Genomic DNA, 57,671 nt, shown 5'->3' on the forward strand with positions numbered 1-57,671 from the left:
AGGTCTTTGTTGGAGTTGAGATTTCTAATCGTAATGAAGTGTTTAATGTAGAAAATAATTGTAGTGTTGCATTAACACTATCTACCACTGTAGAGAAACGAACTCCCTGGTCATGCACTTTTGGGAGTTTAATTTTTTGTTCTGAAGTAAATGGTGCTTTGATTTGAGCATAATATGTAGTATTTGATAAAGCAGGTAGGTCAAAACCGCCCATACCATCATGATAGCTGGTAAAATTCGCTAAAACGTTTCCTGAAGCATCTGTAATATTACCTGAAATATCTACTGGTTTGCCAAACTCATTTACAGCTTTAAAGGCTACTTGATTTGTTGTTCCTGCTATGAGTTTTCCACTTTCGGGAAAAAACTGAAGATCTATAGTATCTAATACTACAGGTACACTACGAGAAATTGATTCTGTAGTACCATTATGAGGAAGTAATATAGTCAATACAACATCTATAGTAGACAAATCTTTAGGTAGTGTAAAAATTGGATTCGCTTTTCCGTTGGTATCAGTGATAGTTGTATCGGTAAATATTTTTTCTCCCTTTACAGCAACTTCATAGGTGATTTCTTGATTTGCTATAGGATTATTTTTAAGGTCTTTTGCTTCAAAATTGGCAGTAACCTCTGAGGATTTTCCATAACCTTCTCTTTCAAATTTAAGTGTTAGTAATGCCTCTGGTTTGATGATTTTCTGAATGGTTATTTTTTTCGTAAAAAAAGAGGATTCACCATAATTATACATCCAGTTGGTGTACATTTTGAGCGTGTAGATCCCTCCTACCCAATCATATTGAGTATCAAAGTTACCATATGCATATCCATGATTGACTGCTATTTTTAATCGTTTTACTATGGTTCCTTTGGGAGAGATAAGTTCTGCATACATAGCATCACTTAGAGTAGTTATAGTATGACTTTCATCAACAACATATGATTTGAACCATATCGTTTCTCCCGGAAAATAAAATGGTCTATCAGTTTGAGTATAAATATCCTCGACCAACCTATGGTTTTTATCATAATTAATAAAAGAGATAGTAATCATGCACATTACTATTACCAATAGTATTCTTTTTATTTTATGTATATATAATTGCATATGGTTATAGTTTTAGTTTTAATGTTACTCCTATTTCGCTGATAATAGGGGTGTTGAAAAATTGAAGCCCTCTTGCAGATGTGTGATCAAATAGATTTCTAAAGGGTGATGCTCCATCATATTTATTATAGGTAAATAGATTTTTACCATATATTCCTACATCAAATTCTCTGATAAAATCGTGATCCCCTTTTCTTTTGATTTGATATGAAATATCAACTGATTTTAAGTTAATAAAGCTTCCATCTACGATTGCTTCTTCTGCGACACCTTCAAACCCGTATCTTGTAAATCTGTTTTCTGATATTGCATTTTCTGGGTTGGCAAAATCTATAATAGTCGTGTTAGGAGTACCCTGCGTAGTTACTCCATCAAAAACAAACCCTGTAATCGCCCGTTCATTGGCAGATTGTTCAGAAGTTCCGAGATAGTTAAGTACATTTTGAGTACCATTCCAAACATCGCCTCCTTTTTGATAATCGATCAAAAAATTAAGTCGTAACTTTCTGTAATAAAAAGAATTAGAAAATCCAATGGTAAAATCCGGTGTTGGATCTCCTATGATTTTGGATGTTGTAGCAACTAAAGGAAAACCTTGATCGTCAATAATCATATTATTCTCGCTATCTCTTGCATAGGCAGAGCCTACAATTACTCCTGCCGATTGACCAGGAATCAAATTTTTAGAAATTGTAGAAAAACCAGCAATAGGAATACGATCTTCATCACTATAAATTCGTTTTACCTCATTACGATACCAAGTAAAAACTAGACTCGGAGAATAAGTAAAGCCTCCATAATGATATGAAGATAGATGCAAAGAAGCTTCTAATCCATAATTATTAATATCAGCACTATTTTGAAGTTGAAATTGGCCTTCGCTCTCTACAGGAAAGACAACTTTTTCATCAGTGTGATGATAATACAAAATACTCAAATCGATATTCTTATTATGAAATAGTTCGAAACCAATTTGAGTACTTATAGAATAACTCTTTTTTTCTTCCAATTGTAAATCATCGCTCACAAATAAATCATCATTAGACACAAAACCTTGTATCTGTTGTGGCGTTATGTCCAGACTATTATGACTCTGATTGGCATAATACAAGGGAGTTTCATTGATTTCAAGAGCTGCACCTGCTGATATTTTAAGTCTATTGAGCCAATACATATCTAGAGCTTCTCTAAGATTAATATCAACTTGTAGATTAGGTAAAAACCATTTATCATTTTGTATTGATGATACATAAGAAGAGTTTGTAAAACTGATTTTGGTATTCCAGTCTATAATATTGTAAGCAAACATGTTAGAAAGACGTAGTGTATTTCTATTGATTGTCTTATTATTATTACTAATTGTCTCTGGAGCATCAAATGTAAGAGGAGTAAATCCTGTTTGTTCTTGTAAACTATATTTCAAATCTTTGTTTGTATAGTCTACTTTACTATTAAAATCTATTTCGGATTTCTTATATGTTTTAGTAAATGAAAATAATGCAGTAGCATTAAAAGTATTTGTATCAAATTCTTTATCACTAGCAAATCCATTAGTAAATCCAGCAGTATTGGGAATGACACCAAAACGTTCTGCTCTCGTAGTATAGGTATTACTAATATTGGTATTGAGCGTTACTACATCCGAAAATCGAAAAGTGTTTTGAACACCGGCAATAAGAGCATCTTGTGTTATTTGATTTCGGTTAAAATCTAATAACCAAAATGGATTATTAAAATTCTGTGAACTAAAACTACGCTGCAATCCATTTTCTAAAGCTACTCCTTGCCTATTCTCAAAGCTAACAGGTGTTGCCCAATTAGTAAGTAAAACCGTATTAAAAAAACCATTAAGATTTGGTTGATTGTCTTCTTGAGTAGTATACTTTAACGAAGCATCCCAAGTACTATTTTTTTCTGTATTAGAGAGGTTGTTATATCGTAATGCTACTTCATGAAATCGGTTATTTTCTTTATCAAAAATATCTCTAATTCTTTCGTCTTTATATTCTAAACCTAAATAATCTTTATCAGTAGCGACATTAAAAAATACTGTATTGATCGTTTTGAACGAAGTATCAAATATCTCATTATCATATGCAATAGAATTCGCTCCCGAACCAGAGCCGATAGGTATAAGTACACCATTTTGATCATATGGGGTATCAATAGCATTAAACTGTAAATTGCTTAATCTTGGACCGTAGGAAAAAAATACATTTGAATCTGGTCCAAAATAGGTGTTTTGACCTTCAAAAGGTTGTCCTTGAGCAAAATTTTGTTGAAGTTTTGGTAAATTACTTTGTTTCACAAATTGAACCCCTGTAGTAGTGTTCCACCCTACTTCGTAAAATATATCTGGTTCAAAATAGGTAAGTTGGACTTTATTTTTTTCTTTTTGTATTTCAATACTTTTAATCCTTTCATACTGTAAATATGAGGTGTTATTTCGGTATTTATATCTGCTATTTGAGATATCAGGGATATTAAAATTATTTGCCTTTTTATTTTTTAAGGTTATAGCTTCAATGTATTTGTCACTAATGATATGGCTTACTGCTTCTTGTTTGATTTTGATTTCTTTATTATCGTCATTAAACATGTCTGAAGTAATTACTACTTCTTTGGTATCCATTCCTATAAAACTAAATACAAGCACATCTCCTACATTACAATCAATACTATAATTACCATCAAAATCTGTTTGTGTTCCCGTATTTGTTCCCTTTATCACTACGTTTACTCCGGGAAGAGGCTCACCTTCTTCATCTTCTAATACCCCTTTTAGAGTACGTTCCTGAGAGAATATAGAAGTAGAAAAAAGCAATAAGAGTAATGTAACTATATAAAAATGAAAGAAATAGTTTTTCATAATTGTTTGGTTTAGTGCTTTTCAAAAATATTACCATTATTTAATTCTCAAAACTTAAAGTGAGTGAAGTTGTCTTTTGGGTGAGTAAAGTTGTTTTTGAATGATACCATAGAAATTCTCCTTATGTTCATATAACACAATATTATCTCATTAAATCTTAGTCAGATCTTTTCTTAAAATTTAATTAAATACTTCAATGCTACGCTTCATTTTTAGTTACTTTAAGCTTTTAGAAATAATCATCAATCAAAATCAAAACATTATGAAAAAAACCATTTTATCCATTGCGATAGCTTCATTTTTGATTTCGTGTACACAGAAAACAAAAGAATCAACACCTTTATCGCCCAAAGAACCTGGCCCAGTTAAATTAGTAGAGACCAATCTTATACAACCTGTTTATTTTGAAGGAGACTCAACATGGACAATAGAAGAACGTATGAAACACTATGGTGTTCCCGGTGTGAGTATTGCTGTTATAAAAGATTATAAAATTGACTGGATAAAAAGCTATGGTGTTATGGATAAAGATACTAAAGCTCCTGTTACTGATCAAACTCTTTTTCAAGCTGGATCAATTAGTAAACCTGTAGCAGCTTACGGAGCATTAGCACTTGTACAACAACAAAAAATAGATCCAGATACAGATATCAATACCTATCTAAAATCATGGAAACTACCTGATAATACATTTACTGAAAGTAAAAAAGTTACCTTAAAACACTTGGTTAGCCATACAGGAGGGTTGACAGTACACGGTTTTTTAGGATATAGTCCTGATCTTACTGTACCAACTTTGATACAGGTTCTAAATGGAACTCCTCCTGCTAATTCTGATGCAATTGTTGTTGATAAAATGCCAGGAGAAAGCTTTCGCTATTCTGGAGGAGGGTATACTGTAATGCAACAAATGATGATTGATATAGAAGATAAACCTTTTCCTGAGTTAATGAACAATCATGTTCTCCAACCATTGGCTATGAATAATAGTACATTTAATCAACCTTTATTAGATGAACAATTGCAAGCAGCTGCAACAGGCTATTTACCTGATGGTTCTATGACCAAAGGAAAGAGGCATACATATCCTGAGATGGCAGCCGCGGGGCTATGGACAACTGCAGAGGATTTGGCAAAATTTGCCACTAATTTGCAACAAACACTTAAGGGAACTAGTGAAAAAGTATTGTCTAAAGCGATGACAACGCAAATGCTTACTCCTTATATAGAAGATTTTGTAGGTCTTGGTATATTTCTAAATACATACAAAGATGAGATCTATTTTGGCCATGGTGGTTGGGATGAAGGGTTTTCTAGTGAACTCATAGCGCACAAAGACAAAGGATATGGTGTTGTAGTACTTACCAATTCTAATCACCCTAAATTTATCTCAGAACTTATTCGATCTGTTGCCTTGAGTTATCATTGGGATAGTTATGTTCCTTCATATAAAAAAATGGGATTAGATTCGACAAAACTTGCAGAAGTTATAGGTCGTTATCGTATCAATGGTAATAGAGTTGCTCAAATATCCAAAAAAGATAATCGACTTTATAAAAAATTAACTGGAGATGCATCTATAGAATTATTTCGAATATCAGATAGCACTTATATCAGTAGAGATCGAGAAAACCCAATTCAGTTTAAGGTAAATCCAGAAAATAATCAAATGAATCTATTATTATTGGATAGAAATGGAGAAAAGATTGTTGGTGCTTTTCCTAAAATTGGCGACGAAAAAAAATTACCAATCGAACTTGTAGAAGATGGAGATTTTGAAGCTGGACTCAATGCATATTCGACATTATTAAAAAATAATCCTAGAGACCTTACAGTTGCCGAGAATAGTCTAAATCGACTTGCTTATGAACTTGCTTTTAACTTAAACAAAATTCAAATGGCGCATGATGTTCTTAAAATCAATACAATTTTATATCCTAATAGCTTTAATGTATATGATAGTTATGGTGAAGTATGTATGCTAATGGAGAAATTTGATCTAGCTCTAGAAAACTATAAAAAATCATTGGAGCTTAATCCAGAAAATACTAATGCCATTAGTAAAATAAAAGAAATAGAGCAAAAAATAAAAGAACAAGTTTAAAAAACATTCACTAAATAAAGTTACTATGAAACATACTCAATTTTATTCATCATCAGTCATAATCATTATCATATGTTTATTTGCTTTTACTTCTTGCAAACAAGAAACCAAAAGTAATGATCAGAATAGTCAACCTGACGAAGAAAAAAAAGAAGAGACAGAAGAAAAAAGTGATTATACAGCATTAAAAAATGCACTTACTTTTTATGCTTCTTTTGATAATGATGTAGAAGCTAATTTTGCACTTGGCGACAAACAAATGTATACGGTTCCCTCTCGTAAGGCAAAAGACTCTGCAAAAGTAGGGTTACATAAACCAGATATTAGTATTGCTAAAGGAAAAGGGAAATATGGAGATGGCTTATTATTTACAGAAAGAAGCAAAGGAAATATTTATTACCCTAGTAAGGGAAATATCGCTTATAGTAAAGAAAATTGGAGCGGCGCTGTATCATTTTGGTTACAACTAGACCCTGGCACAGATCTCGAACCCGGATATTGTGATCCAATACAAATTACAGATGTTAGTTATAATGATGCTGCTATTTGGGTAGATTTTACCAAAGAAAACCCTAGAGATTTTAGATTAGGAGTTATTGGTGATCGAGAGGTATGGAATCCAAATCCAGAAGGCCCAGACAATGAAAACCCTATTTTTCTAGAAAAATTAAAACCTGTTGTAAAAACCCCTCCTTTTGGAAAAGAAGTATGGACACACATATTGATTAATTTCTCTGGCCTTAATACTCAAAATGGAGAAGCCTCGTTGTACATGAATGGAGAGTTAAAAGGAACTCGTACTAATATCACAACACCTTTTACATGGGACTTAGAAGCTTCTAATATTTATATAGGTCTTGGATATATAGGGTTAATGGATGAATTATCAATCTTTAGTAGAAAACTTACTGACGAAGAAATCAGTACCATTTATACACTACAAAATGGTGTGCAATCTATTTTATAATTGAAGTATATAGATGATTAAAAATGATATTTGTAATATCTTTGTATAGAAAAGAAAACATCTTAAAATAGTATATTATGCTAGGTTTAAAACTTCCTACTGACCCTAGATGGGTTAACATTGTAGAAAAAAATATAGAAGAAATCTTAACTGATCATGCGTTTTGTGAACAAAAGGCAGCCTCTACAGCAATTTCTCTTATTGTTAGCTTTCCTGAATATACAGAATTAGTAAAGGAAATGACGAAATTGGTAAAAGAAGAAATCAGCCATTTTAAAATGGTTCATGATAAAATTATAGAGAGAGGTTGGGTTCTTGGTCGAGACCGTAAAGATGAATATGTAAATAAGCTTCTTACATTTTTTCCCAAAGGAGGAAGTAGAACCACCCATTTAGTACATCGATTATTGTATGCTGCTCTTATTGAAGCTCGCAGCTGCGAACGTTTTAAGCTATTGTCTGAAGAACTTGAAGAAAAAGAGTTGGCTGATTTTTACAGAAGTCTCATGGTGAGTGAAGCAAATCATTATACTATGTTTTTGAATTTTGCAAGAAAATATGGGGAACGTGAAGAAGTAGATAAAAAGTGGCAAGATTTACTCGTTTTTGAAGCAGAAATCATGAAAGATCTAGGTAAAAAGGAAACAATACACGGATAATAGTCATATTATAAACCAAAAAAACCTGTTGCTACAACAGGTTTTTTTAGATTTATATCGTTAAGAGATTATAATTTATATCCAAAAGAGAGTTGAATATTTCTACTGTTTCCTTTAAAATCGCCTTCAACATCTTCATCATCAAACAAATTACTGAAACCAAAACCGTATCGGAGATCAGCAAAAAAGTTTTCTGTAATATTTACTCCTACTCCTGCCATACCAGAAAAATTAAAGGTATTAAAATCTACCTCTAGATCTGTATTGTCTTCCCATTCCCAAATTTTTAAACCAATTTGAGGTCCAATGTGAACGTTAAATACAGGAGTAAAATTATATTTTAAGAAAACAGGCGCTTGTAAAAAGTTAACTCTAAGTGTTTCATCTTCATTTCCTAATGAAGAAAACTGAAACTCTGGTTGAATACTCCATTTTTCTGATATTGGATATTCTGCAAGAAATCCTACAACCACTCCAAATCTACTATCTTCTAAATTCTCGGGGATATCATCTGAGCTAATAGAACTCAAATTCGCTCCTATACGAACTCCATAAGTATTCTCCTGGGCAAAAGAATTAAAAATTGTAAAAAGAATCAAAATAATGGCGTAGGGTAAGTTTTTTTCCATAGTGTTAAGTTAAATTGGTTATTTAACAAGTTTAACAATAAAAATTGAGTTATTAAAATTATTACTTAAATGATTTATTTTTCGACGGTTAAGAATTTTTATATAATGATCTGATAATCCCATCTGATAATCCTATTTTTGGAACATGTATTTCTTGCGCACCACTCCACTTCATTGCAGACAAATAGATACGAGACGCAGGAATAATAACATCTGCTCTGTCTTCATTAAGATTTAATTTCCATATTCTTTCTTCATATGTCATAGAGTTTAGTAATTCATAGTAAGAGCTTAGGTATAAGAACGATAATGGTTCTCCATTTTTCTTACCACTGGTCTTAAAAATATTATTGATATTTCCTCCTGATCCTATCAAAGAAATTCTATTGTAATCTTTTGTATTGTTCCTAATCCATTCTTCAACATCTTTCCAGATTATATCAGAAACCAGATTATTGAGTAATCGAACAGTCCCAAGTTTAAACGATTTTGAGGTGATTGTTTTTCCCTTATTAAAAACCGTAAATTCTGTGCTTCCACCCCCAACATCAACATAAAGATAAGTAGCTTCTTTTTTAATCAACTCATTCAAGTCAGTCATTGCAATTATAGCAGCTTCATCTTTACCGTCTATAATATCGATCTGTATTCCTGTTTTTTCTTTGATTAAATCTACGATCTGTTCTCCATTTTCGGCTTCTCTCATAGCAGAAGTAGCACAAGCCTTGTAACTTAATACTTTGTGTGTTTTCATTAACAACTCATACGCCTGCATAGTATCGATCATTCTAGCTATGTTTTCTTCTGAAATGATTTTAGTCTTAAAAACATCAGCTCCTAATCGGATAGGCACACGAACCAAGCTTGTTTTTTTGAACCTGGTTTCTTGCCCTTCTTCTTCATGTATTGTGCTAATTAATAAACGTATAGCATTAGAACCAATATCTATGGCTCCGAATTTTTTAATGGTCAACAAAATATTTAATTTCCTAGTTTTTGTAAATAATATTCATAGGTCGCTACTTGTGACCTAATTTTCTCTTTATCATTTCGAATGTAAGCATTATCTTGATTTTTAGAAAGACTTCTTGCTTTTACATTATCACTCCAGCAGATATCAAAAGTTTCTATAAGTTCCTGTTTGATATCTTCTTCATAAATAGGACAAGAAATTTCTACTCTTCTGTCAAGATTACGAGTCATCCAATCGGCAGAAGAGATATATACCTTTACATCTCCTCCATTTTCAAAAATATATAACCTCGGGTGTTCTAAAAATTTATCTATGATACTTATTGCTCTAATATTTTCACTCATACCTTGTATTCCCGGAATAAGAGAACATATCCCTCTTATGATCAAATCGATTTTAACCCCGGCTCTACTGGCTTCATAAAGTTTATCAATCATATCATAATCACTCAAACTATTCAGCTTTAATTTGATGCCAGAAGGCTTACCTTCTTTCTCATTTTGAATTTCGTTATCTATCAGCTTAATCAATTTTGATCTTGTATAATGTGGAGAAACTAATAGATGTTTATAACGGTTTACTTTGTAGTTTGTTTCAAAAAACTTAAATACCTTATTGGCATCCTTTAATATGGCTTCATTTGTGGTAAATAAAGTATAATCTGTATATATCTTGGCAGTAGATTCATTAAAATTACCCGTACTTATGAATCCATATCTTTTTAATTTGCCTTTTTCTTCTCTCTCAATCACACAAGTTTTGCAATGCACTTTTAGTCCCGGTACTCCAAAAATTAGGTTCACCCCTTCGCGTTGCATTTGTTCTGCATAGCGTATGTTTGCAGCTTCATCAAATCGTGCTTGTAATTCTATCTGGACTAATACATTTTTTCCATTTTTTGCTGCATTGATCAATGAGCTTGCTATATGCGATATATTGGCTAACCTATAAATTGTGATTTTAATACTCTTTACCTTAGGATCAATTGCAGCTTCTCTTAAAAATTTTACAGTATAAGAAAAAGTATGATAAGGTGTATATTGTATAAAATCTTTTTCTGCGATCTTGTTTAGAAGACTACCTTGTAGTGATAAGCCAGGTATCGTAAGTGGTTTTATTGATTGATATACCAAATCCTCGGTCCCTAAATCCGGAAAATTCATATAATCTCTACGGTTATGATAACGCCCACCGGGGATAATACTATCTGTATTATCAACATCCATTTTTTCCATTAAAAAAGTTAATGTGTCTTTCTCAATAGTCTTGTCATATACAAATCGAACCGGTTCTCCATCTCTTCGAGATTTAACACTACTGGATATTTTTTGAATGAAGCTTTTGCTCAAATCATTATCAAAATCTAATTGTGAATCTCTGGTTATTTTGATCATATGAGCAGAAGCACTTGTATATTCAAAAATACTGAAATTGATGTGCATACAGTATCGAATAAGATCATCAAGAATAATGATATATTTTTTTCCATCTTTTTCAGGAAGTACTACAAACCTTTCTGTATTCTTGGGGATTTCGATTAAGGCATATATTTTTTCTTTGGTAGTTTGTTGTAATATTTTAGAAATCCTTCCTTCTTTAGGGATTTTATCTTTTAATACAAGTTTTACTGCCAGATACGCTACGCTATCTTTTAGGTGAGGAAATTGATCGAGGTCATTTAAAATATAAGTCACTAATGCAGGACTCACTTTGGTTACAAAATAGTTACGGATAAAAGCATCTTGATCTTCGGTTACCTGTTTTTCATCGATAATAAAAATATTATGCTCTTTTAGCTTTTCTGTTATTACATTGATCGTTTTGAGACTTTCTGCCTGTTGACGAATAACAATTTTGGTGATTTTTTCTAGCAATTCACTAGCAGTCATACCTTTTAATACGTTCTTACCGTCTTTTCCTGCCAGATCTATTCGTTTTATTGTAGCATATCGTACTTTGAAAAACTCGTCTAAATTGTTTGAAAATATCCCTATAAACCTTAATCGTTCCAAAAGTGGAACACTACTATCCGCAGCTTCTTGTAATACTCTTGCATTAAATTGTAACCAACTGAGTTCTCTATTTATATATTGGTTTTCTATATGTTCTGTCATTATTTTAGCAGTTTAGGATATAATTTTAATACAGTTTTACCTTCTTTAATATTTTTCCATGATGTTACAGGAAACTCAATCCCTATAACTCCTGCCGTAGGAAGATTATCTATATATGTATCACCGTACAAATTGGCAATAGAAGTAAAAGCATGATTATGTCCAAAAATCAGAAGAGTATTAATATCATCACTGCAATTTTTTATCACTTTTGTCACGTCATTACCGCTAAAATCATAAAGTAGAGGCTCTATTTTAAATATCTCTGCCGGGATATCTAAATAGCTAAGTATTATTTTTGCTGTACTATGTGCTCTTTCGGCCGGACTACATAAAATTTTATCTATTGGTTTTAATAGTGCAGTAAGTTTTTCTCCTATTAGAGCAGCGTCATTTAAGCCTCTTTTATTTAGAGGTCTTTTTTCATCAGATACGTCAAATTCCCAGGATGATTTTGCATGTCTAATAATATATAATGTTTTCATGATTTAATACTATTCTGGTAAAAACACAGTTATTTTATACAAGTTTAAGAATTAGCTTTTACAAATCTTAGTTTACGGGCAAAAAAAGATTGTTTGTTTTTAAACAGGCTAAAATCCCTGTCAAGATTGTAGATGAATTGATGAAAATGCTAAAATTAACCTTCAAATCACGATATGTTCTTAAAAGTATGATAATGAACATGGTAAGTTTGTGGACTTGGTCGGAAAAAAGAGTGTTTATATCGAAAATGATTGTTTTTTGTATAAGAATTAGATGTTAAAATTTAAATTTACTCATGATTTTCCCCAAATAAAAATGTTTTCCCCCTAGAAAATAGATATGGATAATATCAAAAAATGTTTAGAGTTCGGGATTAAAAAGACAGATAACGTGGAAAAAGAATTTACTTACAAAAAGAACCTACTTCACCTAAAAACCATTAGTTTATTTTTGATTTTCTTTTGGGCTGCTGATTATTCTTATGGTCAAGTAGAAGTACCTCTTGAAAAAAGAAAAGAACTAACACTGAAAGGAGACTTTAAGTTTGTTTCTAATACCATTTTAGGAAAAGTTAGTAATGATGATGGTTCGGGTGTATTTGATCCTAACAAAAGTTATAATGATGGAGGATTGAACAACCAATTCAAAATGGGTTTCATTGATATAGATAATGATCCATCTACCTTTAATTCTAGTAGTGCTGATCTAATTATTGATTCTAATTGTAATTCTATCAAACATGTTGGATTGTATTGGACAGCTGCTTACGCTGATGAAGATCGTAAACACGATATAACTTCTATAAAAATTAAATATCCCGGTCAAAAGTCCTATTCTAATATCACAGGAGCTCAGGTAATTCATGATTATTATAATGATGAGAAATCTTTATTTCATCAATACTCATGTTATAAGGATATTACACAAGAAGTATTAAATCTGGATAATCCACTTGGTACTTATACTGTTGCGAACATCCCTGCAACTACAACAGAAGTAAATGATGATGCTACTTTAGGAAATGGCCTTGCCGGAGGATGGACAATGGTAGTTATTTACCAAGATGACAAAAAACCTCGTAAACGATTCTATGTTTATGATGGTTTTGTAAATATTGATTCTAAAGCCAAACCTGTTGCTTTTTCTTTTGATAACTTTCAGACTATACCCAACGGAGCTGTACATGGCAAAATAGGTGTTATTGCTTATGAGGGTGACAAAGGTATTAGAGGAGATCGTTTTCAAGTAATGTCAAATGAAACGAATCGATATAAAAGTCTTGCTGATGGAACAAACCCCATGAATAATTTCTTTAATGCTAACATTACAGAAAATGGAAAAAATGTTAGAACCCGAGTTCCTGCAAGTCAAAACACATTGGGGTATGATGCAGATTTATTTGATATCAAAAATATAAGAAACAGTATTATCGGCAACAACCAAACTGAAGCAAAATTCAGACTTCTTACCGATAATGATGGATACTCTGTAATGGCTGTAGCATTTAGCGTAGAGATATATGAACCTGCTATTCATATTCTTAAGCGATCAAAACATACGGCTAATAATAATTATATCCGTCCGGAAGATATTATATCTCCAAAACAAGAGATTACTTACAAACTTACTGTTTATAATGATGGTAATGATGATGCAAAGAATACGGTTATCAAGGATATATTACCTAAAAATGTAACGTTTGTAAAAGAATCATTGGTATTACCAACGAAAAAAATTAAGACAAAATTCGACAAAGAATCAAGAACCTTAAGTTTCTATGTACCTAACAAAATGGTGAAAACAGACAGTGAACCTTTTGAAATTACATATAATGTAATGGTTGATACAGGTTGCGAGTCTATTACATCTATTGATGATATACTGATTGTAGATCAGCCTGTCACTGCTGAATTTAATGGCACATTGAATGAAACTGTAAAATATTCTGAAGGATATAATCACATTAATTCTTGTAATGTTCCTGATTACTATCAATTCAAGCTTGCTATTGATATTAGTGAATTAAATTGTCCTAATGCTAGTAGATTTGCTTTTCTTCCAAAGCAATTATCAAATAGACGTTTGGCTACTTTAAATCCAAATGAAAGAGATCAATCAAACAAAGAGAATAACACTCACAGTGGAGGAGTTACTCCAGAAGATATTGTTCCTAATAAGCCCTCTCCTACTTCGATAACCAAATCAGAGGTTAAACTTAGTAGAACGATTAATGACTTAATTAATCTTAATGAGATTTATTTTGATTTTGATAAGTGGGATATTACTAATAAAGCAGAATTAGAATTGAATAGGGTTGTAAAAATTATGAATGAAGACTATCCTGATATGATCATCAAAATTGAAACGCATTCAGATAGTAGAGGTGGTGATAATTATAACCTTGATTTATCGCAAAAAAGAGCAGAATCAATTTACAACTATTTGATAAGTAAAAACATTTCTAAAAATAGAATTTTATCGTATGAAGGTTTTGGAGAAAGCAGACCTGTAAATGATTGTAAAGATGGTATCGATTGTTCTGAAGAACAATATAAAAAGAATAGAAGATCTAGCTTTGTAATTATGTAAGATACTGTTTTCTAATTAAAAGATATAGTGATAACCTTATAAAGTAATTTATAAGGTTATTTTTTGATTAAGGAGCAAGTCTGTCTATTTTCCAGGTAGTATCTTTTTGGGTATATCTAATTCTATCATGAAGTCTGTTTGCCCTACCTTGCCAGAACTCAAACTCAACAGGAATTACATTATATCCTCCCCATGAATCCGGTTTAGGAATGTCCTGGTTTTTGTATTTTTCTTCTAAAAATGATAATTTTTCTTCTAAAGTATCTCTAGAATCAATTATTTCGCTTTGAGAAGAAGCAAATGCTCCTAGTTGACTGCCTCTTGGCCTTGATCTAAAATATAGCAAACTCTTTTCTTCTTCTATTTTTATTGCAGTACCCTTTATAATTACTTGTCTTTCTAGATTAGGCCAGAAAAAAGAAAGACAGATCTTATTATCGGCAGATATTGCTTTACCTTTTTCAGAGTTATAATTTGAATAAAATATAAAACCATTTTCATCAAAATGCTTTAACAAGACAATTCTGGCTTTAGGAAAACCATCTATTCCTTTGGTTGTTATTGTCATTGCATTAGTCTCTTCTACTCCACCATATTTTTCTACTTCTTCAAACCATTCAGAAAAAAGTTGAAAAGGCGAATCAGAGATGTCATCCTCATGTAACACTCCTTTTTCATATGATTTTCTATATCCGGTAAGATCTCTATTCATAATGCTTTATCTAAGATTTTTGGATATAAAGTTAAGCTATTTTATTGGTCTATTACTACAATTTTCTCTGTACTTTATACACAAAAAAAATTACCTTTAATTAAAAAGGTAATTCTCAGTTTTATAAACTTATTAACCTAAAATATTTACATAAATTTAATAAAACTTATATCCTACTCCTAACTGAAATGTTCCCATATTTGTATCCAAATCATCTTTACCAAGATTTGCGATTCCAGCATTATATCTGGCATTAAATACCAATCCAATATCTTCTACTTCATATCCCATACCAAATGATAACCCAAAATCAAAAGATTTTGTATTATCTTCAACGGTATCTTCTGCAGAAACCCTAATACCAAATTGTGGTCCTGCTTCCAAACTTAAGCCTTCGACAGGATAATATTTTCCTATTCCTAATATTCTTATAAAATTAGCTTCTGTATCTTCTGAACCTTCGGTAGAGTATAATACCTCCGGTTGAATATGAAATTGCTCATTTGATAGCGTTATATCAGCAAAACCTCCTATAAAAAGACCTGTTCTACCATCGAGGTCAACATCTTTTCCAAATTTTGAAAAGTTAACCCCTGCTTTTACCCCAAAAACTGCTTCTTGCCCATAGCATATTGTCCCCATGCTAACTGCAAATAAAAAAATTATTGCATTAAATTTCATTTGTAATGATTTTGTGTGAATTAAAAAATTATTAATGTTATTATAACAACTCAATAAAAGTATCGAAAATGGTATCGTATTGAAATACTCAATACTTTGTATTTTTTTCTACTGGTTTTCAGGTATATTACCAGGAATAAGTGTTTTATGATATATGAAGATATATATCTTTATTTAGCGTATTAGAAAGAGAACATACTTACTTTATATCTCTAGTTGAATTGTTATTGTTGTTCCTTCTTTTGTACTGGATTGTATATCAAAAATGCCTTGCAAGTATTTAACTCTTGTTTTGAGATTAGCAAGTCCCATCCCTTTGTTATTTTCAGAAGCATTATAATCAAAACCAATACCGTTGTCTTCAACTATAATATCTATTTTTTCTTGCTCGTGTATGTATTGTACCAAAACTTCTGATGCTTTTGCATGTTTTACTGCATTATTGATAAGCTCTTGGATAATACGATATACAGTTACTTGCTCATTGAGTGTGATCTTCTTTTCTTCTTCGTAAAATTGTAATGTTACATTACAGCCATTACTATTCATATTACTACAATAGTCTTGTAAAGCTGTTTTCAACCCATATTTAGTTAATGTTTCCGGCATTAAATTTCTTGCAATCTCTCTTAATTCTGATAGCGAATCTTTAATATCATTTTGTATAATGATTAAATCTTGCCTGGGATGATAGCTTAATGTATCAGTATCATTATAAAGTTTAGATATTTTAAGGCTTATTGCCGACCATCTTCCTCCCAGACCATCATGTAAATCTATTGCAAGTCGTTTTCGTTCCTTTTCTTGCCCTTCTATTATTGCAGAAAAAATTTTTGCTTGCTGTTCATGTTTTAAGACTCCTATTTCTTCTATATGCTTTCTTTCCTTTAGGCGCCCTTCTCTTAGTTTGTTTCTATAAATCATAAAACCTAAAGAGAGTAAAAACAAAAGTGTGATCACAATAATCATCAATAAATATCCTTGGGATTTCTTTTTTTCTAAAGTCAAATCTGCAATATTCATTTCATTGGTCAATCTTAGAATTTCTTTTTCTTTTTTCTCACTCTCATATTGCGACTCTATTTGTTGTATTTTGGAAGCTATCTGCTCTGCCCCTAGACTATCTTCTAATTTTACATAATTATATAGATGATTGTATGCAGCGTCGTGATTTCCTGCACCTGCTTCAAATTTTGCCAATCTATAATATGCTTTTGCACGATCAATATCATTTTGAGATTGCAATGCCAATTCAAGGAAATCATTAATGTATTTTTTACTCATTTTATAATTTCCCAATTTATCGTATGTGTCAGCATATTTTAAGAATAAACCAGAGTACCCTCCTCTCATTTTATTCATCTTTAATAATGTATAGGATAAATCATACATTTGGATTGCTTCATTGTATTTTCCTACACTACTTAGATAAAGCCCTCGAGAAGAGTAATACTGATGCCAACTAATCGAATTCGGAATCTTATCAAGGTATCTTTTAGCTAAATCAAGTGTTTTTTTCATAGAAGCAAGAGAATCCATCTCATACAAACAAGTAGCAAAATTCAGTCGATCAAATATGAAATCTTCCGGCCGATTAAGTTTTTGATACTGTTCACCACTTTTTGTAAAACACTCATACGCTTTATCAAATTGAGCAAAATTAAGATGTTTGATTCCTAAATTGGTATTTGCGATAGCTAAAAACAAGGTGTCTTTGATACGTCTTGCAATTGGTACTGTTTTGTTAATGTATTCTATTTCTTTAGTAACATTTCCTTGATATCCATATGCAACTCCAAGATTAAAGTTAACCTTTGCCCATAGTTGCAAGTTTTTTCTTGAAGAGTCTCTAGCTATTAATGATTCAGAATATTCTTGCGCTATCAAGTAATTTTTCTTCGCGTTCTCAAGATCAAAATAATCTAAATAACCTCCTGCGAGAACGTGATATGAATATGTAATTCCATATGGGTAGTTATTTTTTTTACTTAAAGAAAGAGCTTTAAACCCATTTTCAAAAACCTTAATAGAATCAATTCCTCCATAAGCTCTGGTTAATTTGCACATCAGTTGAATTCTGGAAGTATCTGTTTTTGCTACTTTCAATTTTGCTTCTAAACTATCAATTTGTTGTTCTAATCCATTTTGAGAAAAACCAACACAAATTGTTGTCAAATACACGAATAGACAGGTTATAATCCTCATGATCAATACATATTTTCATTATGCTTTAACAAGATATTAATTAAGATAAAAACATCATACAATCAAATCATTAATATACCTGAAAACCAGTAGAAAAAAATACATTTTTACTGGTATTTTATAAAATTGTTCTAGTAATTAACTTTAAAACAGCCGGATCATTAAATACGCTCATATATCATGAAAAAATTTTCAATCTCCTTTTTGATTTTTAGTTTTTTATCAATTTTGGTTTCTTGCTCATCAGATGAAGGTACCGATAATCCCTTAGAAACAGGAAATGGTGGTACTATTGTTTCAGGAAACCCTGAACTAAATACATTTGTTGTTAGCTCTGATTATGAGAAATTACTAACATTAGATGCTAGTACAGGTGAACTGACTACTGTATATGAATTTGGTAAATTTAACTATGTACATAATTTACCGCATTATGAAAATGATCATTTATATTTTACAACAGAAGATAATTCTATTAATGCCATTCAGCTAAGCAGCAAACAATTGCTCTGGAATACTCCTTTTGGAGAATATGATATTGAAATTTTTGAGAAGTCGATTACTGCCTGTGAGGATGGAATCTGCTATGCTGCCGGACATAATGGTGTATTTATAGCGGTAGATCAAGCCACAGGCCTAGAAATTTGGAGATATTCGCTAAATGAAGATGGAAGTTTTGATGGGCGAACTTCAGCAGATTCTAAACCTATAATTAAAGGAGATAAAATTTATATTGTGGCCGAAGGTTCAAGCATAAGAGAGATTCCTGCTTCTATACATGTCGTTGATAAAAATTCAGGAATAGGATTAACTAAAGTAAACCTTCTTTATCCTGATACAAGTAGTATTACTTTTGCCGGCAATATCCTTTTGATAGCTAATAAAAATCTCTATGCCGTCAATCCTGATACCTTTGAGAACATATGGTCTTTTGAAGCTGAAGGAATGGGACACCCTGTTGTTTCAGGAAACAGTATAATTGTCCATACCTTACCAAAAGATACGAATATAGAATCTGTATTACACAGTATAGATTTGACTACAGGCAATATCATATGGTCAATTGATACCGGATTTGATACTTTATATTCACCTGTTATTGAAGGTGATGTAGTTTTTGGAATTTATGAAGAAGGTGGAAATGTAGCATTTTCGAGAAATGGGAGACCTTTTGCTGTTGATTTAGCTACGGGTAATCAATTGTGGTTTAGAGATGATGTATCAATAAGATCTTCTCCTACTTATGCAAATGGGATGCTTTATTTCTTTGGACATGATATTAACGGACCAAGTGAATCTACTGATGAAAACTCAGGGTTGATCTGTATGGATGCCAATAATGGCAAGGTTGTTTGGGTTAGCAGTACCTTAGCACCTTTCAAATCTATAACACCTGTCGTCGTTGCAGAAAATGGAGTATTTGGACCGTCTTACTATACAGATCAGTAGTACGGTAAAGTTATTCTTAATAAGCTTTTTATTTAGAATTCAAATACCTTACCATCATCGGCAATTTCTACTTGATCAAAAACCGTTTTGGCTTCTTCTTTGAATAATTCAATATTTTCATAACGAGTAGAATAATGACCTAAAACCAGGGTTCCTACATTTGCTTTTTTAGCTATTGTAGCAGCTTCTATAGCAGAGCTATGACCTGTTTTGGCACATAGATGTTTATGGCTTTCTAAAAAAGTTGATTCGTGATATAAAACTGTTGCATTTTTAATTATTGGTACTTTGGCTTCATCATACTTGGTATCACTACAAAATGCATAACTTTTTGTTGGCTTTGGCGCTGTTGTAAGCTCTTCATTACTAATAATAGTACCATTATCCAAAGTAATATCTTTTCCCTTTTTGATAGAACGATAATAAGCTTTATCAATATTATATTGCTCTACTTTATTTATTAATAGATTTCTATCGCCTTGTTTTTCTTCAAAAAGAAAACCATTGCAATATACTCTATGTTGTAATGGTATTGTTGTAACAGTTACTTTTTCGTCCTCAAATATCACTTCGGAGTCTTTACTTGTCAATTCATGAAAATGTAAAGGATAATCTGTCCAAGAATTAGAAAGCTTAAGTTGTAGTGTTATTGCTTCTTTTATGCCTTTGGGACCATAAATATGTAATGGAGTTTCTCTAGTTAATAGTCTAAAAGTAGATACTAGTCCAATAAGTCCAAAAAAGTGATCTCCGTGTAAATGAGATATAAAAATATGCTTAATCCTGGAAAATTTGACTTTATTTCGCCTTAATTGCACTTGAGTACCTTCTCCACAATCAATTAAAAAGATATGATTATTTATTTCTAAAACCTGAGATGTAGGGTTTGTAAATGTCCTGGGAGTTGCAGAATAGCAACCTAAAATTGTTATTTTCAAAATTGTTTTCCTCTTTTAAAAAATAAGATGTGATTATAATTAAATTAGTAATTGGTTTATAGATCAAAAGAATCAAAAGAATCAAAAGAGGTCAATAGTGATATGTAACCATCTACATCCAAATCTCTTCTGTATCCTGTTGCTCCTAGAACCACACCTTTTTTATTAAGTATTAAGATCGCAGGAAAGACCATTCTTTTGTTATATTTAGCAGCAAGTCTTTCGTTTTTTTCCTTTTGTACTTTTGATATTCTATTTTTTTTACGTTTTGGAAAATCTGCTTTGAGCCAAACATATTTTTGATCAGCAAACGCATCAAATTTTTCACTAGAAAGAATATTTCTCTCAAGTTTAATACAAGGAGGACACCAATCAGATCCGGTAAAAAAAAGAACAATTTTTTGATCCTTTTTGTTTGCTAAAGCGATCGCTTCATCAAAATCATATTTCCAATCTTGAGCAAAACTTTTACTACTTATCAGAATAGTAAAACAAACTAATAATAATGGGGCTATTTTATTCATATCATATCAGACGTAAAACACCTTTTCTGATTACAAAAATTATAAAAAAAAGTTAATTTTCTTAAGAATCCAGAAGGTCTCTTTCGATCTCTTCCATCTCTATCATATCATATGCCTCTTGTAATGTGGGTACAATTGTAACTTCATCAGGCACTTCTTCAAATGATATTTTATCTGTTACGATCACAAAAGAATGTTTGTCTGATTTATGTTGTTTAGAAATTCTCAAAAACTCATTAACATCGTCTTTTGTAATTTTGGCAAGTGAAAATAAATTGATGATGATATTATCTCCTTTGATATCGTCATATTTATCTTCTATTTTTTTTACAAATTCTGTTATGGTCGTTTTTTCTTGTGTAATGATAGTCGTAGACCCTTCTTTATTAAAAATCATGTGCTTAACGTTTAATTTTTGAAGCTAAAAGATAGATTACCGCCATTCTCACTGCTACCCCATTCTGAACCTGATCTAGTATAATGGCTTGACTAGAATCAGCGACATCACTCGTGATCTCGACTCCACGATTGATTGGTCCTGGGTGCATAATTACAATTTCTTTATCGAGGCTCTCCAATATTTTCTTTGTTACTCCAAATTGTTGAGTATATTCTCTGGTAGAGGGAAAATAGCTAATTTCCATTCTTTCATTTTGTACTCGTAACATGTTTGCTACATCACACCATTCTAAAGCTTTTTTTAGGTTTGTCTCTACCGTAACCCCTAAATCTTGTATATATTTTGGAATCAAAGTTTTAGGACCACAAACTTTTACCTCTGCTCCTTGCATTTTTAATGCAAAAATATTGGATAAAGCTACTCTAGAATGTAAAATGTCTCCTACTATAACTATTTTTTTATCTTGTACTTCTCCTAGACGTTCTCGTATTGAATACGAATCTAATAATGCTTGAGTTGGGTGTTCATGCGCCCCATCTCCAGCATTTACAATACTTGCTTCAACATGTTTTGAAAGAAAAACTCCTGCCCCCGGATTAGGATGCCTCATCACAACCATATCGACTTTCATAGAAAGTATATTATTAACGGTATCGATAAGTGTCTCTCCTTTTTTTACCGAAGAAGAAGCTGCAGAAAAATTAATTACATCTGCTGATAATCTTTTTTCTGCTAATTCAAAAGACAATCTAGTTCGGGTACTATTCTCAAAGAATAGATTTGCAATTGTTATGTCTCTTAGCGATGGAACTTTCTTAATTGGACGATTAATAACTTCTTTAAAATGATCTGCTGTCTCAAAAATCAAGTTAATATCATCCAAATTTAGGTATTTAATTCCTAATAAGTGATTTACACTTAGTTCGCTCATATTGTAATTCTAATTTTAGGTTTAAAATCTTTTACTATTTTCATTTACTTATAAGATACACCGCATCTTCACCTTCATTTTCTACCCAATGCACTTTTACCTTTTCTTGATTTATTGCATCTACTTGCCTACCTCTATAGTTAGGTTGAATGGGTAAATGTCTACTAAATCTCCTATCAATCAATGTTAGTAATTCGATTTCTAGTGGTCTTCCAAAAGATTGTATCGCTGTAAGTGCAGATCTGATACTACGACCTGTATACAAAACATCATCTATAAAGACAACACGTTTATTTTCTACGACAAAATCTATATGCGTTTGGTTTGCTTGTAAAGGTTTTTCTCCTCTTCTAAAATCATCTCTATAAAAAGTAATATCAAGGTATCCAAGTTTAATATGATTTACATCATAATCTTTGACCAGGATTTCTTTGATTCTATCTGCTAGAAAAGTTCCTCTAGGCTGAACTCCTACTAGAACCGTATCTTCAAAATGTGTATGATTTTCTATTAATTGGCAAGCCAAACGGTGCAGTATTATATCTATTTCTTTTGCACTAAGTAGTAGTTTTTGACTCATAATGTCCCAATTGATACTTGGTTTACAAAAGTAATGAAATTTTAAAATTAATTGGCTTTTAAAGCCAATTTTAAAAAGGATGATTGATCTCTAAAATTGATAAAAAATATTTTTTGATCGCTTGATTTTTGTGTGATCACTACTGATTCTAGGCAATTTTTAGTTCAAGTTCAACATTTTTATATATTTCTATTCCAGAGCCTTTTGATGATTTATATACTATTCCCTTTATTCTTATATTTGATCTGTTTTTAACAAAATTTTATATCATTAATTTTTACGAAAATTGAACGAAACAATATTAGATTTTGCAATAATTGCAAGTGGATTTATAGGATATTTTATTAGTTTTTCATTAGTTACTACTTCTTTTTATAAAAATCGTGCAAATAACTACCTCTCTATTTCTTTGTTTTTAATAACGAGTTTAACTTTATTAGGATGGTTTGGTATAGAAGATACTGTTTTAGAATTCTTAAATAATCCTGTATTAGAATATCTATTTGCGGTTACTCTATTTACATATTTTTTAATTCAAATAGAACATCGGTACCTTAAAAAGAGTTGGTATAAATGGCTTTACCTTCCTTTTATTATTGTTCTGATTATAGAAACTATTGTTTTGTTTTATCATTCAGATTTTGACGATATTGTATTTTTTATTACCGATAATACATCCTTTTTTTATAATACATTTTTAATCTTTTGGGGAAGGAAATTAATAAAACGCTCTCCTACTGTTTCTAAAGATAAGAAACGTTGGTTATTGCGATTGAATTTCTTTTTTATATGTGCCCTTATGATTTGGCTGCTGTCTAGTATTGAGTTCTATATATTCGATTCAGAATATGCTACAGGCTTTCTATTTATACTACTTTCTTTTTTATCTTGGTGGATATTGTATTATGGTGTTTTTAAGCTACAATTGATCGTTCAAAAAGAAGAAATACATGAATATTTGACTTCAAAAAGTACAAAAAGTACTCAAACCAGAAGAAAAATAAATGAAACTACCTCTTCAAAAATTATTACACAGTTGTATGAATTAATGGATAAGGAAGAATTATATAAAAACCCTCTTTTAAGCAGGTTAGATTTAGCCACCCGATTAGAAACTAATGAAGGGTATCTATCACAGATTATAAATCAGGAATTAAATAAAAGTATTATTCAGTTTGTAAATGAATATCGAATTGAAGCAGCAAAAAATCTTTTGCATAATCCGGTGTTTAATAAATACTCTCTAGAAGCCATCGGTATGGAGGTTGGCTTTAAATCTAAGAGCACGTTCTATAGTACTTTTAAGAAGAGTTTGGGGATGTCTCCCGGCGCTTTTAGGAAACTTCAAAAACGTCCTGATTCGTAAAACACCAACGTTTTAGTACTTCTACCTTCTCAAAATTTCATTTTTATTTTTTTGATACACATACTTTTACTCGGGATAATCAAAAAAACATAAAATGAATAAAGTATTTTTTACTTCTCTTTTAGTAATGAGTTCTTATTTTGGGTTTTCTCAAAATGAAGAAAACATATCTGTCGAAAAATCAGTTTTTGGGATTCAAACTGGACTATTGGGGATATGGGCTCATAATGAATTAAAATTATCAAATCAAGTTGCTTTACGAAGTGAAATTGGTTTTGGAGGTCTTAACACCTCAAATATTAAACCTGTTGTAGCATTAGAACCTCGTTGGTATTACAATCTAAAAAAACGTGCTGATAAGAATAAAAGGATAGATGGTAATAGTGGTAATTACATATCATTAAGAGCACGCTATCATTTTCATAGTACAAAAGAAGCCGAAAGAGATGATCTATATCATGTATTAACTGTTGCTACTTGGGGAATCAGAAGAAACATTGGCAAACATTTTAATTATGAAGCCGGAGTTGGTACAGGGCTTAGTTTTGAAAAAGACAATAATAAAGATATTGATTTGATTCCTTATGTAGCCTTCAGTATTGGATATCGTTTTTAACCTTTTTCTGATTTTTAATAACATAAAATGCTGTTTTTCAATCAAAGTTTCTTTTGAAAAAAGGAAGTCTTACCATCTTTCTATTACACTAATTAATTCTCAAAAAAATAAAACAATGACAAATTCATATATAAACGTAAAAACACTTTGTAAATCATATTACCTATTATTTATTGTATCAATTTTTACTGCCTGTCAATCTGATGACGACACTACTACGCTACCAGAAGATTCAATCAGTGGATTTTGGTCAATAGAAGAAAAAGGTTGGGTTTTTGAATTTACTGATGGTAAAGATATTTTTTACAATACAAATGCTGCCGGATGCTCAATTCAAGATGATGATTTTGTGCTTCAAAACTTTTTTGGATTTGATTTTGATGTTATTAGTGAAAATGAACTTATAGCTTCTTCAGCATTATCAGATTCTGAAATCGTATTTACCAGAATCCCTGATCAAAATCCAGACTGCCTCCCTGATCAAGTTTCTGAGACAGATGATCCAAAGGTTAACTTTGACCATTTTTGGAATATTTTTAATGATTACTATGCTTTCTTTGAAAAGAGAAATATAGACTGGTCTCAATATGAAAGCTTGCGAGATAGGGTAACAGCAGATAATTTTTATGATATTATAGAAGAACTAGCGTATTTGCTCGATGATGGACATGTAAGTATTGTCGATGAAGAAAATGGTATTGAAATCGTTTCAGGAAACCCAAGGTTATTTGAAAGATTGAATGCTAATCTAAGTGGTGATTTTCTTATAGAGAGTGAAGACGATTATTCGGATCTAGTTGATCAAAAAGCAACAACCATAGTAACAGAATATTTGGGTGAAAATTTTGAAATCGATGATAATAGTAGAATTATATGGGGATTGATCAATAATGATGTAGGATACATTCTCATTGGATCAATGGAAGGTTATGGCACAAACTTAGATGATGAAATATCAAGCTTAAATACTATTCTAGATACCATTATGAATGACCTTAATGCCTCAGGGGTTTCAAAACTAGTTATTGATATTCGTTTTAATGATGGAGGATTTGACACAGTAGCATTAGACATGGTATCGCGTTTTATAGATCAGGAACAAATTTCATATTTCAAAAAAGCCAGATTGGGTGATGATTTTACAGAAAATAGAGCTTTTTCTGTAGCTCCAAAAGGAGATTTTCAATTTACTGATGATATTATTTTATTGACAAGCCCTTATACTATAAGTGCAGCCGAACTTTTTGCTTTATGTATTAAAGATTTACCTTATGTAACAGTTGTTGGAGAACATACTAGTGGCGCTTTTTCTACAATTCTTACGCATGTATTGCCAAATGGAGCAGAAATAGGATTGTCTAATGAAATATATAGTGATGCGCAAGGTGATGTTTTTGAAGTTATTGGTATTGGCCCCGAAAGTCAAGAGAATCAAATTCCATTTTTATCAACACAAGATTTTCAAGAAGAGAAAGATAGTGGTATAGAGAGAGCTTTGGAGATACTGAATAATTAATCCAAGTTTCTTGTTCTAAATTATGAGCCTGATCTTAAAAACCATCACAGGCAAGATGAGTTTTGGTGTAATTCCATTAATAAACGACTTAAAAAGATGGTCAATACCCCTGGAGATAGGTATTTACACTCTTAATAAAAGTACTTTTAGGCCATAAAGAAGTAGTTGCAGCCCTTGTTTTGATCCTTCGAACTACCTGTACAAGTAGTTCGAAGGGTCATATAAGTACTTCTAAGCGGCACAAAGGTAGTTCGAACCACCTTTTTTTGGGTCAATACCCCAAAAATTATCAAAAATATCCGTCAATATAAGCCCTCGAAGCCGTAAATGATCAGAAAAAAGGATGATTCGATGGCATCGAAGTGATAAAATATGGGTAAAAAGAACTAAAGTACGGCCTCGAACTACCTTTGCGCGGTCTAGACCCCTTGTTAGGAAGGGGGTACCCCCTACTCGATGAGTATCAAATCTGAAGATACGAGTGACAGGTAAAAGTTTAAAAAATTATAAATAAGAACAAATTCCATTTTATGAGACTTAGGTAACAAAATCATAATTATATCGTCACCATAGTAAACGAGCTAATTATGGAATCAAAAAAATTACAAAGAATAGGTGGAATTTGTGCAATCTTTGAAGGGGTAATATATATTGTAGCTTTTATAATGTATGGAGGCATACTGGTGTATCCGAATACAGATGCAAATGCAATTGAAAAATTGAATTTTTTATCCGGTAACTACCTTATATTGTCTTTATTAAATTTGATGAGTTACATATTATTTGGGATTTTATTGACTATATTAGTTTTAGCAGTTCATCAACGCCTAAAAAAATATATGCCAAACTTTTCAAAATTAACCTTTGTCTTTGGAGTGATATGGGTTGGGTTTGTCATAGCGAGTGGAATGATTACTAATATCGGGCTCAATTCTGTAATAGAGATAGGTAAAGAATCACCAGAAAATGCAATGCAGATTTGGTCAAGTATTAATATTGTTGCTGAAGGGCTTGGCGGAGGAAATGAAATCGTTGGTGGAATTTGGGTACTATTTTTAAGTAGTATAGCCTGGAAAAAACAACTATTTTCAAAATCACTCACTTTTCTTGGCTTACTTGTTGGAATTGCTGGGGTATTAACGGTTTATCCATTAGATATTTTTACAGAAATTTTTGGAATTAGTCAAATCATATGGTTTCTATGGATAGGGATATTTATGATTCGTACCTCTAGAATAGAAAGCTAATACATCACAAAATCATATTATACATATGAAGTTTAACCTAAATAACAGAAAATTCAAATTATTAGAAAACTCTGGTAATGGTGAGGTGTCAAATCAAACAATATTTCATTACTTTCAAAAAGACGGAATGATATGGGCAAATTATTCTGGAGGGGTTATAATCAAAGGGTTTTTATTAGGAAAGGTATTAGAAGAGTCCTTAGAATTTAACTACCAACACATGAATGAAAACATGGAGTTATTGACTGGTGAGTGCAAGTCGATTGTGCAGGTTAACGAGAATAATAAAATCAAATTATTAGAACAATGGACATGGACATGTGGAGATTTTAGTAGCGGCTCTTCAGTATTAATCGAAATATAGCAAATCATGGTATTGATAATTTATTCACATCCGAGTACAAATTCTTATACAAATGAAATTTTAAGACAAGTAACGTCAAATTTAGAAAAAGAGGAAATAGACTTTGAGGTTTCTGATTTATACGCGATAGACTTTAAAACTGATATGAGTGAAGAAGAATATCAGCGAGAAGGTTTTGCCAATTTTGATTTACCTATACCGGATGATGTAAAAAATGAGCATCAAAAAATTGCTAAAGCTGATTGTATTATTTTTTTATATCCTGTTTGGTGGAGTGATTGTCCTGCAAAGTTAAAAGGTTGGTTTGATAGAGTTTATTCTGTTGGGTATGCATATGGCAATGATACATTAGAAGATAAAAATCAGCTAATGAAAACGATTCCTCTTGGTATTGTAATTTGTACAGCAGGGCACCCAAATGAGTTTTTAGATGAAATAGGAATAGCCAAGAGCATGCAAAACGTGATGCTCGATGACAGGCTTGGAAAAAGATTTAGTAAAAAAGAAATGATAATTTTAGGAGGAACATTAAACAAGGATAAAGTAAGAACAGCTCATAAAGAAATAATTGATTCACTAGGAAAAACAATAAAAAACAGCATATCTTAAAATAATTTTAATTATTGATCAAAGACATAAAATAGTAATCGTCATAAAAATCTTAAACGAATGAAACAAAGTTTAACGTACCACCTTACATTATTGGTTATCAAATTAAAGGGTTTAAAAAAGAACTTTAGTAAAGATCCTATAGATTTCAAAAAAATAAGAAAAGAAGATGTTCACCAACCAAAAGGTAAATTTTTCAAACAAAATGGTGTCAGAAGTTTTAAAATTTCTGGTTCAGTAATTACAGAAATTGGGCGAGCAGATAATTCTGATAAACTATTAATCTTCATTCATGGTGGAGCATTTATTTCTGGGCCGGGTAAGCATCATTGGGATACAATACAAGAAATAGCAAAACAAACAAATTATACGATTTGGATGTGCAATTATCCAAAAGCTCCTGAACATAAAATATCAGAAATCTCAGAAAATATAGACGCTATTTACACTACCGCACAAGAACAATATCAAGCGAGTCAAATTACACTAATAGGAGATTCTGTTGGCGGTACACTAGTAACAGCCTTAATACAAAGATTAGTTGAAGGCAAGAAAGAATTACCAAATAAAATCATTCTCATTTGCCCGGTTATGGATGCAACGATGTCTAACCCTGATATAGAAAAAGTAGATGCAATTGATCCGATGTTATCCAAAAAGGGCATTTTGAGTGCTAAAAAAATGTGTGCTGAAAACAATGATTTAAAAAATGTAATGATTTCGCCAATATATGGAAGCTTTGAGCAGTTTCCTGAAACGGTTTTGTTTTTGGCAGAAAATGATATTATGTATCCTGATCAAAAATTGGTAGTTCAGAAATTAAAAAAGACTAATACAAATGTGATGGTGATTGAAGGTAAAAGCATGCCACATATTTGGCCTTTTCTTCCGATTATGAAAGAAGCACAAGTATCTCTAAAAGAAATAATTAAAATACTTAATGATGCTTAAAAAAAGTCCACTCCTCAAAATCACAAGAAATTAACTTGCTTTTTAAAGAGTGAACTAATAGCTATAATCTAATAATAATCCTTACAAAAGTTTATCAGCCTTCACATTTTTATCACGTTTTTTTCGCTTTACACTTTTGTTTTTAGCACTCCCAAAGCGATAGGTTAATCCTGTGAAAATAGATCGACTGTCTCTTAAAAATTCTCCTTCTTGGATAATTGTTCTGTACGATTCAAATGCGAAACGTTGTGTTCTAAAAATATCATTAAAATTAAGACTAAACGTTCCTTTACCTTTGGCAAAACTATAACGTGCTCCTACATTCATAAAGAAGTTTTCTTTAAGCTCATACTGTAAGATTTTTTGTTTACCACTAAAAAATGTAAAGAGTTGAAAAGTGAGATTTTTATTCGCTTTAAAACTATGATTAAGCCTCGCATTTAATAAAGTATTACTTACTTCTACGCTTTCACCTTCTATAAAACCTTTTTGAGTTCGGGAATAGATGTCAAAACTAGTATTGAGATTCCACCAATTTGTAAAACGATAACTAGATGAGAACTCTAATCCATATGCATCATTGCTATCAAAATTAGCGTAGTCTAAAATTAATAGATTGGGGTTATTTTCATCAAAAAAACCTCTTCTGTTGATTTCATCATTGATTCTTCTATAAAAAGCGCCCAAAGTTATAGTACCACTTTTTAGTTTTCTATTATAATTAACCTCTATAGAATTTGTAAACTGCGGAACAAGACTAGGGTTACCTGTAAGAATTATCTGAGGGGTATTTAATTGTCGAATAGGATTAATCTGGTTTAAAGAAGGGCGATCAATACGTCTGCTAAAGCTTAATTGATAGGTGTTTTTTTGGTCTTCGTTTGGTGTATATTTCAAAAAACCGGAAGGATAGATATTAAATAACTTATCTGTAAAAATAAATGCCGACTCCCCTACTTCATCAAATTGAGAATCTACACTGTAATCTTCTAACCGTACACCAATATTATACTGCCATTTATCAAATTTCTGACTAAAAGTGGTATAGAACGAATAAATATCTCTATCATAAAAGAATGTTGCACTATTAAAATTAGGGTTCTCAGTAATATACGAATTATCCGTACGACGTAAACGGGTTTCTATACCTAACTCTAATATTGTGTTTTCTGAAAGTGGATTTATATAATCTAAATTTATAGTCGTATTTGTTCTTTGATCATCGATATGTTCATTATAATCATCAACAGGGTTGTTTCCTGTAAAACTGAAATTGTATTTTTTGTCACTATCCAAAGTATTATAATCTACCTCAAGTTCTATAGTATGTCCATCTTTTGCAAAAACATGTTTGAAATCTGCGTTATAGGTCGAATTGATATTATCTCGATCAGTAATATCTCTTTGTCTAAAATCTGCGGATGGGTTATTAAAAAAAGAAACAATTCTATTTCCATCAATTAGGGTTGTAAAGAGATTTTGGTTGGTATAGACAGAAAGTGTATTCTTATCGTTGATAAAATAGTCTACACCTAATTTAAAAAGATGTGATTTATCTTCATTAAGGTTATCAGTTAATTGATTATTGTTTTCTACTACTCGTGTAACCGTTCCTTCTGTGATGCTTTTACCAAACCTATTATTATAATTGCCATAAAGATTAGCTTTTCCTTTTCTGTAATTTATACCTATAGAATTATTGTATCGAGCACGTTCACCATATGTAAACCCCGAATTAATAGTAGTATTAAAACCTAAATTAGTATTCTTTTTAAGACTAATATTAATAATACCACTCATTCCTTCGGGATTATATTTGGCAGAAGGGTTTGTGATTAATTCGATGGTTTTGATAGAAGTTGAAGGAATTTGTTGTAAGAGCTCTCGAGAGCTTAGATTAGTAGGTTTACCATCGATAAGAATTCTAACATTTTCATTACCGCGAAACGAGATATCTCCGTCTTGATTAACACTCACCGAAGGAATATTACCCATGATATCACTTGCAGAAGCGCCAACGGTAGTCAAATCTTTTCCTACATTGATAACCTTTCTATCAATTTTTTGTTCGATTGTAGAGCGTTCTGCTACAATCTCTACAGAGGCCAAAGCTACTGCATCTTCTTCTATGTAAAGGTTTCCTAAGTTCACCTTTTTATTTGATTTGGTAACTTCTATGGTTTTAGTAACCGTTTTATATCCAATAAATTGAATTTCGAATGCATAGGCATCATAAGGTATTTCTTTTACCAAAAAAGTTCCTTGCTCATTTGTAATACCACCAGTGGCAATAGCATTATTAGATTTTAATACCACATTTGCATATGGTATGGGTTGTTGTGTTGCCTTGTCTAACACCGTACCTGTGATAACGCCTTTTTGTGTATAGGAAAAAATAGAAAAAAGAAAACTACAAAGAATAAGTATATATGTTTTCATATTATTTTCTCTTCGTTAGTTGAATTTCTGCAACAAGATCAACGTCATTGCCCAAAGCAAATTTTGCAGGAGCATAATTAGTTCCAACATTAAAATCTTCACGTTTTATTATACCAGTAACAGTAATAAATTTATTATCAGTTTTAAATCTTGGATGCACATAACTTCCATTATCTACAGCTTTTAAAACAATTGGTTTTGTAATTCCGGTCATAGTAAAATTCCCTTTTATGGTGTATTCATTATTTGCTGTTTTGATAATTTCTGTGCTTATGAATTTTATTTCAGGATGTTTGTTTGCATCAAAGAAATCTTTAGTTTTTAAGTGTTTGTCTCTATCTGTTTGGTTAGTGTTGATAGAGGCTGTTTGTATTGTAATGTTTATAGACGCTATATCATCTTTTTGTTGAGTAATGTTCCCTTTATATTTTTTAAAAACCCCCTTGATTTCTCCTACTTTAAAATAAGAGACACCAAAATTGATATTAGAATGATTTGGATCTATTTCCCATGTAGATCCTTGTGCACTTATAGAAATTGATACTAGAGAAAGAGTTAAACACACAAATAGCGTTTTGCTTATAGATAACATTGAATTTTTAATACGTTCCATTTTTGAATATTTTTTTTGTTTCACAGGCTAAATTAGAAGTAAGCTTTATCCATTTTAAAAGGTTGGTTAGAAAGGCTATAAACGATGCTAAAGACTTAATAGATAGTGTTAAAAGCTTTTGTCTTCGGGTAATGTGTGTTTGGCATCGTTTACCTTTAATTGGTGGGTAGTTTTAAAAAAGCTATATTTAGATACATACCTTTGTAATAATAATTAAAAACGTAAACTGAAAATGAGCAAAATATTTGCACTACTTATAACATTCCTGACGCTCCATTGTACAATACAATCACAAACTGACCCTGTAAAAGATGATTTGGGTAGATTTAATAGACCAACGACAAGTCAAAGAGCAGAAGTCTCTCAAAAAATAGGTCTTGATTTTATAAAAATCAATTACGGGAGACCAAATGTGAAAAAGAGAAAAATTTTTGGCGGACTCTTAAAATATGGGAAAATATGGCGACTAGGAGCTGATTATCAAACTGTAATTGACTTTCAAAATGAGTACATTATAGAGGGTGATACGATTTCAAAAGGGAAATATGCACTTTATGCTATTCCTAATGAAGATAATTGGACTATATTTTTTAATAAGGATACCGAAGGTTGGGGACAATACACTTATAAACCAGAAAATAATGTTTATGAGTTGAATATCCCTGTTGAAAAATCACCTGAGTTTACAGAAACATTTACCATCGGTTTTTTAAACACTTCACTAAACAATGGGGAGTTATATGTACAATGGGAAAATTCTAGAATAAAAATCCCTATTACAGTAAGTAATAAACACAGAAAAGAAATCGAAAACAATTATACTATTGCTTTAGGTCTAAATGAAAAGAGAGTTGGGTACAAATATTATTTAGCAAGTGAATACTTATTTTTAGAGGATAAAAATTATGAGAAAGCACTAACGTATATTCAAAAAGCGATTGATAGCGGCAATACTGCTTTTTATACTCATTTTCTTAAAGGTGAAATATTGTTGGCTATGGGAGATAAAAAAGCTGCTGTGGCGTCTGCAATTAAAGCTAAAGAAAATCTCTGGAAGAACTTTTCGAATCCAGAATGGGAAAACAAAATAGATAACGCAATAAAGAACTGGGGGAAATAAAAGGATTACCAACAGTATAAAAAGCTTAGGTTATGATTCAAAAAATTCAAAATTTTCTAGAGGTTTCAAAATTCAAATATCTGGTTTTTGGATTATTGATTTTTGCTTTTTCGGCTCCTACTGCTAATTGGTATTATACAACAACTCATGAGCTCATTATTACATATAGTATACGCATAGCATTACAAATGGCTATGGCATATATAATTTTAGAGTTTTTAATTCCATTGCTTTTATATAAGGGTAAAACAACAGCTTTTTGGATTTCGATGATCATAACATTATTAGCATTTTATGTGATTTGTACATTGATTCATATGAATTATTTAGAAACTACTTTTCCTTCAACTTATACAAATTATATTAAGCGTTTCAAAGATAATTCTTTCAGTAGCCGGTTAATGAATGTAGGAGAGTTTGTATTTAAAAGTCTATATTTTCTCTACCCTACATTATTGTTGTTAATTTTAAAATTATATGTAGAAAAGCAACGCCTACTCAAGCTGAATGAACAGAAAAAAACAGCAGAGCTTGTTGCATTAAAAAATCAATTAAACCCTCATTTTTTATTCAATACACTTAATAACCTTTATGCACTGACCTTAAAAAAATCAGATGATGCTCCCAAGGTTATTCGAAAATTATCAGAAATTCTAGATTATATCCTTTATCGTTGCAATGATGAATATGTATCACTTGATAAAGAAATAGCACTTATAGAAAACTATTTGTCATTAGAAAAGATACGATATGCCGATAGAGTAAAAATTTCTTTTAGCAAACAAGTAACCGGTCGAGAAAAAGTTGCACCTCTTCTACTATTAACGTTTGTTGAAAATGCTTTTAAACATGGTGTAGCAAATGAGGTGAATCAAGCTAATATCAATATTACGATATCCAAGGATAAAGAACAACTTGTTTTTAAAGTAGAGAATAGTAAACCTGTTCATATTAAAACTGCTGTCGAAAAAGAATCTATAGGTCTTCAAAACATCAAAAAACAATTAGAATTATTGTATCCAAAGGCTTACGACTTAATTATTGAGAATAGATCAAATTATTTTTCTGCTAATCTAAAATTAGATATGTATGAGTTATAAATGCCTGATTATAGATGATGAGCCCTTAGCGCGCGAACTTATTGAAACCTATCTAGAAAAGATTCCTAATTTTGAATTGGTAGCTTCTTGCGCCAGTGCTATTGAGGCAAGTTCTATTTTGTCTGCTGAGAAGGTAGACTTACTATTTTTGGATATAGAAATGCCGGCTTTAAAAGGGATAGATTTTTTTAAAACATTGATCTACAGACCAGAAGTGATTTTTACAACTGCTTATAGAGATTACGCCTTAGATGGTTTTGAATTGAATGCCGTTGATTATCTATTAAAGCCTATATTTTTTGAACGATTTTTTTCTGCCATTCAAAAATTTCTAAAACAACAAAGTATTACAGAAAATACGAATCCTACATCTGCTGATTACGCAAAAAGTGGACACATATTTGTAAATAAAGCCAAAAAGCAAATAAAAGTAGTTTTTGATGATATTCTTTATGCTGAAAGCCTAAAAGATTATATAAAGATTCACTTACAAGACGAGACACTAACTATAAAAGAAAGTATCTCTAGTTTTGAAAAACGTGTTGATGATCGTTTTATCCGTTTACACCGATCGTATATCGTGAATAGTGAAAAGATTACTGCTTATACCAAAAATGATGTTGAGATTGGTAAAATAGAAATTCCTATCGGAAATGGTTATAAACATAATATGCATTATTTTAAATAATTAGAATTAAATCTTAAGCTCTTTATTACAAAACAATAGTATATTTTACTTGTTGATATAGTTAATTAAAGCAAAAAACAAGTTAGGAATACTCTGATTCTATTTATATTCATAATATCTTATAAAATATTATAGAACATGCAGAATTCCTTTTTAATTGTTTTTTTACTAACTACAATAATGTCTGGTAGCGCACAAATTAATGGAGCAGATAAAGTTTCGATAAAGCATTTTAAAAATCTATATAAGATTAATGATTCTGTGTATCGATATCAGAACAGCCTAGCAAAAAAGAATTTTATAGATTAGAAGATTTTGGGATCAAAACCATTCTCAATTTTAGACGATTAAAAGATGATGCCAAAAAAGCAAAAGGTACACAATTGCAACTAGAACATTTACCGCTAAAAGCTGCAGAAATTAATGAAAAAGATATTATCACAGGACTACAAATTATTAATACAGCACAAAAACCCATATTAATTCATTGCTGGCACGGTTCAGACCGTACTGGAGTAATGACTGCTGCTTATCGTATTGTTTTTGAAAACTGGTCTAAAGAAGATGCGATCAAAGAATTTAGGCGTCCCGAATTTGGGTATCACGAAAAATGGTATCCAAATCTAGTAGATTTATTAAATGATCTTGATGTTACGAAAATACGAGATGAATTAGGGCTGTAAGTCTATGTTTGTAAAAAGAAAGAAGGAGTTGTTTTATACTATTCAGGTATTTGCTTTTCTATAAGATGAGGGAGTTGTTCCTTCAAATTTTTTAAAAGCACTATTGAATGATGATAGACTACTAAAACCTATATCAAATGCTATAGAAGAAATCGTATATTTTTTTGTCTTTTCATCAATCAACATCTTTTTTGCATCTTGAATCCGATAATAGTTTATAAAATCATTAAAATTTTGATTGGCATATTGATTAATAGCTTCAGATGTTTTCTGTACGCTTTTCCCGACAAGTTTACTCACACTGGATAACGATATATCACTTTCCAGATATAGTTTTTCGTCGATGATCAGTTGTGATATATCATTAAATAACACAATATCATCCTTGATTTTGAATACTGATCCTGTAATATCTGTTACTTTTAATTTAAATGCTTTAAAACTTAAATAATAAATAACTACAGAATAAATAATTGGCCCAATGATATAGGGAACACTATTCTCAATGATATTTAAGAAATAAGAAATCCAAATCATTATAAAGCCAATTATAACTGTATATAACCAACTCAAAATATTTTTTTGAGATTTTGTTTTTAATGTTTCTGTATGCTTTTTGTAGGTTTTTTTTAAAACTTTCCCTGAGATGAAAATATAAAAAGCAAAATGCAGGTAAATAAATATAATAGTACTACCAAAAATAATAACAGACTGCCTATTGTTGGCATCAAACCAATTTTTGGTAATAAAAAAACTCGTAATAAATAGTAATAAAAATGGGATTAACTCTACATAATGTATTTTCAACAATCTAAAATCCGGTTGAGTCATTGAGGAGATATACCACTTTAATAATGGTCCAATTAATAGTAATAGTGCTAGACCCGAAAAAATAAATACCGGTTCTAGATCATTACCAAAATTTAGCATCACAGATTTACCCACCCTAAAAGCCATAAGAATAAGTATTATTCCCAGTAGATAGTTAGCAAACGTTTTTTTCTTTTTGAGAAAACATAAATAGATAGCAAAAAGAAACCCATGTAATAATCCTGCGCTGCTTAAAATAATAAGTAGAATATCTGAAAAGCTCAATCTAATAGTTTTCTCAAATGTAATTATATTTTATTTTTCCTGGCCTCATGTTTCTTTGCAAAAGAAGTTAAACTCAGCATATTAAAGAAGCTGCTAATTTCACCTTGCATAGCAGCTACTATACTATGCTTGGCAATCAATACTCTTTTAATAGGTTTATGTTGCTGTACAGACATGGTTTTTATCATTTCTTTGGCTTTTTGCTTACCATGGTTTTGATATATTGAAAGCACTTTTATTGCATTTTCTTCATCAGTGATTGTTCTTTTTTTAGGTTGGTATCCTAATTGATAAATCATCTTTTCTGCCAAGGTCCATGTTGACCATGGGTTTTGTCCTGTAATGATATTATGATCATGGCTTACTTTTTCCAAATACATTGTTCCTTCATTAAAGCGCGCCCCTTGTTTTATTATTTTGTCTTGTAATAGAAAAGGGAATATTGATTCTGCTTCCGGGATTAGAAGCAACTCTTCATTATTCGTAAATCCACTAATAGTTTTGTCTTTTATCATAGAAAAACCATTATCTAAGGTTACATTAACTAGAGCTGCAGGACCATGACAAACCGCTCCTATAACTTTATTTGTTTGATAATAATTCTTTACAATAGATTGAATTGTTTTATTGTCGGGAAAATCAAACATGGCTCCTTTTCCCCCCGCAAAGAAAACTCCATCATAATCTTCTGCCACAATATCTTCAATAGGAATTGTATTACTGGTTTTGTACTGGGCGATCGAGTCGTTTAAGAATGCATAATCAAAAGCACCCATATCTTCATCATCAATAATTACAGGTGGCTTCCCTCCTAATGGACTTGATATATCAACTTCAAAACCATTTGCTGTAAACACATAATAAGCACGAGATAATTCAGTTAATTCATACCCTGTTTTCTTTTCACTTTTACCCATAATATCAGTGCTTGTTACAATAGCTAGTATTTTTCCTCTATTAGGGACAATATTTTCTGATAAATACGGTAAATCTTTTACTAATGTAGCCTCTAATTGTGTGTCTTTTTTAGGAATTAAACTCATAAACCAAAATCCAAAAGAAAGGATAATAATGAGCAAACTTGTTATAAAGACCAAAGTCCATTTTAGAATTCTATATTTTTTGAACATATCATTTCATTTATAATTATTCGACCAAATAACATAAAGAATATGGCTAAAGCTGTCGAAATGATAATTTCGTCAGAGTAAAAATGATTATGGACAAAAAAATAGTGTAAAAAACTCTGTAATTAATTTTTTACACTATTTTGTGACAATCATAATGATGAACATCGTTAAACTTGAATGTTGTTATAGCGTAACTACGACCTTTCCAACTGTTCTACCACTTTCTAAGTGTTGATGTGCTTTGTCTATATCATCAAAAGAAAATGTTTTTGAAATATGAGGTTGAAGTACTCCATTTTCTAATAGTTTTTTTAATGTATTCATATCATTTCCATTTGATTGTACCATTAGAAAAGAAATATCTACATTACGTTTTTTGGCCAGATCAATAACTTCTTCAGAAAATCCTGATGAAGGTATTGATATTATCGTTCCTCCATTCCTTACAACGTTAACTGACTTTAATAATGTTTCGCCATTAAACATATCAAAAACAAAATCGATATTGGAGACAACATCTTGAAAAGCTTGTGTTTTATAATCAATATGTTCATCAGCACCTAGAGACATGATAAAGTCTTTATTTTTTGCTGAACTTGTGGTAATTACATAAGCCCCCAGTGATTTTGCTATTTGTACTGCAAAATGGCCTACACCACCTGAACCTGCATGTATAAGTACACGATCATCTTTTTTGATTCTGGATTCTAAAACTTGTAATGCTGTAAGTGCTGCTAATGTTGTTGCAGCAGCAGCTTCAAAAGAAATATTCTCGGGTATTTTTGCTAAATGATCTGCAGGAGCAGCCACGAATTCTGAGTATCCATTTCCAGCTCCCGGAAAGTTTATCATTCCAAAAACACGATCTCCCTTTTCAAAATTATTTACTTTATCTCCTACATGTGTTATAATACCAGAAATATCCCAACCTAAAATAGTAGGTTGCTGTTCTCCATAAATATTTTTTAGAGCATTTTCATTAGTTCTAACTTTATAATCTACAGGATTAATGCTAATGGCTTTTACTTCGATTAATACTTCATTTTCTTTAATAACAGGCGACTCTATATTTTTTGTGATAAGATTTTCTACTCCACCTGTTTTTTCTAAAACTATTGCTTTCATAATTGATCTTCTTTTATCTTAAATTAAAACTATCAAAAGTATAGTAGCAAAAGTAAATAGAGTTTTAGTATCAAACAATAACGGTCAAAAATGATAGTTACATCTGTAAAATACAAATAATTGATTAACAGTAATTTGAATAATAAAATTAAACTATAAAAAGTATAGTTATGTAAAAAACAATAGTTTTTTATAGCTTTGTATTTGAAAATTGAAGTTACTTATGCCAAAAGAACATACAAAAAGATTAATAAAATATAATGACAAAGTTTTTTCGTGTGCTACAAGTATTGCTATGGAACTTATCGGCGGAAAATGGAAAAGCGTCATTTTAGTATATCTCATAGATGGAAAAAAGAGGTATAGTGAATTGAAAAAATTAATTTCTACTATCACAGAACGTACGTTGAGTTTGCAACTAAAACAATTAGAAAAAGATGGGCTAATCACCAGAAAAGTTTATACTAAAAAGCCTCCCTTGAAAGTTGAGTATGCGCTAACTGATTTTGGAAAGAGTTTAATTCCTATTTTGCAATCTATTGCGAGTTGGGGAATGATCGTTGCTGAAGAAAAAGGTGAAGTAATTAATGGATAAGTATAGCTTTGAATTGTTTTTTGAAAAAATTAAATTACTAAGCTTTCTGCAAAAACGACTGAGTGTCCTGCACGCCTCTTTTTAATAATTATGACTAATTAATAACAATCTTCTTCTTTTGCATCAGAATTTTGCCAACCAGATATCCAATTATCTGCAACTAAATGAAATAATTGATCTTTTGTGTTACTTTTTAATAATTCTAAACCATTAGCAACATCTTTTAAAAGCCAACCTTTACTATTTAAGGTCAACCAAGCTTTTTTTAAATTACTTTCTTTAAGATATTGTTGAAAAATCTCTTTTTTATTAGTATTTGGATTTAACCATTTAGGTATGTCATTAATATCGTTTAATGATTTTTTATTTATGATTTCGAATGAACAAGAATTTTTTAGAATACTTTCATTAATAGAGGTTAAAGTAGATGGATAGTCATTTGAATATCCTTTATCAATATATTTAGAAGGCATTTCCTTGTTGAAAAAAACAAGTTTATCAAAATCCTTTGGGTTATCTCCATATTCTAAACTAAAATGATCTACTTCTTTTAAATTTTCAAAATCTAATTGCATTGAAAACTTTACAATATCATCAGATACTTCATCTTTAATAATAATCATGTTTAAGATTAAAAGAGTGATGAGTTGATCTGTATTTTTTGCGATTTCATAAAAGTATCCGTTCTCTAAATTATATTCTATAAAAGTGATATCTCGATCATTAAAAAAATGAAGTAGAAAACCTTTGTAAGAAGCACCATAACCTAGAAATAAAGGTATTAAACAAGGTGGATGTGGATACCAATAATCATGTATATTATTATAATCATCATGGTAAGGAATATTACCACTTAGATCACTCAATGTTTTTATTCTTTTATCAAAAGAAGATATTTCGATTATCTTTTTTAGAATCTTTTGGTTCATTTTTTTAAACAGATTCTTTTGTCAGTTCGGTTTATTATAAAAAATTAGATATATTCTTGTACCTCTTCTAGGTTATAATTAATACGTTTATCTAATTTTGATAGATTATTAAATTCATCAATATATTTATTCAAAGACTCTTTATCATATTTTGCTAGAACAGGGAGTAATTGACTCGCTTGATAGTAACGTTTATTAGAAATTGAAGCCTTTACAGCAGATTTTATTTCATCTATAGATGTTTTAGTCAAATTCATTTTTAATAAGACATGTTTTAATCTACTTTCAAAAAAATTATTACCGTACATCTTCAACATTTGATGTATATAGGGAAGAATCTTTTCTTCATTTTCTGTATTGTAAGTTGAAATATACAAAGCATCTGATATGACATCATATACATTATCTTCTCCATAAATACGATGTGGTTCAAATTCAGTTACCATGTCTAATTTATTGTCAATAAACTCATCTAATTTTTGGAAGCCTTTATCGATACCCCATGAAATAAGTATAAGCATTGCTTTATATGATATATATTGGTCTTCATTACTAGTCAGATCTATTAATTTATTAATTCTTTCCTTTGAGAAATTCTCCATAAGTTGTACCTCACGAAGATCTTCTCCTTGATTACCATCTTCATCAATATACTTATATAATGTATTATAGATTTCTGTTTTCATGAATACTAATGTTACTTTATCAGTCTAAATTAAACATTGAAATTCTTTGTTATAAAAACCATGATCAAATTCTATTTCATAGAGATCGATCCATTTATATTTGTTTGAAAGCTCTTTATGCTGTGCAAATGTGCTTAAAACCTCAAAGGCTTCTTCTTCACTATATAAAGAGTTATCAGGAATACTCATTTCATTTCCACCTACATAATGTGTCAATGTTTTTGCTTTCTGATTTATTTTGTCAGATGTCATTGGAATCAGATAGTCAGGATGTTGCATTATAAAAACACCTTGTTCTAACTTAAAAAAAATTAACTGCTCATTAGTATCAGGAAAGTTAATTGCACTATCTCCACTACCCTTTTTCCATTCGTTAAATGGGGTATGTTTAATCATTTTTCTTAGAGTTTCTAGCTTTGATTCTTCATCTTTTTTTCCTAGATAATCAGTCAAATAGTATTTCACCGTTGCTAAACTAAATCATTTTTAGGTTTATTATGAACAAGAATATCTTTTAACCAATTAGGTGTAAAATTTTCTTCTCTTGGAAATTGTACGAAATCCTCGTAAAAGTCTGATTTATCTCTCCATAGATTAAAAAAATCAAAAAACTGATCATAGGAAAATTTTACTGTTTTCTTTTGATCATTATCTATTGTTAAACTCATACGAAACCAAGACCCTTCTTTTGGTTCGATATTATACATACTCTTTCGTATATCTAAACATAATTCTTTTGCTTTGATCTCTCTATTTATAAAAAATAGCCTTTTACTATCTATTTTTTCATTATTGTAGTATCCTAAAAATGAAACCCCATTATTTAAAACGTAAACTTCAATATGCAAATTATTATTCTCATCATCATTCGCTAATTCTGAATAATACTTTGATATCAAGTTATTAATTCGTTGAGCTATTTCTTCTTTACTTTTCCATAATTTTTCCTGTGTTCGTTGAGTTATAGTATTATCCTTTTCCTTTTCTTTTTCTTTTGGAATATCATAAGAAAAGGAGATTTTGTCTTTATCTAAAGCTTCTAAAAAATGCAACCAAAACTCTTTGTTTTTTTCTCGATTAATTTTGCTCAAATCTTCTGCTCCTAAGTTATAACTTAAAGAACCTATATAAAGTGAACTCCATTGATCTGGATCAGTTTGATCTTTAGAGTTATAATCTTCATTAATGATTTCTATTGCTGCACGAATTAAAGCCAACCCAGCATAGCCTGCACTAAACTTACCTTCAGCAATTCTATTCTGAATATATGTTTGTTTTACATTTATATAATCTTTCAAATCATCTTTTGCTAGATGGTTATTAAGATATTCATTCAACTTATAAAAAATATCTTGAAATGTATTGTCCTTTGGCCACTCTTGATTCCAAGTATCTTCTAATATCATTAGAGAGTTTAGAACGACTATTGCTTTTTTATTAGGATTTGAAAAGCAATGCAAAATTTCATCTATTGTCGTAGTACTAAGCGCAGCATTCGTATCATTATTTATTTCTATTAAAGCGTCCTTTTTTAGTACTATTAGTTCTTTTTTCATGTATATAATAATTATTTTGGTATAAATTCACTAGAACCGTCTGGATAGAAAACATGCGTTCCATTAGGATCTGAAACAATAACTTCTTGACCAGTAGCTACGGCTTGTTTCGAAGCGAAGCTTTGGCAATCTGAACACATGGGTCTAGAAACACCTGTTGGTTCATTTGGTCTTTCAGTAAGTAATTGTTTTTCCGCATGAGAACTATTATACTTGCCTTCAAACCCTCCATTATGCACTTGATCCATAGCTCCTGCCCTTCTTGGCTCATGACCAATTTGATCTGAATATTCTTTGACCGTTTCAGGAGAAACGTCTGTATACCCTTCTGGTCGATCTTTCCATCCGCTTAAAGTTTTTATATCATCGTGAGCTACAGTTTTTGAACTATAATCATCTCCTAAATTTTCGAATTCACTATCAGCCTTTTGTTGAGCTTCCTCAGCTTGTTTAATCCTTTCTTCAAGTGTAATACTGCTGCCTTCCTCATACGCCTGTCCATCTTCATCTGGTTTTGTTGGGGATTCGCTTTCTGCGTTTCTTGCAGTTGTTGATTCTTCATCTGCTCGTGTAGTTTCTGCATCTGCATCGGTAGCCCTAGTGTTTTCGGCATCTGTATTTCTAAAACTATCTTCAAAATCACGTTTTCCTTTGGCTACAGGGCTAAACATTAGAACAGTACCTACATAATCCTGCCAAGTTCCTTGACCAGTAAAGATATTTTGTACCCCCTGTACTGCTCCGGTTTCCATAGCAATCACTCCTTCTCCAAAATCCCCTATTCCGGCAGTACCTGTTTCACCGTATGTTGCTGCTGTATTTTGTACACCCATGACTCCACGTAACCCAAGACCAAACATAGCTCTACCTGCCATACCTTTCATAAAGACCCCCCAGCCACTCTCTACAATATTCATTGCAAAATTACGAGGCATACTACGTACAAAATTAAGACTTGCTTGCCCTAATCCACGTAGGCCACCAGAACTTAAAGCAGCTGCTCCTCCACTTAATGCCATTGCTCCTAATCCTATAGCAGCTCCTGCCATCATGCCTTCAAAAAGATGACCTATATACTTAGCTGTAGCATGAGCAAATGCTTGTGTCCAATGTTTAATATGTGGAGCAAAAGTAATTTTACCTCCTGCAGTACAAGTCATTTCATGATCTCCTGTAATAGTTGGAGTACCTATAATTTTCATATTTGTTTTTTGACCTATCCATGTTCTGCCGCCTGCCATCAATTGACCACAGATTAACCCACCAACTAATCCTCCAAAGGCTGCTCCTGCTAATCCAGCAACCGCTCCAATAGCAATAAGCGCTGCTCCTCCTGTGGCAGCTATTAATGCTGCTGTTACAGCAGCGGCTGCAGCTATTAAGGCATATAGTAACATGATCTTACTACATCCAAAATCCATAATACTACTGGTTCCTGTATCTCTGACTGTAATATAATTCTCACCACTTTTTCTCTTCACAGCAGTTTGTGTACCTTGTAACGGTACAGGAATACATCCACTTGAACATATCCAGTAATCTTTTTCGGTAATAATTTTATTTCCCATAATTACATATCATCAATTAAAAAAGAAAGATTCCCCTTTTTTTGAGGTGTATACTTGTCAGTCTCTTGTCTTTGATCATTATCAGTAGTATGTTCCTGTTGTGTTCTATTTTCAGAGGTTAATGTGTATTTCATAATACTATATAACTTGGTAGTATCGGCAATCTCTTGGTGTTCTAGAGTCATCTTTTTAATTTTCCCAGTACTATTCTCTACTTGATAATTTGCAGTTTTACTTAGCTCGGTCTCTATTTTACTAACGTCCATGACCTGAGAAAAAGTTCCGTAAGCTTTTTTATGCCAACCTTTTGAAAGTGTTCCATATGGTGCACCTACTACATCAATTTCTGTTAATGAAGGACCTGAGGATGTGTCTTGTTTTTGAGATACTGTATATTTCCATTGTAGACTTGCAGTATTCAAAAAATTATTATGTATTTGGTCTTTTACTGTGTATGGAATTTTCTTACCATATACATATTGAAAATAAACTAAAAAGAATTCACTTGATTCTATGGCTATTTTTACCTTTTCTTTATCTTGAAAGATACTATCATTAAGAATGATTACATCTTTTGCTTCTGGAGAATGCTCAATTACAGCTTCCATTTCTTTTTTAGTATGAGCCCATTTATCAAGAATAAGATCCATATTTAAGACTTCTAAAACCTTACCGCTATGATCTAAAATTAAATGCAATTCACTATACATTCTTGAAAATGCCTGACTCATTGCCGCTATATCTTTTACCATAGGATTATTAGATTCTAATATTACATTGTCTAATAATAACAACTCCACTTCTATAAAGTCTTTATTGACTTTATTGACTTTAAACTCCCATCGCATTTTTGCTTTAGATTTCATCACTACATTAACAGCAACCATATCTGTTTCTATTAGTAATGTATATCTTTCTGTAAATGGCTTGGAGATTTGTATCGTATTGTTTTTTTTGCTAAACATTTTACTTACGTGTTTTAGTTAATAAATACATCTCCGCCATCCATCTTTGTTGTTCCCGCAATGTGATTATGAGGTGCAAAAATCGCAGTTGTGTTATTAGCACCAATACTTATATCATCTCCTTCTGTAGTAATTGCTTTTCCTTTTAGTTTTATGGTTCCGTCTTTGAGCATGGTAATACTACTTTCTCCAATGGTAATAGTCAGTTTTTCTTTTCCGCTAAGATCGATATTACCATCAGCATCCATTTTGAGTACGCTAGAGTTTTCTCCTACGGTTGTGGTATGACTTGCATCTGTATTTACACTTGTATTTCCTCCACCATCCATCATCATAGAAGCAGTTCCCTTATCGGTAAGCAGCATACTCCCTACATTATCATCGAGAATCATTTTATTACCACTACGGGATTGTATGGCTTTGATATCATTAGCACTGCTCTGAAAAGCTCCCGGTTGTGCTGTACCGGTATATAAACTACCCATTATGTAGGGGCGTTCTGCATTTCCGCCTTCAAAACCTACGAGAACTTCTTCTCCTTTTTCCGGAATAAAGTGAAATCCTTTTTCTCCGCCGGCATGCGGAGATACGACACGCAACCACGGAGTTAATTCTCCGTGAGGTTTTTGCCAGGGGAATTGTACCCGTATTCTACTCAAACCATCGGGATCAACATTCTCCATTACTGTAGCAACTTGGGTTTCACTTTTTGGATAGAGCTGAATATCCATTTTGGGATACGCAGTAAAGTTAGCGTCTACTGCTTCAAAACTGTTTTTGTATACTCCGCTTTCTGTATTGGTGTGTGTAACTTTTATAATTCGGTATTTGCCATATCCTTTTATACTAATAATCTCGCCAAGATTTACTCCGGGATTATCAGACGAGCCTTTTGCAATTACTTGCTGCATGGCAACTGATTTTGTATATTCTTCTACCTGGGTGTCTAATCGTTGTTTTAGTGAGGTATCACTATAGAGGTTATGATAGACTTGTGTTTGTTTGGCATATAGTTCTTTGGATTTTTGATCGGCAAAACCATGATATCCATCTGCCGGAATTGCTACTTCTGTACTGCTTTTTTGATGTAATTCGTCGGTAAGGTAATCATTTGTAAAATAGTCGAATGAATTGGGTAAAGAACTTAATTCTAGAGAAAAGTCTCGTAAATCTACACCGTATGTTAATGTCGTTTCTTCTTCTCCAGGGCTACCAAAAATTAGTGCTTTGCCATCGTAATAGAACCACTCATTATGATATGCTGCTAACCTGCTAGCGTAGCTAAAAGCACTTTGATTATGTTGTACCGAATAATGAATTGTATCTGAAGATACGGGTGAAAAAGCTGTTTCTAATTTTCCCTTATCATATCCTTGAAAAGTTTGATTGAGAATTTCTGCGAGCCCAAAATCATTAAAAGAAGCATAATGACTACCATCGTCTGCTAAAACAGAAGGGCTTTTGCCGTATATAGTCACGAGATCTCCAGAAGAGCGATCAAAACCTTTGGTAGCTTTTACTTTGGTGACCACTCCTTTGAACTCTAATTCTTTATAACCGCCAAATCCTTTGTTAGCGCCAATTTGGATTGTGATGATACCCCCAAGATAGTCTTTGCTCTCACCGATTAATTCTTCTGATAATTTTTCTACAACATCAGTTCGGCAAACAATTTCTAGATCATGATGTGCATCAATCTCTTGTACTAATTTTAAACTTTTATAAGATTCAATGGCTTTTCCAGAAATGGATATTTGTGTGATGGTTTGTAGTGCCATGTTTTAGAGTTTTTAGAGTTATAAATGTAGCGATTGATTTGATTTCCTTTACTTTACATCTACTAAAAATAACATTTTCAAAGAACTTTTTAATGAAAAAAAAGAAAATATTCGTATAATTTTGTTTATTATTTCCCTTACATACATGTTTTTTGATGTTTATTGAAGAGACAATTTAAATACAATGAAAAAGAGGATTGATCTATAAACCAATCCTCTTTTACTTGATAGTAGATGTTCAAATATTCTAAGGCACACTCAGAGAGTAATTGACTTTATTTTTCTTTTTGTTACTCTTTAAAATATGGATACATTTTTAAGTAGTATAGTGATTCACTATTTGATATTCTCAGATTAATTCTACCTTCATGGTACTCGGCATATTTTTTTTCGGCTAGAGTTTTATCTTCATTGTACCAGTTCAGTCTAAAAACATTTTTTGCGCCTGTTCTTATTAGTGAGCCTTTTAGATCTCCTTTTTTCCAGGTGTTACCGATACTTCCATCCAAATAAATAATATCAAAGCCATTATCTTTATTTTTGATAATACCTAATATGTAAGCTGGATGTCTGCCATCAATATAAGGAACTTCATATATCCCTTCTATGGTATCTGTTGATGTATCAAAGTATTTTTTTAGTTTTTGTTGATCCCAATTGGTTTTGGGGTGATTTTTTATTCTTTCCTTAAGTTCTCTATTGTGTTTTATGTTGTTATAATCTGATTGCACACTAGAACTTACCCATTTTTCTTGTTTTTCTACTACTTTTATTGAAGTATTACTCGCATCAATTTCATAAAAAGCCACATCATTTTTTTTCATATCTACTTTTATGGATTCGATATCTCCATATTTAGAAGAATTTACTTTTAGTGTACTTGTACCTTCTGCCACATCAATCCTAATCCAGGTATATGTCATATTGTATTTTGTATCTTTTTGCTTTTTACTACTCAGTAAGATTGTTATTTCGTTTTTGCCCACATTACGAGATCCTGATGTGTAGAAATATACATGTTGTGCAAAACTTATATTTGCCAGACAAAGGAACAATAAAAGAAGAATTGATTTTAATTTCATAAATTAAGATATTTTATTTTTATATCACAAAAGTGAGAATATCTAATTTGTAGTAAAACCCCGAATACAGTGAAAATAGCCATGTTGTTATAGTTATAAATATATCAGAATATTCGTAGTACTATTACCGTTAATTTTGTGTTTAGTCATGTATAAAAAAAATCATCAAACTATATGTAGTTTGATGATTTTATAATCTAGTGTTGATATTTTTAAAACAGATTATATTTAAAGCCTTTTAATTAGAAGTTCTTTTTCTAATATCTGTTAAGGTATCATCAATTATGAGTTTACCATTACTAAAAACAGTTTGTAAAAGCCCTCTCCCTTCTTCTTCTTTTGATACTTGATCTTTGTATATAATCTTACCATTTTCTTGATATAATTGTATGAGTCCTTTGGCAGATTTTTTGGTTCCGTCATCTGTGATAGGGTCTTTAAAAATTTCTCTTCCTTCTCCATTAATTTCTACATAAGTTGCTTTCATAGCAAAACCAAAAGTATCTCTGGTATTATATTGATACGTAAAACTACCTATGCCTAAAACTACATTGGTAGAGGCAAATCCTTTTTGTTTAAGTCGTTCACAAATTTGAGTAGCTCTTTCTATGGTTATACTATCTCCATAAATTGCTCCAATTTTGGGGTTAAGAACTTTATATCCTTGTTCATTTATTGTACCTCCGAACTCGTCCCATAGTAATTCTATAACACCTTTGGCAACTATTGGATTTTTATCATCACAACCACAAATGATATCTACCGGATCACCAGAATCAGGTCTAATTACCAGTTTACCATCACGGTTTAGGATTTCTTCTTTCAATTGTGGTAAATATTCTGTGAGGACTTTCCATAAATCCCATGTATCAGATACTACAGATAAAATTCCTGTTGGGTAGGTTTCTAATAATCTTCTAAAAGTACCTACTTCGTCATCTTTACTACCGGCACACATTACACTATGCTCTGTAGCATTTACACTACCAATAACTAATTCTTTGGTTACATCTGTATTATAAAATGTTTCATAAGCTTTTGCCACAGGAAGTGTATCACTACCCGAAAAAGAGAGTGCATGCCCCATACCACTCAAAATAGAAGATTCTGTACCAGACATTCCTCTCATCGAAAAGTCGTGACCTTGCCATGTGACAAATTCGATATTATCCTTATCAGTTTCTAAAGCATAGCGAGTTAAGATTTTTTTATATTGCTTGGCAATTGTAGCTGATGTACAAGGTTGCCAAATAATACTGGATATCAATGTTTCTAAATAGTTGGTAAGCCAAAAGAACTCTGGTTTGGTATTCACCAATGTGAACATAGGCACTCTAATAGGTACTTCTGTGCCTTCTGGAATAGCTTTGATTTCTATGGGTAGAAAACCTAGATCATGCAATTCTTCTATATGTGTAATGTCGTAATCAACGCCTAGATAAATGTCTACATATTTTTTATATTCTGCAATGACTTCATACTTTGGTTTTTCAAAAAAATCTGTATTAAATTGTTTTATTAGGTATTCTTTAATAAAATATTGCAACCCAAAAAACACTACTTTATCAATCCCTTCTACTCTACTTTTGCGTGGAGTCCAGTTTGAATATACCATTGTTGTCCCTTTTGGGTATTGCTCTTTGTGACCTAGTTTATAACCATCTGTTAAAAGTAGTGGATTCATTTGAATGTTATTTTGCGTTATTTATACGCAAATATAAAACAAATATTTATTTCAGACAATTTTTGCTGAAAATTATTATATTTAAAATATAGATATATAAAATCTATAGTAAACCTTAAAACCTTTATTATATGAAAAATTCACTTTTAAAATTAGGAACAGTATTAACTAAAAATGAGCAACAGAACATAAAAGGTGGCGGACGATGTGATGGCTACACAGGCCCTATCGTTGTAACATGCGAGCAATATAATAATTTGCCGGATCAATATAAATTTTGTGTTCTAGTAAGTGTAGATTGTTTCGAACAATAGCATATAACTTTTGTATACAATGTAAGAAGCCAAAGATTCTCATCTTTGGTTTTTTAGTTTAGAACGGTAATGTAATGTACTCTCTTTAATTTCTACCTTTTTCATTTGGGTATAAAGAAGGCAATGAATCGCTTTGCCAAAATTCTTTAGTGTCGATATCTAAAACAGAAAGTTTTCCTGTAAATGCGGCACCTGTATCGATATTCCAAACATTGATGCCTTGCATAGGGACAATAGTTTCGTAATGTAAGGTAGGAGTATGACCAATATAAATTTCGTTATATAATTTTAATCTATTGGGATAAAAAGCAGAATCTTTTTTCACTCTTTTGTCCATAACTATAGCCATTTCCCAAAGTGTTCTATCCCATCTGTAATTGGTAAGATATACTTCGTTTTCTGGCCCTTTCATAGAAGAAAACCCAGCATGAATAAAAAGACGATTTTCTTTATCAACATAATAATTTATCAATTGATCAAAAAACTGTAGGTGTTTTTCTGTATCAAACTCTTGACTATTGTAAGATGCTATTGTTTCTTTTCCACCATTTTTGTACCAAATACCATAGTTGCCAATGTATAAATTTAATAACCACTCATGACACCAGACATCGTGATTCCCTTTTATGAAAATACATTTCTGCTTTTTATCTAAATCAATAAGAAATTCTATAAGTTGTGCAGACTCGCTCCACCCATCTACATAATCTCCAAGAAATATAAGGGTATCATTTGTAGTCACATTAGCTCTTTTAAAAACTTGAAGTAAAGCTTTAAATCCGCCATGTATGTCTCCTATTACCAGTGTTCTTTTCATTGTATTTTGCGCATAACATCTGTCCTTAAAACATATTTTGTTCCTGATGTAATTGGTTTTCCTTCATGACGTAAAGGATGGTAGAATAATAGTGCATCACCAATTTTTGGAGTTATGGTAATCCCTTTTTCAAAATAAGTTTCACCACCTTCAAAGTCATCATTAAGATAGATTAAGAACGATAAAAAACTAGATTCAGTTTCATTTTTTTTATAGCTCCCGTCTCTATGCATTTTGAATCGCTCTCCTGTATCGTATTTATAAATTCGAAACCTATCATTTAATCCAATGGCATTGTACTCTTTAAACATGCCTTTAAAAAAAGGTTGTACTTGCGACCAAATGTTATTAGCAATAAATTGATCTTTGAATATGATACGTTTATTATTACGAATCCCTTTAAACATCACTTCTTTACCATCAATATTTACTTTTGCCTCTTCAAAAGATACTTGTTCTCCCTTTTCTATAAAATTATTACACATTTTATTAGAGAGAAAGTTTTCAATTAAAAATATTTCAGGATGTAATTCTTTGATTATTTGCATTACACTACTTTTTAAATTCAATATACTGTGGTAAAACATGATCTGTTAACCAAACTCCATTCTCTGATTGAAAAAAATCAATTTCATTTCTAAACATTTCGCCGGATCGTATGGTTAAGATGATTGGTTTTCCTCTTCTAGCACCTACTTTTGTAGCGGTTTCTCTTTCTTCACTCAAATGCACGTGATGACGGCTCATTTTTAATAATCCTTTTTCTCGAATAGCATCCATAAATTTTGAGACTGTACCATGATATAAAAACTCTGGTGGTTGTTTTGGTTGATATCCTAAATTTATGTGTATTGAGTGTCCTTGATTCGCCCTTATTTTGGTTACATCTTCGTTAAAAGCAAATCGCTTTTTGTCATTGTTTTCAACAACTTCTTTTAAAAGATTTATATCTAGTTTTGGTATTTGTTGTTGTGCTTTTGCAAGTAATTCGCTTACGTCTGCCCAACCATTTTGATCGAGTTGTAATCCGATCTTATCGGGATCATGCCTAAGAATTAGGCTTAAAAATTTACTTATATGTTTATGGTTTGTTTTCATTACTCTTGTAATAATTCTTTCTTAAATGCTTCAAAATCATTTACTATTTTGAATAAATCGTGTTCATGTTTTGGGATCAAATTTGATTTTAAATTTGAAATTACATCATTCCAAACCTCTCCTATAAAATAGATTTTAGGTCTTTGTTGTGTTTTTTCTTTTCTAATGATGTCTAGGGTCAGAAATACTTCTGATAACGTGCCAATACCACCTTTTTGAACAATAAACAGTTCTGTGTTTTCTATTAAGATTTGTAATCGCTCAAACAATGTCTGGGTGACTATAGTTTCTGATAGAAATGAGTTCCCTTTTTCTGAACCAACTTGTTTACAGGTTACTCCTATTGCTTTTCCATTTTTGGATGTTGCTCCTTTGGATACTGCTTCCATCATCCCTCCATACCCCCCATTTTTGATTATAAAATCATTTTCTGCCAGTAATTGACCTATTAAAACTGTTTCTCTATATTCATTACTTTCTCGGTCTCTCCCTGCTCCTCCAAAAAGTGTTGCGTATTTTTCTTTTTTCATTTTTTTAGTTTTTTTTCATATAACTTTAAATTTTCATTGTCAAAACAAACAAATATAACTTCGTTGATAACGTTTTGACTTTTAAAGTTTTTTACTGTTTCTATAGCAATTTTAGCTGCTAGATCCTTTGGGAACTTATAAATACCTGTGCTAATATTCGGGAATGCAATACTTTTAATTTTGTTTTTCAATGCAAGTTGTAACGAATTTTGATAGCAATTAACCAATAGGGCTTCTTTTTCTTCGCCTCCTTGATTCCAAACAGGTCCTACAGTATGAATTACATACTTTGCAGGTAAATTTCCGGCGGTTGTAATTACAGCTTCTCCAACATTACATTTACCTTGTTTATTTATAATTAACCTACAAGCCTCTAAAATGTCTGTTCCTCCTTTGCGATGTATAGCTCCATCAACACCACTTCCGCCAAGTAAAGATGAATTTGCGGCATTAACAATTGCATCAACTTTTACTTCAGTAATATCTGCTTGTATTGTTTTTAACCTCATTAGTCTTATACATTTTATTTATTCGTTATTCTCTTAATTAAAATCATATACAAAGACTTCTATGTCTTTTTGTATTAATGTTTCTTTAATAATCGGTTCGATTTTTTCCCACTTCCCTCCTGCCAAACCACATCCAATTCTAGGCATGTGTATACTCGCCTGAAGTTTTTCTGCTTCTACAGCTATCTTTTCTAAACAGGTTTTGACAGCATTATAACGTATAGGAACACCGTTACTCCCTGTTTTCATGCCTTGTTGGGCGATCATATTGCCTACATAGATATAATCATTAACAGGGACTATTTGAATTGCTCCGAGTTCAAAATCATTTTTTGCTCTATTACGATGCCATTCTCGATATCTTTTTTCAGGTTCTGCCCATTTTTTTGAAATTGCTAAGACAAACCCCTTACCCCAACCACCAAGGTTATTACAAACGTGAACTATAATTTTGTTTCCTTTGGCTTGAGGTAAAGTGGCATCTCCTTTTATGTATTTTATCGTTTTCATCTCAACATCAAGTAGCTGTTTAATTCTTCGTTATCAAAAATCAGTGGTTTCTCTTCGGGAATCAAAAGTTTTTCAAGCTCTTGTGATTTTACAAATTTGTGTTGTTCTGTTACAAAATCTGTAATATCTTCTATTTCAATAATATCTTCTTTTGCGTATGATGTAATAAACTTGTTACGTAAACCAATTTGAATAGCTCTACGTTCTAATTTTGTACCATAAGGATTATGATCAGGGTCCCATTGCAATCTGACATCAGATCTTTTTACATCCTCTTGCCAAGATTCATAAGAATCATATAATTTTGATTTATAAGAAGAATATACTGCATTCTCCAGATAGTTTTCAAAAGCAGCTCTCTTGAGATGGATTGCTAATACAGTTTCTTGACCTTCTTTTGTTGCCCAACCATTTCTAAACATCATCCATAAAAAATTAGGTTTTATCCAGGTCATTCTATCCAAACTAAATGCACCTCCAAAGAATTGATTTTTTGCCGCAAAATTTCCTATTTCGGGTCGATATGATTGATATACTATTATTTTCTCATCATCATATTGTGCCATAATATGGTATCCTGTTTGCGGCCATACGGATTGTTGTTCTGTATATTTTTTAAGTTGTAATTTCATTTTTTTTATGTGTTTGTAACTCATCTCTCACTTCCATCAAAGCAAAGCCTAGTAAATTTTGGCCTCTCCAAAGGTTTGGATTTTCGGCTTTTTCATTACTTTGCCCCATACCAATTCCCCAAATCCGATCTCTAGGGCTGGCTTCTACAAGAATTCTATTTTTTGTACTTAATAAAAAATCTTTTAATTCTTGGTGTTGAGAGAATTTATGTATGTTACCTTGTTTTACGATTTCATATTTATGCTGATTCCAAATTTTTGGATCAAAATTTTTCACTTTCCTACCGAGTTGTTTTGCTTCCATAGGGCTAGAAGACATTATAATTTCTTCTATCATTTTTGGATCATCAAATACTCTTGCTTTTTCTGCCATCATCCAGTGTTCGGCAGTTTTATACGTAATACCTTCAACCTCAAAAGCAGATTTCCACCATTGGCTAAAACAACTTTTACCAATGTTACCATCTTTGTTGGGTGTATGTCCCCAAAAGAAAAGGTATTTTAATTTTTTTCCTGTATTAAAAATAGTTTCTATTTGTTGTCGTGTATATTTCATTGTAAACTAGTATTAAACTTATGAATTAGTGCTATGATATCATCATATCTGGCTAGTTGTAAACTCCAACTTTCGGGGATATTATGATATCCATAATATATTCCTGCAAGACCTCCTGTAATTGCACCGGTTGTATCTGTATCTTCTCCAAGATTCACTGCTTTTAACACGGCTTCTTGATATGAGTTTGAGTTCAAAAGACACCAAAAAGATGCTTCTAATGAGTGTAATACGTATCCACTTCCTTTTATATCTGATCGATTCTGTTTTGAAATATCTTCTTCTAAAACTCTTGAGAAAAAATGCACCTCTTTTTGATCAAAATTTTTCTTTGATATAAAGTTGATGATCTTACTTTTTAGTTCTGAGTATCCTTCTTTCTTATCTTTGCCTGATAGTAATAACAATGCGTATTCAACATAAATAAAACAAGAAAAAACAGATCGAAAATGTCTATGAGTCAAAGAAGATACTTCTTGTATGATCTCGTATCGTTTTTCGATATCGTTTTCTTTTTCAAGAAAAAATACTATTGGCAATATTCGCATTAAAGAGCCGTTTCCGTTAGCATATTCACCTTCTCCACCACAAAATTGGGGAGGCATACCTCTTTTAAAATTATCTATAGCATTTCTGGTTGTGATTCCAATATCAAAAACTTCTCCATGTGGAGTCCAAAGACTCTCATAAAACCATTGCATTTGTTTTTTTCCGATATCATTTAGGTCATAACCATTACATAAACTATCCATAAGACAAAAGGTTAAAGAACTGTCATCAGACCAAGTACCAACGGGTTGATTATGACTACCAAATCCAGTCATATCTCTCGCTGGTTTTTTATCCATTATTTTTCGGTCTAGAAATTCATACGGAACTCCTACTGCATCTCCAACTGCTACTCCGAATATTCCTGCTTTTATGTTATCTAACCTCATTTTTTCTTAAAATTTTATTTGTACCACTCCTTTTTCATTGACATCCTTGAAAGAGTTTGTTGTAAAAATGGTATCGAATTCCTCTATTAATGTTGTTGTTCCTTTACTAAAAATCCCATGACTCACAATGAGGCTTAATTTACCGGCGTTTTTCTCTTTTAATGCTTGTGCCAGACCTAAAAAAGTACCTCCTCCATCACAAATATCGTCTACAATAACACAATGTTTATGATTCAAATCTTCTTCATACACTCTAAAACCAGATAATTGCCCTGTAGTTACATCTCTCTTTTTTGAACATTCTATTACTTCTATACCTCCTAAATACTCTGATACTTTATAGATCTTTTTTAATGCACCCCCATCAGGAGAAATTAGTAACACCTCTTCGTGTATTGTTGATAAACTTTCTTTTACAAAATCATAGTTATGAATGACTTTGACATTGTTTAATACTGCCGGAGTTACTTCAGAATGTGGATCAAAAACAAGTACCTCATCATACTGTTGAGCATTAATAATATCTGCATATACTTTTACACTCAAAGGTTCTCCTGAAACCATCACCCTATCTTGTCGTGCTGCCGGAAAATACGGTATGAAAACATTAATATGCTTCACTTTCATTCTTCTTAAGGCATCTGTAGCAATAAGCAACAATCCCAAATCATTAAAAGAATTGATACGATGTGTAATTGTAATCTCATTTCCAATATTTTGATCAAGGATTTTGATGTGCGGCTCTCCCCCATTGAACGTAAATGCTTCAAAATTGATGGACGAATTATATGGTGTAAACGACGAATCTAGATGTAAATACTTCATTATTGTGTTATTTTTACGCAAATTTAGAGTTCAATAATGGATTAACCAAATATTTTGCGTAAAATTTACATTAAAATAAAATATTCCAAATCAGATTTTTAGATTTTGTAAGGAGATTGAGATGTAAAAAATCTTAAAATTATCGAAGCAACAGATCTTATTTAATATCAAATATGAATCCTTCTTTTTGGTGCTTGAAGTATTGTTTTTTATTAAATTGAAATAGATTTGCAGGTCTGCCCCTGCCTTCTGAAACTTTTTCGTCTAATTCTTCTAAGATATCAAAACTGAGTATTTTTTTTCTAAAGTTCCTTCGGTCTATTTCCTTCTCTAAAATTGTCATGTATAACTTTTCTAAATCAGAAAACAGAAATTTATCATCGAGAAGGTCAAAACCTATAGGTTCGTAAGTCAATTTGTTTTTTAACCTTTTTTTTGCCTGTTCAAGAATCATATGGTGATCAAATGCTAGTTCTGGTAATTCCTGAATAGGAAACCAAGCTACATCATTGGCATCTG

At 31.4% G+C, this 57,671-nt stretch carries 57 protein-coding genes (2 of these 57 only partly in view); 18 read left to right on the forward strand and 39 right to left on the reverse strand.

The window, feature by feature from the left end; genetic code table 11:
• Both FHK87_RS01320 and FHK87_RS01325 read right to left on the reverse strand, forming a co-directional pair.
• Positions 1-1,108, reverse strand: partial view of a TonB-dependent receptor plug domain-containing protein gene (locus FHK87_RS01320; RefSeq protein ID WP_140588864.1) — the beginning only. It extends 3,545 nt beyond the left edge of the window; the window shows 1,108 of its 4,653 coding nt (coding positions 1-1,108); its start codon is at positions 1,106-1,108; its stop codon lies off the left edge, out of view.
• Between the two features lie 4 nt (positions 1,109-1,112).
• Positions 1,113-3,977 carry a carboxypeptidase-like regulatory domain-containing protein gene (locus FHK87_RS01325; protein WP_140588867.1) on the reverse strand — a complete coding sequence of 955 codons (2,865 nt, stop codon included), beginning with the start codon at positions 3,975-3,977 and terminating at the stop codon, positions 1,113-1,115.
• 262 nt (positions 3,978-4,239) lie between these two features.
• Here FHK87_RS01325 and FHK87_RS01330 point away from each other — a divergent pair, with 262 nt between their 5' ends.
• The 3 genes from FHK87_RS01330 to miaE all read left to right on the forward strand — a co-directional run bounded on the left by FHK87_RS01330 (position 4,240) and on the right by miaE (position 7,707).
• Positions 4,240-6,081 (forward strand): serine hydrolase, encoded by a 1,842-nt coding sequence (locus FHK87_RS01330; protein WP_226293972.1) that lies wholly within the window; start codon positions 4,240-4,242, stop codon positions 6,079-6,081.
• Between the two features lie 25 nt (positions 6,082-6,106).
• Positions 6,107-7,048, forward strand: a complete 942-nt coding sequence (locus FHK87_RS01335) for a LamG-like jellyroll fold domain-containing protein (protein ID WP_140588872.1) — start codon at positions 6,107-6,109, stop codon at positions 7,046-7,048.
• Positions 7,049-7,125: 77 nt separating this feature from the next.
• A complete protein-coding gene (gene miaE, locus FHK87_RS01340; RefSeq protein ID WP_140588874.1) occupies positions 7,126-7,707 on the forward strand; it encodes a tRNA-(ms[2]io[6]A)-hydroxylase in 582 nt (193 codons plus the stop codon).
• A gap of 68 nt (positions 7,708-7,775) precedes the next feature.
• Here miaE and FHK87_RS01345 read toward each other — a convergent pair whose 3' ends face one another.
• The 4 genes from FHK87_RS01345 to FHK87_RS01360 all read right to left on the reverse strand — a co-directional run bounded on the left by FHK87_RS01345 (position 7,776) and on the right by FHK87_RS01360 (position 11,908).
• Entirely contained in the window at positions 7,776-8,336 is a 561-nt protein-coding gene (locus tag FHK87_RS01345; protein ID WP_140588875.1) for a porin family protein, read from the reverse strand.
• Positions 8,337-8,424: 88 nt separating this feature from the next.
• Entirely contained in the window at positions 8,425-9,312 is an 888-nt protein-coding gene (locus FHK87_RS01350) for a Ppx/GppA phosphatase family protein (protein WP_140588876.1), read from the reverse strand.
• 5 nt (positions 9,313-9,317) lie between these two features.
• Positions 9,318-11,423 carry a polyphosphate kinase 1 gene (ppk1, locus tag FHK87_RS01355; protein WP_140588877.1) on the reverse strand — a complete coding sequence of 702 codons (2,106 nt, stop codon included), beginning with the start codon at positions 11,421-11,423 and terminating at the stop codon, positions 9,318-9,320.
• Positions 11,423-11,908: a SixA phosphatase family protein gene (locus tag FHK87_RS01360; protein ID WP_140588878.1), complete on the reverse strand. Its 486-nt coding sequence runs from the start codon at positions 11,906-11,908 to the stop codon at positions 11,423-11,425. Before FHK87_RS01360 ends, ppk1 begins: the two co-directional genes overlap by 1 nt.
• A 340-nt stretch (positions 11,909-12,248) precedes the next feature.
• On the opposite strand from FHK87_RS01360, the gene FHK87_RS01365 reads away from it, so the two are divergent.
• The gene (locus FHK87_RS01365; protein WP_140588879.1) at positions 12,249-14,498 is read left to right on the forward strand and encodes an OmpA family protein; all 2,250 of its coding nucleotides are present in this window, start codon (positions 12,249-12,251) and stop codon (positions 14,496-14,498) included.
• Positions 14,499-14,565: 67 nt separating this feature from the next.
• Here the strand turns inward: FHK87_RS01365 and pdxH are convergent, their stop codons facing one another.
• The 3 genes from pdxH to FHK87_RS01380 form a co-directional block, all read right to left on the reverse strand.
• The gene (gene pdxH / locus FHK87_RS01370; protein WP_140588882.1) at positions 14,566-15,210 is read right to left on the reverse strand and encodes a pyridoxamine 5'-phosphate oxidase; all 645 of its coding nucleotides are present in this window, start codon (positions 15,208-15,210) and stop codon (positions 14,566-14,568) included.
• A gap of 156 nt (positions 15,211-15,366) precedes the next feature.
• A complete protein-coding gene (locus tag FHK87_RS01375) occupies positions 15,367-15,891 on the reverse strand; it encodes an outer membrane beta-barrel protein (protein ID WP_140588884.1) in 525 nt (174 codons plus the stop codon).
• A gap of 204 nt (positions 15,892-16,095) precedes the next feature.
• Positions 16,096-18,096: a tetratricopeptide repeat-containing sensor histidine kinase gene (locus tag FHK87_RS01380; RefSeq protein WP_140588886.1), complete on the reverse strand. Its 2,001-nt coding sequence runs from the start codon at positions 18,094-18,096 to the stop codon at positions 16,096-16,098.
• 180 nt (positions 18,097-18,276) lie between these two features.
• Here FHK87_RS01380 and FHK87_RS01385 point away from each other — a divergent pair, with 180 nt between their 5' ends.
• Positions 18,277-19,545 (forward strand): outer membrane protein assembly factor BamB family protein, encoded by a 1,269-nt coding sequence (locus tag FHK87_RS01385; protein ID WP_140588888.1) that lies wholly within the window; start codon positions 18,277-18,279, stop codon positions 19,543-19,545.
• Positions 19,546-19,577: 32 nt separating this feature from the next.
• Here FHK87_RS01385 and FHK87_RS01390 read toward each other — a convergent pair whose 3' ends face one another.
• From FHK87_RS01390 to pyrR, 5 genes are all read right to left on the reverse strand, one after another.
• Positions 19,578-20,483, reverse strand: coding sequence for a ribonuclease Z (locus FHK87_RS01390; protein ID WP_140588891.1), 906 nt, complete (start codon positions 20,481-20,483; stop codon positions 19,578-19,580).
• Positions 20,484-20,539: 56 nt separating this feature from the next.
• Entirely contained in the window at positions 20,540-21,007 is a 468-nt protein-coding gene (locus tag FHK87_RS01395; RefSeq protein ID WP_140588894.1) for a thioredoxin family protein, read from the reverse strand.
• Between the two features lie 61 nt (positions 21,008-21,068).
• Entirely contained in the window at positions 21,069-21,404 is a 336-nt protein-coding gene (locus FHK87_RS01400; protein ID WP_140588896.1) for a ribonuclease Z, read from the reverse strand.
• 4 nt (positions 21,405-21,408) lie between these two features.
• A complete protein-coding gene (locus FHK87_RS01405) occupies positions 21,409-22,338 on the reverse strand; it encodes an aspartate carbamoyltransferase catalytic subunit (RefSeq protein ID WP_140588898.1) in 930 nt (309 codons plus the stop codon).
• A 40-nt stretch (positions 22,339-22,378) separates the two neighbouring features.
• The gene (pyrR, locus tag FHK87_RS01410) at positions 22,379-22,918 is read right to left on the reverse strand and encodes a bifunctional pyr operon transcriptional regulator/uracil phosphoribosyltransferase PyrR (RefSeq protein WP_140588900.1); all 540 of its coding nucleotides are present in this window, start codon (positions 22,916-22,918) and stop codon (positions 22,379-22,381) included.
• 286 nt (positions 22,919-23,204) lie between these two features.
• On the opposite strand from pyrR, the gene FHK87_RS01415 reads away from it, so the two are divergent.
• From FHK87_RS01415 to FHK87_RS01445, 7 genes are all read left to right on the forward strand, one after another.
• On the forward strand, positions 23,205-24,284 hold the full coding sequence (locus tag FHK87_RS01415; RefSeq protein WP_140588902.1) for a helix-turn-helix domain-containing protein: 1,080 nt from the start codon (positions 23,205-23,207) through the stop codon (positions 24,282-24,284).
• Positions 24,285-24,378: 94 nt separating this feature from the next.
• Entirely contained in the window at positions 24,379-24,900 is a 522-nt protein-coding gene (locus tag FHK87_RS01420) for a hypothetical protein (protein WP_226293974.1), read from the forward strand.
• Positions 24,901-25,015: 115 nt separating this feature from the next.
• Positions 25,016-26,416 (forward strand): S41 family peptidase, encoded by a 1,401-nt coding sequence (locus FHK87_RS01425; protein ID WP_140588904.1) that lies wholly within the window; start codon positions 25,016-25,018, stop codon positions 26,414-26,416.
• A gap of 587 nt (positions 26,417-27,003) precedes the next feature.
• Positions 27,004-27,663 carry a DUF4386 family protein gene (locus tag FHK87_RS01430; RefSeq protein WP_140588906.1) on the forward strand — a complete coding sequence of 220 codons (660 nt, stop codon included), beginning with the start codon at positions 27,004-27,006 and terminating at the stop codon, positions 27,661-27,663.
• Between the two features lie 25 nt (positions 27,664-27,688).
• Entirely contained in the window at positions 27,689-28,027 is a 339-nt protein-coding gene (locus FHK87_RS01435) for a n-acetylglutamate synthase (RefSeq protein ID WP_140588908.1), read from the forward strand.
• A 6-nt stretch (positions 28,028-28,033) separates the two neighbouring features.
• Positions 28,034-28,636, forward strand: coding sequence for an NAD(P)H-dependent oxidoreductase (locus FHK87_RS01440; RefSeq protein ID WP_226293976.1), 603 nt, complete (start codon positions 28,034-28,036; stop codon positions 28,634-28,636).
• 60 nt (positions 28,637-28,696) lie between these two features.
• The gene (locus FHK87_RS01445) at positions 28,697-29,587 is read left to right on the forward strand and encodes an alpha/beta hydrolase fold domain-containing protein (protein WP_140588912.1); all 891 of its coding nucleotides are present in this window, start codon (positions 28,697-28,699) and stop codon (positions 29,585-29,587) included.
• Between the two features lie 81 nt (positions 29,588-29,668).
• Here the strand turns inward: FHK87_RS01445 and FHK87_RS01450 are convergent, their stop codons facing one another.
• The gene (locus FHK87_RS01450) at positions 29,669-32,026 is read right to left on the reverse strand and encodes an outer membrane beta-barrel family protein (RefSeq protein ID WP_140588914.1); all 2,358 of its coding nucleotides are present in this window, start codon (positions 32,024-32,026) and stop codon (positions 29,669-29,671) included.
• 1 nt (position 32,027) lies between these two features.
• Positions 32,028-32,639, reverse strand: a complete 612-nt coding sequence (locus FHK87_RS01455) for a YceI family protein (protein ID WP_140588916.1) — start codon at positions 32,637-32,639, stop codon at positions 32,028-32,030.
• A 232-nt stretch (positions 32,640-32,871) separates the two neighbouring features.
• Between FHK87_RS01455 and FHK87_RS01460 the strand changes: the two genes are divergently transcribed.
• The 4 genes from FHK87_RS01460 (at position 32,872) to FHK87_RS01475 (ending at position 36,230) form a co-directional block, all read left to right on the forward strand.
• Positions 32,872-33,759, forward strand: a complete 888-nt coding sequence (locus FHK87_RS01460) for a DUF2911 domain-containing protein (protein ID WP_140588917.1) — start codon at positions 32,872-32,874, stop codon at positions 33,757-33,759.
• 32 nt (positions 33,760-33,791) lie between these two features.
• Positions 33,792-34,859 (forward strand): sensor histidine kinase, encoded by a 1,068-nt coding sequence (locus FHK87_RS01465; protein WP_140588919.1) that lies wholly within the window; start codon positions 33,792-33,794, stop codon positions 34,857-34,859.
• Positions 34,849-35,547, forward strand: a complete 699-nt coding sequence (locus FHK87_RS01470) for a LytR/AlgR family response regulator transcription factor (protein ID WP_140588921.1) — start codon at positions 34,849-34,851, stop codon at positions 35,545-35,547. The genes FHK87_RS01465 and FHK87_RS01470 overlap by 11 nt, the downstream gene beginning before the upstream one ends.
• Positions 35,548-35,816: 269 nt before the next feature.
• Positions 35,817-36,230, forward strand: a complete 414-nt coding sequence (locus tag FHK87_RS01475) for a dual specificity protein phosphatase family protein (protein ID WP_140588923.1) — start codon at positions 35,817-35,819, stop codon at positions 36,228-36,230.
• A gap of 42 nt (positions 36,231-36,272) precedes the next feature.
• Here FHK87_RS01475 and FHK87_RS01480 read toward each other — a convergent pair whose 3' ends face one another.
• The 3 genes from FHK87_RS01480 to FHK87_RS01490 all read right to left on the reverse strand — a co-directional run bounded on the left by FHK87_RS01480 (position 36,273) and on the right by FHK87_RS01490 (position 39,580).
• Positions 36,273-37,187, reverse strand: a complete 915-nt coding sequence (locus FHK87_RS01480; RefSeq protein WP_226293978.1) for a helix-turn-helix domain-containing protein — start codon at positions 37,185-37,187, stop codon at positions 36,273-36,275.
• A 161-nt stretch (positions 37,188-37,348) separates the two neighbouring features.
• Positions 37,349-38,455: a type 1 glutamine amidotransferase domain-containing protein gene (locus FHK87_RS01485; protein WP_140588927.1), complete on the reverse strand. Its 1,107-nt coding sequence runs from the start codon at positions 38,453-38,455 to the stop codon at positions 37,349-37,351.
• Between the two features lie 183 nt (positions 38,456-38,638).
• Positions 38,639-39,580 carry an NADP-dependent oxidoreductase gene (locus FHK87_RS01490; RefSeq protein WP_140588929.1) on the reverse strand — a complete coding sequence of 314 codons (942 nt, stop codon included), beginning with the start codon at positions 39,578-39,580 and terminating at the stop codon, positions 38,639-38,641.
• A 223-nt stretch (positions 39,581-39,803) separates the two neighbouring features.
• Between FHK87_RS01490 and FHK87_RS01495 the strand changes: the two genes are divergently transcribed.
• Positions 39,804-40,175, forward strand: coding sequence for a winged helix-turn-helix transcriptional regulator (locus FHK87_RS01495; protein ID WP_140588930.1), 372 nt, complete (start codon positions 39,804-39,806; stop codon positions 40,173-40,175).
• Between the two features lie 98 nt (positions 40,176-40,273).
• On the opposite strand, the gene FHK87_RS01500 is transcribed toward FHK87_RS01495, so the two are convergent.
• The 9 genes from FHK87_RS01500 to FHK87_RS01540 form a co-directional block, all read right to left on the reverse strand.
• Positions 40,274-41,104: a hypothetical protein gene (locus FHK87_RS01500; protein ID WP_140588932.1), complete on the reverse strand. Its 831-nt coding sequence runs from the start codon at positions 41,102-41,104 to the stop codon at positions 40,274-40,276.
• Between the two features lie 44 nt (positions 41,105-41,148).
• Positions 41,149-41,790, reverse strand: coding sequence for a hypothetical protein (locus FHK87_RS01505; RefSeq protein WP_140588934.1), 642 nt, complete (start codon positions 41,788-41,790; stop codon positions 41,149-41,151).
• Between the two features lie 24 nt (positions 41,791-41,814).
• Positions 41,815-42,255, reverse strand: coding sequence for a hypothetical protein (locus tag FHK87_RS01510; RefSeq protein WP_140588936.1), 441 nt, complete (start codon positions 42,253-42,255; stop codon positions 41,815-41,817).
• 5 nt (positions 42,256-42,260) lie between these two features.
• Positions 42,261-43,346 carry an Imm5 family immunity protein gene (locus tag FHK87_RS01515; protein ID WP_140588939.1) on the reverse strand — a complete coding sequence of 362 codons (1,086 nt, stop codon included), beginning with the start codon at positions 43,344-43,346 and terminating at the stop codon, positions 42,261-42,263.
• A gap of 11 nt (positions 43,347-43,357) precedes the next feature.
• Entirely contained in the window at positions 43,358-44,914 is a 1,557-nt protein-coding gene (locus FHK87_RS01520) for a hypothetical protein (RefSeq protein ID WP_140588941.1), read from the reverse strand.
• Between the two features lie 2 nt (positions 44,915-44,916).
• A complete protein-coding gene (locus tag FHK87_RS01525) occupies positions 44,917-45,879 on the reverse strand; it encodes a hypothetical protein (RefSeq protein ID WP_140588943.1) in 963 nt (320 codons plus the stop codon).
• Between the two features lie 14 nt (positions 45,880-45,893).
• Positions 45,894-47,657 (reverse strand): type VI secretion system Vgr family protein, encoded by a 1,764-nt coding sequence (locus FHK87_RS01530; RefSeq protein WP_140588946.1) that lies wholly within the window; start codon positions 47,655-47,657, stop codon positions 45,894-45,896.
• A 290-nt stretch (positions 47,658-47,947) separates the two neighbouring features.
• Complete coding sequence (locus FHK87_RS01535; protein ID WP_140588948.1) at positions 47,948-48,739, reverse strand: hypothetical protein; 792 nt, start codon at positions 48,737-48,739, stop codon at positions 47,948-47,950.
• A 238-nt stretch (positions 48,740-48,977) separates the two neighbouring features.
• The gene (locus FHK87_RS01540) at positions 48,978-50,423 is read right to left on the reverse strand and encodes a nicotinate phosphoribosyltransferase (RefSeq protein WP_140588950.1); all 1,446 of its coding nucleotides are present in this window, start codon (positions 50,421-50,423) and stop codon (positions 48,978-48,980) included.
• Positions 50,424-50,554: 131 nt separating this feature from the next.
• On the opposite strand from FHK87_RS01540, the gene FHK87_RS01545 reads away from it, so the two are divergent.
• Positions 50,555-50,737, forward strand: a complete 183-nt coding sequence (locus FHK87_RS01545) for a hypothetical protein (protein WP_140588953.1) — start codon at positions 50,555-50,557, stop codon at positions 50,735-50,737.
• A gap of 85 nt (positions 50,738-50,822) precedes the next feature.
• Here the strand turns inward: FHK87_RS01545 and FHK87_RS01550 are convergent, their stop codons facing one another.
• The 11 genes from FHK87_RS01550 to FHK87_RS01600 form a co-directional block, all read right to left on the reverse strand.
• Positions 50,823-51,554 carry a metallophosphoesterase family protein gene (locus tag FHK87_RS01550; RefSeq protein WP_140588955.1) on the reverse strand — a complete coding sequence of 244 codons (732 nt, stop codon included), beginning with the start codon at positions 51,552-51,554 and terminating at the stop codon, positions 50,823-50,825.
• On the reverse strand, positions 51,551-52,102 hold the full coding sequence (locus tag FHK87_RS01555) for a 2OG-Fe(II) oxygenase (RefSeq protein WP_140588957.1): 552 nt from the start codon (positions 52,100-52,102) through the stop codon (positions 51,551-51,553). Before FHK87_RS01555 ends, FHK87_RS01550 begins: the two co-directional genes overlap by 4 nt.
• A 4-nt stretch (positions 52,103-52,106) precedes the next feature.
• Positions 52,107-52,652, reverse strand: a complete 546-nt coding sequence (locus FHK87_RS01560; RefSeq protein ID WP_140588960.1) for an RNA 2'-phosphotransferase — start codon at positions 52,650-52,652, stop codon at positions 52,107-52,109.
• The gene (locus FHK87_RS01565) at positions 52,652-53,182 is read right to left on the reverse strand and encodes an LOG family protein (protein ID WP_140588962.1); all 531 of its coding nucleotides are present in this window, start codon (positions 53,180-53,182) and stop codon (positions 52,652-52,654) included. Before FHK87_RS01565 ends, FHK87_RS01560 begins: the two co-directional genes overlap by 1 nt.
• A complete protein-coding gene (locus tag FHK87_RS01570) occupies positions 53,179-53,691 on the reverse strand; it encodes an O-acetyl-ADP-ribose deacetylase (protein WP_140588964.1) in 513 nt (170 codons plus the stop codon). The genes FHK87_RS01565 and FHK87_RS01570 overlap by 4 nt, the downstream gene beginning before the upstream one ends.
• Positions 53,692-53,724: 33 nt before the next feature.
• Positions 53,725-54,201, reverse strand: coding sequence for a macro domain-containing protein (locus FHK87_RS01575; RefSeq protein WP_140588966.1), 477 nt, complete (start codon positions 54,199-54,201; stop codon positions 53,725-53,727).
• Positions 54,198-54,833: a DUF4291 domain-containing protein gene (locus tag FHK87_RS01580; RefSeq protein WP_140588968.1), complete on the reverse strand. Its 636-nt coding sequence runs from the start codon at positions 54,831-54,833 to the stop codon at positions 54,198-54,200. Before FHK87_RS01580 ends, FHK87_RS01575 begins: the two co-directional genes overlap by 4 nt.
• Positions 54,817-55,389, reverse strand: coding sequence for an NADAR family protein (locus tag FHK87_RS01585; RefSeq protein WP_140588970.1), 573 nt, complete (start codon positions 55,387-55,389; stop codon positions 54,817-54,819). Before FHK87_RS01585 ends, FHK87_RS01580 begins: the two co-directional genes overlap by 17 nt.
• Positions 55,386-56,327: an ADP-ribosylglycohydrolase family protein gene (locus FHK87_RS01590; protein ID WP_140588972.1), complete on the reverse strand. Its 942-nt coding sequence runs from the start codon at positions 56,325-56,327 to the stop codon at positions 55,386-55,388. Before FHK87_RS01590 ends, FHK87_RS01585 begins: the two co-directional genes overlap by 4 nt.
• A 6-nt stretch (positions 56,328-56,333) precedes the next feature.
• Positions 56,334-57,152: a ribose-phosphate diphosphokinase gene (gene prs / locus FHK87_RS01595; RefSeq protein WP_140588974.1), complete on the reverse strand. Its 819-nt coding sequence runs from the start codon at positions 57,150-57,152 to the stop codon at positions 56,334-56,336.
• A 157-nt stretch (positions 57,153-57,309) separates the two neighbouring features.
• Positions 57,310-57,671, reverse strand: the 3' portion of a protein-coding gene (locus tag FHK87_RS01600; RefSeq protein WP_140588976.1) for an NUDIX hydrolase. The gene runs 319 nt beyond the window's last position; 362 of the gene's 681 nt are visible here — the last part of the coding sequence; its start codon lies off the right edge, out of view; its stop codon occupies positions 57,310-57,312.

It is taken from the genome of Aquimarina algicola (assembly GCF_006443095.1).
Classification (GTDB): domain Bacteria; phylum Bacteroidota; class Bacteroidia; order Flavobacteriales; family Flavobacteriaceae; genus Aquimarina; species Aquimarina algicola.

Coding starts and splice junctions, on each gene's coding strand:
- FHK87_RS01460 (WP_140588917.1), top strand. CDS start 32,872: ATGAGCAAAATATTTGCACTACTTATAACATTCCTGACGCTCCATTGT.
- FHK87_RS01325 (WP_140588867.1), bottom strand. CDS start 3,977: ATGAAAAACTATTTCTTTCATTTTTATATAGTTACATTACTCTTATTG.
- FHK87_RS01430 (WP_140588906.1), top strand. CDS start 27,004: ATGGAATCAAAAAAATTACAAAGAATAGGTGGAATTTGTGCAATCTTT.
- FHK87_RS01345 (WP_140588875.1), bottom strand. CDS start 8,336: ATGGAAAAAAACTTACCCTACGCCATTATTTTGATTCTTTTTACAATT.
- FHK87_RS01335 (WP_140588872.1), top strand. CDS start 6,107: ATGAAACATACTCAATTTTATTCATCATCAGTCATAATCATTATCATA.
- pdxH (WP_140588882.1), bottom strand. CDS start 15,210: ATGAATAGAGATCTTACCGGATATAGAAAATCATATGAAAAAGGAGTG.
- miaE (WP_140588874.1), top strand. CDS start 7,126: ATGCTAGGTTTAAAACTTCCTACTGACCCTAGATGGGTTAACATTGTA.
- FHK87_RS01450 (WP_140588914.1), bottom strand. CDS start 32,026: ATGAAAACATATATACTTATTCTTTGTAGTTTTCTTTTTTCTATTTTT.
- FHK87_RS01535 (WP_140588948.1), bottom strand. CDS start 48,739: ATGAAATTAAAATCAATTCTTCTTTTATTGTTCCTTTGTCTGGCAAAT.
- FHK87_RS01560 (WP_140588960.1), bottom strand. CDS start 52,652: ATGAAAACAAACCATAAACATATAAGTAAATTTTTAAGCCTAATTCTT.
- FHK87_RS01395 (WP_140588894.1), bottom strand. CDS start 21,007: ATGAATAAAATAGCCCCATTATTATTAGTTTGTTTTACTATTCTGATA.
- FHK87_RS01590 (WP_140588972.1), bottom strand. CDS start 56,327: ATGAGGTTAGATAACATAAAAGCAGGAATATTCGGAGTAGCAGTTGGA.
- FHK87_RS01420 (WP_226293974.1), top strand. CDS start 24,379: ATGAATAAAGTATTTTTTACTTCTCTTTTAGTAATGAGTTCTTATTTT.
- FHK87_RS01425 (WP_140588904.1), top strand. CDS start 25,016: ATGACAAATTCATATATAAACGTAAAAACACTTTGTAAATCATATTAC.
- FHK87_RS01385 (WP_140588888.1), top strand. CDS start 18,277: ATGAAAAAATTTTCAATCTCCTTTTTGATTTTTAGTTTTTTATCAATT.
- FHK87_RS01570 (WP_140588964.1), bottom strand. CDS start 53,691: ATGAGGTTAAAAACAATACAAGCAGATATTACTGAAGTAAAAGTTGAT.
- FHK87_RS01500 (WP_140588932.1), bottom strand. CDS start 41,104: ATGAACCAAAAGATTCTAAAAAAGATAATCGAAATATCTTCTTTTGAT.
- FHK87_RS01365 (WP_140588879.1), top strand. CDS start 12,249: ATGGATAATATCAAAAAATGTTTAGAGTTCGGGATTAAAAAGACAGAT.
- FHK87_RS01575 (WP_140588966.1), bottom strand. CDS start 54,201: ATGAAAACGATAAAATACATAAAAGGAGATGCCACTTTACCTCAAGCC.
- FHK87_RS01470 (WP_140588921.1), top strand. CDS start 34,849: ATGAGTTATAAATGCCTGATTATAGATGATGAGCCCTTAGCGCGCGAA.
- FHK87_RS01490 (WP_140588929.1), bottom strand. CDS start 39,580: ATGAAAGCAATAGTTTTAGAAAAAACAGGTGGAGTAGAAAATCTTATC.
- FHK87_RS01550 (WP_140588955.1), bottom strand. CDS start 51,554: ATGAAAAGAACACTGGTAATAGGAGACATACATGGCGGATTTAAAGCT.
- FHK87_RS01530 (WP_140588946.1), bottom strand. CDS start 47,657: ATGGCACTACAAACCATCACACAAATATCCATTTCTGGAAAAGCCATT.
- FHK87_RS01465 (WP_140588919.1), top strand. CDS start 33,792: ATGATTCAAAAAATTCAAAATTTTCTAGAGGTTTCAAAATTCAAATAT.
- FHK87_RS01445 (WP_140588912.1), top strand. CDS start 28,697: ATGAAACAAAGTTTAACGTACCACCTTACATTATTGGTTATCAAATTA.
- FHK87_RS01480 (WP_226293978.1), bottom strand. CDS start 37,187: ATGGCTTTTAGGGTGGGTAAATCTGTGATGCTAAATTTTGGTAATGAT.
- FHK87_RS01545 (WP_140588953.1), top strand. CDS start 50,555: ATGAAAAATTCACTTTTAAAATTAGGAACAGTATTAACTAAAAATGAG.
- FHK87_RS01400 (WP_140588896.1), bottom strand. CDS start 21,404: ATGATTTTTAATAAAGAAGGGTCTACGACTATCATTACACAAGAAAAA.
- FHK87_RS01405 (WP_140588898.1), bottom strand. CDS start 22,338: ATGAGCGAACTAAGTGTAAATCACTTATTAGGAATTAAATACCTAAAT.
- FHK87_RS01440 (WP_226293976.1), top strand. CDS start 28,034: ATGGTATTGATAATTTATTCACATCCGAGTACAAATTCTTATACAAAT.
- FHK87_RS01380 (WP_140588886.1), bottom strand. CDS start 18,096: ATGAGGATTATAACCTGTCTATTCGTGTATTTGACAACAATTTGTGTT.
- FHK87_RS01455 (WP_140588916.1), bottom strand. CDS start 32,639: ATGGAACGTATTAAAAATTCAATGTTATCTATAAGCAAAACGCTATTT.
- FHK87_RS01540 (WP_140588950.1), bottom strand. CDS start 50,423: ATGAATCCACTACTTTTAACAGATGGTTATAAACTAGGTCACAAAGAG.
- FHK87_RS01495 (WP_140588930.1), top strand. CDS start 39,804: ATGCCAAAAGAACATACAAAAAGATTAATAAAATATAATGACAAAGTT.
- FHK87_RS01585 (WP_140588970.1), bottom strand. CDS start 55,389: ATGAAATATACACGACAACAAATAGAAACTATTTTTAATACAGGAAAA.
- FHK87_RS01360 (WP_140588878.1), bottom strand. CDS start 11,908: ATGAAAACATTATATATTATTAGACATGCAAAATCATCCTGGGAATTT.
- FHK87_RS01505 (WP_140588934.1), bottom strand. CDS start 41,790: ATGAAAACAGAAATCTATAATACATTATATAAGTATATTGATGAAGAT.
- FHK87_RS01330 (WP_226293972.1), top strand. CDS start 4,240: ATGAAAAAAACCATTTTATCCATTGCGATAGCTTCATTTTTGATTTCG.
- prs (WP_140588974.1), bottom strand. CDS start 57,152: ATGAAGTATTTACATCTAGATTCGTCGTTTACACCATATAATTCGTCC.
- FHK87_RS01435 (WP_140588908.1), top strand. CDS start 27,689: ATGAAGTTTAACCTAAATAACAGAAAATTCAAATTATTAGAAAACTCT.
- pyrR (WP_140588900.1), bottom strand. CDS start 22,918: ATGAGTCAAAAACTACTACTTAGTGCAAAAGAAATAGATATAATACTG.
- FHK87_RS01520 (WP_140588941.1), bottom strand. CDS start 44,914: ATGGGAAATAAAATTATTACCGAAAAAGATTACTGGATATGTTCAAGT.
- FHK87_RS01515 (WP_140588939.1), bottom strand. CDS start 43,346: ATGAAAAAAGAACTAATAGTACTAAAAAAGGACGCTTTAATAGAAATA.
- ppk1 (WP_140588877.1), bottom strand. CDS start 11,423: ATGACAGAACATATAGAAAACCAATATATAAATAGAGAACTCAGTTGG.
- FHK87_RS01565 (WP_140588962.1), bottom strand. CDS start 53,182: ATGAAAAAAGAAAAATACGCAACACTTTTTGGAGGAGCAGGGAGAGAC.
- FHK87_RS01375 (WP_140588884.1), bottom strand. CDS start 15,891: ATGAAATTTAATGCAATAATTTTTTTATTTGCAGTTAGCATGGGGACA.
- FHK87_RS01485 (WP_140588927.1), bottom strand. CDS start 38,455: ATGTTCAAAAAATATAGAATTCTAAAATGGACTTTGGTCTTTATAACA.
- FHK87_RS01525 (WP_140588943.1), bottom strand. CDS start 45,879: ATGTTTAGCAAAAAAAACAATACGATACAAATCTCCAAGCCATTTACA.
- FHK87_RS01580 (WP_140588968.1), bottom strand. CDS start 54,833: ATGAAATTACAACTTAAAAAATATACAGAACAACAATCCGTATGGCCG.
- FHK87_RS01555 (WP_140588957.1), bottom strand. CDS start 52,102: ATGCAAATAATCAAAGAATTACATCCTGAAATATTTTTAATTGAAAAC.